The 57,671-nt window shown below is 43.2% G+C and carries 36 protein-coding genes, 1 tRNA gene and 18 pseudogenes (2 of these 55 cut by a window edge); 15 read left to right on the top strand and 40 right to left on the bottom strand.

The window, feature by feature from the left end; all coding sequences use genetic code 11:
- Together AEX56_RS09105 and AEX56_RS06520 are read right to left on the bottom strand one after the other, a co-directional pair.
- Positions 1–594 (bottom strand): annotated as a pseudogene (locus AEX56_RS09105) (alpha-mannosidase) (its annotated part extends 84 nt beyond the left edge of the window); the annotation flags it as partial.
- Between the two features lie 26 nt (positions 595–620).
- Positions 621–1,843 (bottom strand): annotated as a pseudogene (locus AEX56_RS06520) (glycoside hydrolase family 125 protein).
- A 164-nt stretch (positions 1,844–2,007) separates the two neighbouring features.
- Between AEX56_RS06520 and AEX56_RS06515 the strand changes: the two are divergent.
- From AEX56_RS06515 to AEX56_RS09095, 3 genes and pseudogenes are all read left to right on the top strand, one after another.
- Positions 2,008–3,605, top strand: a pseudogene (locus tag AEX56_RS06515) (GH92 family glycosyl hydrolase).
- Between the two features lie 8 nt (positions 3,606–3,613).
- Positions 3,614–3,760 carry a hypothetical protein gene (locus tag AEX56_RS09100; protein ID WP_236683016.1) on the top strand — a complete coding sequence of 49 codons (147 nt, stop codon included), beginning with the start codon at positions 3,614–3,616 and terminating at the stop codon, positions 3,758–3,760.
- Between the two features lie 82 nt (positions 3,761–3,842).
- Complete coding sequence (locus AEX56_RS09095) at positions 3,843–4,127, top strand: glycoside hydrolase domain-containing protein (protein ID WP_330218259.1); 285 nt, start codon at positions 3,843–3,845, stop codon at positions 4,125–4,127.
- Here the strand turns inward: AEX56_RS09095 and AEX56_RS06510 are convergent.
- From AEX56_RS06510 to pnp, 5 genes and pseudogenes are all read right to left on the bottom strand, one after another.
- Positions 4,099–4,436, bottom strand: a pseudogene (locus AEX56_RS06510) (Mini-ribonuclease 3). The gene AEX56_RS09095 and the pseudogene AEX56_RS06510 overlap by 29 nt on opposite strands.
- Entirely contained in the window at positions 4,429–5,772 is a 1,344-nt protein-coding gene (gene cysS / locus AEX56_RS06505) for a cysteine--tRNA ligase (protein WP_049618412.1), read from the bottom strand. The pseudogene AEX56_RS06510 and the gene cysS overlap by 8 nt, the downstream one beginning before the upstream one ends.
- A gap of 29 nt (positions 5,773–5,801) precedes the next feature.
- The gene (locus tag AEX56_RS08585) at positions 5,802–5,972 is read right to left on the bottom strand and encodes a hypothetical protein (protein WP_160315181.1); all 171 of its coding nucleotides are present in this window, start codon (positions 5,970–5,972) and stop codon (positions 5,802–5,804) included.
- Positions 5,973–5,997: 25 nt separating this feature from the next.
- Positions 5,998–6,621 (bottom strand): serine O-acetyltransferase, encoded by a 624-nt coding sequence (cysE, locus tag AEX56_RS06495; RefSeq protein ID WP_049618410.1) that lies wholly within the window; start codon positions 6,619–6,621, stop codon positions 5,998–6,000.
- Positions 6,622–6,691: 70 nt separating this feature from the next.
- Positions 6,692–8,932, bottom strand: a complete 2,241-nt coding sequence (pnp, locus tag AEX56_RS06490; protein WP_049618409.1) for a polyribonucleotide nucleotidyltransferase — start codon at positions 8,930–8,932, stop codon at positions 6,692–6,694.
- A gap of 208 nt (positions 8,933–9,140) precedes the next feature.
- Between pnp and AEX56_RS06485 the strand changes: the two are divergent.
- Both AEX56_RS06485 and AEX56_RS06480 read left to right on the top strand, forming a co-directional pair.
- A pseudogene (locus AEX56_RS06485) lies at positions 9,141–9,669 on the top strand (GNAT family N-acetyltransferase).
- 101 nt (positions 9,670–9,770) lie between these two features.
- Positions 9,771–10,920: pseudogene (locus AEX56_RS06480) on the top strand (alpha-hydroxy-acid oxidizing protein).
- A gap of 45 nt (positions 10,921–10,965) precedes the next feature.
- Here the strand turns inward: AEX56_RS06480 and AEX56_RS06475 are convergent.
- Positions 10,966–11,205 (bottom strand): GlsB/YeaQ/YmgE family stress response membrane protein, encoded by a 240-nt coding sequence (locus tag AEX56_RS06475; protein WP_049618408.1) that lies wholly within the window; start codon positions 11,203–11,205, stop codon positions 10,966–10,968.
- Between the two features lie 257 nt (positions 11,206–11,462).
- Between AEX56_RS06475 and AEX56_RS06470 the strand changes: the two are divergent.
- A pseudogene (locus tag AEX56_RS06470) lies at positions 11,463–13,271 on the top strand (5'-nucleotidase C-terminal domain-containing protein).
- A 368-nt stretch (positions 13,272–13,639) separates the two neighbouring features.
- Here the strand turns inward: AEX56_RS06470 and rpsO are convergent.
- The 5 genes and pseudogenes from rpsO to AEX56_RS06445 form a co-directional block, all read right to left on the bottom strand.
- Positions 13,640–13,909: a 30S ribosomal protein S15 gene (rpsO, locus tag AEX56_RS06465; RefSeq protein ID WP_049618407.1), complete on the bottom strand. Its 270-nt coding sequence runs from the start codon at positions 13,907–13,909 to the stop codon at positions 13,640–13,642.
- A gap of 168 nt (positions 13,910–14,077) precedes the next feature.
- Entirely contained in the window at positions 14,078–15,382 is a 1,305-nt protein-coding gene (locus AEX56_RS06460) for a uracil-xanthine permease family protein (protein WP_049618406.1), read from the bottom strand.
- 122 nt (positions 15,383–15,504) lie between these two features.
- A pseudogene (locus tag AEX56_RS06455) lies at positions 15,505–16,169 on the bottom strand (pseudouridine synthase).
- Positions 16,170–16,275: 106 nt separating this feature from the next.
- Positions 16,276–16,554, bottom strand: a complete 279-nt coding sequence (locus tag AEX56_RS09395) for a GNAT family N-acetyltransferase (RefSeq protein ID WP_330218255.1) — start codon at positions 16,552–16,554, stop codon at positions 16,276–16,278.
- A gap of 314 nt (positions 16,555–16,868) precedes the next feature.
- Positions 16,869–17,941, bottom strand: a pseudogene (locus tag AEX56_RS06445) (MFS transporter).
- 171 nt (positions 17,942–18,112) lie between these two features.
- Between AEX56_RS06445 and def the strand changes: the two are divergent.
- A complete protein-coding gene (def, locus tag AEX56_RS06440) occupies positions 18,113–18,727 on the top strand; it encodes a peptide deformylase (protein WP_049618405.1) in 615 nt (204 codons plus the stop codon).
- Between the two features lie 27 nt (positions 18,728–18,754).
- On the opposite strand, the pseudogene AEX56_RS06435 reads toward def, so the two are convergent.
- The 11 genes and pseudogenes from AEX56_RS06435 to AEX56_RS06385 all read right to left on the bottom strand — a co-directional run bounded on the left by AEX56_RS06435 (position 18,755) and on the right by AEX56_RS06385 (position 33,943).
- A pseudogene (locus tag AEX56_RS06435) lies at positions 18,755–19,653 on the bottom strand (Gfo/Idh/MocA family protein).
- 64 nt (positions 19,654–19,717) lie between these two features.
- Positions 19,718–20,959, bottom strand: coding sequence for an aminopeptidase (locus tag AEX56_RS06430; RefSeq protein WP_049618404.1), 1,242 nt, complete (start codon positions 20,957–20,959; stop codon positions 19,718–19,720).
- Between the two features lie 74 nt (positions 20,960–21,033).
- Positions 21,034–22,092: a hypothetical protein gene (locus tag AEX56_RS06425; protein ID WP_049618403.1), complete on the bottom strand. Its 1,059-nt coding sequence runs from the start codon at positions 22,090–22,092 to the stop codon at positions 21,034–21,036.
- The gene (locus AEX56_RS06420) at positions 22,092–22,409 is read right to left on the bottom strand and encodes a PadR family transcriptional regulator (protein WP_049618402.1); all 318 of its coding nucleotides are present in this window, start codon (positions 22,407–22,409) and stop codon (positions 22,092–22,094) included. The genes AEX56_RS06425 and AEX56_RS06420 overlap by 1 nt, the downstream gene beginning before the upstream one ends.
- 85 nt (positions 22,410–22,494) lie before the next feature.
- Positions 22,495–26,749: pseudogene (locus AEX56_RS06415) on the bottom strand (PolC-type DNA polymerase III).
- A gap of 151 nt (positions 26,750–26,900) precedes the next feature.
- Positions 26,901–28,757 (bottom strand): proline--tRNA ligase, encoded by a 1,857-nt coding sequence (locus AEX56_RS06410; protein ID WP_049618401.1) that lies wholly within the window; start codon positions 28,755–28,757, stop codon positions 26,901–26,903.
- Positions 28,758–29,128: 371 nt separating this feature from the next.
- Positions 29,129–30,336, bottom strand: a pseudogene (gene rseP, locus AEX56_RS06405) (RIP metalloprotease RseP).
- 11 nt (positions 30,337–30,347) lie between these two features.
- Entirely contained in the window at positions 30,348–31,142 is a 795-nt protein-coding gene (locus AEX56_RS06400; protein WP_049618553.1) for a phosphatidate cytidylyltransferase, read from the bottom strand.
- A gap of 11 nt (positions 31,143–31,153) precedes the next feature.
- Positions 31,154–31,936: an isoprenyl transferase gene (locus AEX56_RS06395; RefSeq protein ID WP_049618400.1), complete on the bottom strand. Its 783-nt coding sequence runs from the start codon at positions 31,934–31,936 to the stop codon at positions 31,154–31,156.
- A gap of 93 nt (positions 31,937–32,029) precedes the next feature.
- Positions 32,030–32,344 (bottom strand): preprotein translocase subunit YajC, encoded by a 315-nt coding sequence (gene yajC, locus AEX56_RS06390; RefSeq protein WP_049618399.1) that lies wholly within the window; start codon positions 32,342–32,344, stop codon positions 32,030–32,032.
- 306 nt (positions 32,345–32,650) lie between these two features.
- Positions 32,651–33,943 (bottom strand): adenylosuccinate synthase, encoded by a 1,293-nt coding sequence (locus tag AEX56_RS06385; RefSeq protein WP_049618398.1) that lies wholly within the window; start codon positions 33,941–33,943, stop codon positions 32,651–32,653.
- A gap of 349 nt (positions 33,944–34,292) precedes the next feature.
- Here AEX56_RS06385 and gshAB point away from each other — a divergent pair.
- From gshAB to AEX56_RS06365, 4 genes and pseudogenes are all read left to right on the top strand, one after another.
- Positions 34,293–35,846 (top strand): annotated as a pseudogene (gshAB, locus tag AEX56_RS06380) (bifunctional glutamate--cysteine ligase GshA/glutathione synthetase GshB); the annotation flags it as partial.
- Between the two features lie 12 nt (positions 35,847–35,858).
- Positions 35,859–36,482 (top strand): annotated as a pseudogene (locus AEX56_RS09540) (endonuclease/exonuclease/phosphatase family protein); the annotation flags it as partial.
- An 82-nt stretch (positions 36,483–36,564) separates the two neighbouring features.
- Positions 36,565–37,314 (top strand): Hsp33 family molecular chaperone HslO, encoded by a 750-nt coding sequence (gene hslO / locus AEX56_RS06370; RefSeq protein WP_049618396.1) that lies wholly within the window; start codon positions 36,565–36,567, stop codon positions 37,312–37,314.
- A gap of 16 nt (positions 37,315–37,330) precedes the next feature.
- Positions 37,331–38,164: pseudogene (locus AEX56_RS06365) on the top strand (tRNA dihydrouridine synthase); the annotation flags it as partial.
- A gap of 39 nt (positions 38,165–38,203) precedes the next feature.
- On the opposite strand, the pseudogene AEX56_RS06360 reads toward AEX56_RS06365, so the two are convergent.
- The 4 genes and pseudogenes from AEX56_RS06360 to AEX56_RS06345 all read right to left on the bottom strand — a co-directional run bounded on the left by AEX56_RS06360 (position 38,204) and on the right by AEX56_RS06345 (position 42,645).
- Positions 38,204–39,177 (bottom strand): annotated as a pseudogene (locus AEX56_RS06360) (AAA family ATPase).
- 38 nt (positions 39,178–39,215) lie between these two features.
- Entirely contained in the window at positions 39,216–39,734 is a 519-nt protein-coding gene (locus tag AEX56_RS06355; protein ID WP_049618394.1) for a GNAT family N-acetyltransferase, read from the bottom strand.
- A gap of 3 nt (positions 39,735–39,737) precedes the next feature.
- Positions 39,738–42,191, bottom strand: coding sequence for an ATP-dependent Clp protease ATP-binding subunit (locus tag AEX56_RS06350; protein ID WP_049618393.1), 2,454 nt, complete (start codon positions 42,189–42,191; stop codon positions 39,738–39,740).
- 1 nt (position 42,192) lies between these two features.
- Positions 42,193–42,645 carry a CtsR family transcriptional regulator gene (locus AEX56_RS06345; RefSeq protein WP_049618392.1) on the bottom strand — a complete coding sequence of 151 codons (453 nt, stop codon included), beginning with the start codon at positions 42,643–42,645 and terminating at the stop codon, positions 42,193–42,195.
- 243 nt (positions 42,646–42,888) lie between these two features.
- Between AEX56_RS06345 and AEX56_RS09085 the strand changes: the two genes are divergently transcribed.
- Entirely contained in the window at positions 42,889–43,149 is a 261-nt protein-coding gene (locus AEX56_RS09085; RefSeq protein WP_330218258.1) for a thiol reductase thioredoxin, read from the top strand.
- A 242-nt stretch (positions 43,150–43,391) separates the two neighbouring features.
- Here the strand turns inward: AEX56_RS09085 and AEX56_RS06335 are convergent, their stop codons facing one another.
- The 5 genes and pseudogenes from AEX56_RS06335 to ahpC all read right to left on the bottom strand — a co-directional run bounded on the left by AEX56_RS06335 (position 43,392) and on the right by ahpC (position 49,330).
- Positions 43,392–44,537: an MFS transporter gene (locus tag AEX56_RS06335; RefSeq protein WP_049618391.1), complete on the bottom strand. Its 1,146-nt coding sequence runs from the start codon at positions 44,535–44,537 to the stop codon at positions 43,392–43,394.
- Positions 44,538–44,603: 66 nt separating this feature from the next.
- Positions 44,604–45,588: pseudogene (gene tsf, locus AEX56_RS06330) on the bottom strand (translation elongation factor Ts).
- Between the two features lie 408 nt (positions 45,589–45,996).
- Positions 45,997–46,773 (bottom strand): 30S ribosomal protein S2, encoded by a 777-nt coding sequence (rpsB, locus tag AEX56_RS06325; protein ID WP_049618390.1) that lies wholly within the window; start codon positions 46,771–46,773, stop codon positions 45,997–45,999.
- A 433-nt stretch (positions 46,774–47,206) separates the two neighbouring features.
- Positions 47,207–48,739, bottom strand: a complete 1,533-nt coding sequence (ahpF, locus tag AEX56_RS06320; protein WP_049618389.1) for an alkyl hydroperoxide reductase subunit F — start codon at positions 48,737–48,739, stop codon at positions 47,207–47,209.
- A gap of 30 nt (positions 48,740–48,769) precedes the next feature.
- A complete protein-coding gene (gene ahpC / locus AEX56_RS06315) occupies positions 48,770–49,330 on the bottom strand; it encodes an alkyl hydroperoxide reductase subunit C (protein WP_049618388.1) in 561 nt (186 codons plus the stop codon).
- Positions 49,331–49,476: 146 nt separating this feature from the next.
- On the opposite strand from ahpC, the gene AEX56_RS06310 reads away from it, so the two are divergent.
- Positions 49,477–49,547, top strand: a tRNA-Cys gene (locus AEX56_RS06310).
- Between the two features lie 209 nt (positions 49,548–49,756).
- Here the strand turns inward: AEX56_RS06310 and nusG are convergent.
- The 4 genes and pseudogenes from nusG to AEX56_RS06295 all read right to left on the bottom strand — a co-directional run bounded on the left by nusG (position 49,757) and on the right by AEX56_RS06295 (position 52,899).
- Positions 49,757–50,296 (bottom strand): transcription termination/antitermination protein NusG, encoded by a 540-nt coding sequence (gene nusG / locus AEX56_RS06305; protein ID WP_049618387.1) that lies wholly within the window; start codon positions 50,294–50,296, stop codon positions 49,757–49,759.
- Positions 50,297–50,383: 87 nt separating this feature from the next.
- The gene (gene secE / locus AEX56_RS06300) at positions 50,384–50,560 is read right to left on the bottom strand and encodes a preprotein translocase subunit SecE (RefSeq protein ID WP_049618386.1); all 177 of its coding nucleotides are present in this window, start codon (positions 50,558–50,560) and stop codon (positions 50,384–50,386) included.
- Positions 50,561–50,569: 9 nt separating this feature from the next.
- The gene (gene rpmG, locus AEX56_RS08300; RefSeq protein WP_082326198.1) at positions 50,570–50,722 is read right to left on the bottom strand and encodes a 50S ribosomal protein L33; all 153 of its coding nucleotides are present in this window, start codon (positions 50,720–50,722) and stop codon (positions 50,570–50,572) included.
- A gap of 48 nt (positions 50,723–50,770) precedes the next feature.
- A pseudogene (locus tag AEX56_RS06295) lies at positions 50,771–52,899 on the bottom strand (transglycosylase domain-containing protein).
- A gap of 155 nt (positions 52,900–53,054) precedes the next feature.
- Here AEX56_RS06295 and AEX56_RS06290 point away from each other — a divergent pair.
- Positions 53,055–54,026, top strand: a complete 972-nt coding sequence (locus tag AEX56_RS06290) for an NAD(P)/FAD-dependent oxidoreductase (protein ID WP_049618385.1) — start codon at positions 53,055–53,057, stop codon at positions 54,024–54,026.
- 1 nt (position 54,027) lies between these two features.
- On the top strand, positions 54,028–54,891 hold the full coding sequence (locus AEX56_RS06285; RefSeq protein ID WP_443031018.1) for an RluA family pseudouridine synthase: 864 nt from the start codon (positions 54,028–54,030) through the stop codon (positions 54,889–54,891).
- A gap of 34 nt (positions 54,892–54,925) precedes the next feature.
- Here the strand turns inward: AEX56_RS06285 and purR are convergent, their stop codons facing one another.
- The 3 genes from purR to AEX56_RS06270 all read right to left on the bottom strand — a co-directional run.
- The gene (purR, locus tag AEX56_RS06280; RefSeq protein WP_049618384.1) at positions 54,926–55,741 is read right to left on the bottom strand and encodes a pur operon repressor; all 816 of its coding nucleotides are present in this window, start codon (positions 55,739–55,741) and stop codon (positions 54,926–54,928) included.
- Between the two features lie 110 nt (positions 55,742–55,851).
- Entirely contained in the window at positions 55,852–56,793 is a 942-nt protein-coding gene (locus AEX56_RS06275; RefSeq protein ID WP_049618383.1) for a 3'-5' exoribonuclease YhaM family protein, read from the bottom strand.
- On the bottom strand, positions 56,783–57,671 hold the 3' portion of the coding sequence (locus AEX56_RS06270) for a DNA recombination protein RmuC (RefSeq protein ID WP_049618550.1). It continues 347 nt past the right edge of the window; only the last 889 of its 1,236 coding nucleotides appear in the window; the start codon falls outside the window, past its right edge; it ends in the stop codon at positions 56,783–56,785. Before AEX56_RS06270 ends, AEX56_RS06275 begins: the two co-directional genes overlap by 11 nt.

Here is a 57,671-nt window from a genome sequence, read left to right as displayed (position 1 = left end):
AATTTCATTGCCATTACTGTACCAGTTGGCAAAAAGAATCCCTAGAACCTGACTACCATCTGCGCCCTGCCAATTCATTTCCGAAAAGGAGGACTGGAATTTATCATCTGATAAGACCTGATTGTCAAAGCCAACTGGTTTGACACCACGACCGAATAAAGACACGTCAATCCCAGCCTGTTGCATCAGTTGTGGCACCTGACCCACATTGCCAAATGTATCGGGGTAGTAGCCAATTTTCGGCGCTTTTCCCCATTTTTGACTGTCTATATGTCCAATCAAGGCATTGCGCACATGAGCTTCCCCGGTTATGAGATAGGCATCCTGCAGGATATAGAAAGATCCGATAACCAAACGTCCCTCATCAATGTATTTCTTTAATTTATCTCGGTTTTGTGGGCGAATTTCTAGATAATCCTCTAAGACAATGGTTTGCCCATCCAAGTGAACGGATTTGAATTCTGGATCGGTTTCAAAAAGTTCAAATAAGTCATCAAAAAGCTCCACCAAACGCATGCGGTGCTCTTCCACAGGCAAATACCATTCGCGATCCCAGTGACTGTGGGACAGAACATGAACTGTTTCTTTTGCCATATTTACTCTCTTTCTAAGATTTTCAATCAATTATCATTTAAATCGTAGTAATCCAAGACCAACTCGCAAAACATCATATTGGCCCAAGAAAACCATTCCCGTGAATAGAGATTTGGATCATCCACATGGAAACTTTCATGCATGACACCCGTACCACCATCACAAGCTATCATGAGACCCAAAAGCTCTGCTTTTTCCTTTTTAGAATCCGTCGTTAGCCCCTGAATAGACAAGGCAATTGGCCAAATATAGCGATAGAAGGTATGGCTACTGCCCAGACCTTTGGCAAATTTTCCTTCGTAGTAATATGGGTTTTCAGAACTCAAATTGGTTCGGCGAGTCGCTTGATAGATAGGATCATCTATGTCACAGTAGCCTAAATAAGGCGCTGCAAGGAGGCTAGGTACATTTGGGTCATCCATAACGGAGGCATTGCCCAAGCCATCCACCTCAAAAGCAAAAATGATTTCTCCAGCCGCATTTTTGGTCAAGCCAAATTCTTTAATCCCCTGATTGATTTCTTCTCTTAAATGCAATGCGTCATCAGCTAACTCAGCATGTTGATCCGAAAAGAGGCTATCAATAATCTCTACCAAGTAACCCAACACCACTACCGCAAACATATTAAACGGCACCAAGTAAGGGTAAATACAGGCATCATCACTAGGACGAAAAGCTGACCAGATCATCCCAGTATAGGCACAAGCAGGTCCGCGGCCGTCATTCACCAGAGTGTCTTCCGCGAGATCTGTGTCTCGCACAAAGGTATAGGGTGAGTTTTCGTGGTTTTGCTCCACTGTCCAGACGCACACAATACGCTGTGCTGCTTCAAAAAAGGTCTGATTAAATTGACTAGTTTCTCCCGTTTTTTTCCACAAGAGGTAGGCCAATTGCAAGGGATAACGGAGCGAATCCACTTCATACTTACGCTCCCAAATCCAGCCTGTCAAATCCGAATGATCTGTCTCGTGGTGCCCCGCCCAATCAGCCCCAGCAAGGTTTGACGCAAGCGATCATCTTCCTTAGCTAGCGTCAAATAAGGTTTCGCTTGGGCAGTTGAATCCCGTAACCACATAGCCGGAATATCCCCCGTCAAGACGAAGGTCGTACCGTCCTCCAAAATGGTCATGGTTTCATCCAAGGCATCTGTGAAACAAGTCTCAAATACCTTTCCCCACGCAGGATGGTCCTTGGTTTTTTCTACAATCATCTCAAGCCATGACTGCATTTTTTCTTTTGTGTATAACATAGGTCTCTCCTAGATTCTAATGGATACTATTTGCTAATCTTAGTTTAAAAGACTTTTTTGTCAAATCCTATACACAAACTAAACACCTTTCTACACAAATCTAGCTTCTCACTTTTGACCTATTTTTTTCCATCCGTTTTTGACTATAATAAGAAGTAGAAACTATGTACAAAGGAGATTCTATGTTCTCACTCCCAACTTCTTTAGTGACGGAAATTGACACCCGATACGGCACTTACAATTCACACGCTTTTTCAAACGGCAATACCCTACCCTTGACTGGACATCCCTTTGGCATGAATTACTTTGCTCCTCAAACGACGGATCAAAATGGTTCTTGGTGGTTAAATCCTTATGAGCCCGTTTATCAAGGATTTCGCTTGACTCATCAAGCCAGTCCTTGGGTTGGAGATTTTTCCCATCTCCTCTTGACGCCTTTTCCTGGAAAATTGCAGCGCGACACAGTCTTTCATCATCAGTCCAGCTATGATATGAGCTCTGCTATTTTTCGACCAGACCTCCTGCAACTCCATTCCAATCGTTACAACCTAACCAGCCGTCTGGCGCCTAGCCTCTACGGAGCAAGTTTAGAAATGGCATCCGACTTCAGTCAATCTCTTGGACTTGTACTTTATGCGCCAGACCGTGCTATCTACCAGCAAATCAGCGATTATGAAATCGGAGTAACTCTTTACAACGCAACAGAGACCCAATCTGACAACTTTGCCATCTATATTCACATCCGTTTTGACCACGCCATTACCGGCTTCAGTCAGTTAATCGAGGAGCAAGTTGTACCGATTGAGCAGAAAGTGGATGGAAATGACCTGCATATCCGAGTGGATTTTGACGCACCTAGCCTGTCTTGCCAGCTCGTTACTTCCTTTATCAGTCTAGAGCAAGCGACAATGAATTTGGAGCAGCAAGATGATTTTCTGACGACACAAAAAAAGACCCAAGAAACTTGGGATCACTTGCTCGGTCGCGTTGCCATTTTCGACCGCAAACACGACAAACAAAAAGACCTTTTTTATCACTGTCTTTATCGTTGCTTGCTCTTCCCGCAGACATTTTATGAGAAAGATGAAGACGGAAATAGCATTCATTTTGATACGATAAGCAGCACAGCAACGCCCGGCATTTTCTTCACAAACAATGGCTACTGGGACACTTTCCGCAGCAGCTACCCGCTCCTATCCATCCTCTATCCCGACTATCTGGAACAATTCTTAGAAGGGATTCTCCAACACTATAAGGACACAGGATTTTTACCTAAATGGCTAGCGCCTGACGAACGTGGAATCATGCCCGGAACTCTGGTAGATGGTGTCATCGCCGACCGTTGTCAGAAGGGAATCGGTCGCCACCTCATGCCTCAACTCTTAGAAGCTATGTCAAGACTAGCCAAGCTTATGATTCAAGTGGACGCTACGGTCGACATGGGAATTTGGATTATCAAGTTTGGGGATACCTGCCTGCTCACCACCGCGAAAGTGTCAGCCATAGTCTCGATTATGCCTACAGTGATTGGGCCATCAGTCAAGTCGCTGACCACCTTGGGCAAAAAGAAATTGCAGAATGCTATGCTAAAGCAAGCTTAGGTTATCAGGCACTCTTTGACAAGGAAACGGGCTCCATTCGCGCCAAAGATAAAAATGGACGGTTTACCGAGCCATTTGACTCCCACGCATGGGGAAAAGATTACGCAGAATGCTCTGCCATCCAAGCCACTCTGTCTGTCTTTCATGATATAGACGTTTAAGAGAACTCATGGGTGGTAAATCCATCTTTACGGACTATCTCATCAAGCTAGTCAACCAACCAGCTACCTTCCAGCCCCACAATTATGGCTACGAAATCCACGAAATGAGCGAGATGGCACAGACTACCTTCGGAGTACACCAGTCTTTTGGTTAAAAAGCTGCGCAACCAAGCCTTCGAGACAGGATTTCAAGCCTTTACAGGCGATGAAGATAACGGCAGCATGGCGGCCTGATACATCCTCTCCTGCCTGGGATTCTATCCCCTTTGCCCAGGAGATGGTAGCTACAAACTGGGCATCCCACAGTTTGACAAGATCCAATTGCAGTTGGTAGATGGACACAAACTGACCATCACCACTAAAAACAACCATGACCATTATGACTTTGCCTGCTCTGCTATCTTGGACGGGAATCCTATCCAGCAGCTTTCCCATGATCAGCTTATGAAATCTAGCAAACCGGACTTCACCCTAAAGCACCCGTGGGTGCTTTTTACTTATCTTCTTCAACCTTTGCGATAGACCACTCAATCAACTCTTCCAGTCGCTCAATTTGGTCCGTCATGTGCAGATAGCCCATGACCGCTTCAAAGCCTGTTGACATCTTGTAGGTGATAATGTCCGTATTTTTGGCTTTGGTATGGCTAGTGGCATTCCGCCCACGCTTGGAGCCTTTGCCGACACATATCGAGTGGCCAGACGGTGCAGCTGATTGGGCTTTGTTTGCCCTTGGAAAATCAAATGACGGCGCACATAGAGTGAATAGACCGCGTCCCCTTCAAAAGCCAAGGCAATTCCGTTGATTAAGTTTACATCCACTAACTTAGTCACGCGTCCACCTCACGCCATCCTTGGTATCCAATAATTTGATGCCTTGCGATGCCAATTCATCCCGAATGCGGTCAGCAGTGGCAAAATCACGATTAGCACGCGCAGCTTGACGCTCCGCAATCAATTCCTCAATCTGACTATCCAAGACTTCTTCAACAAATACAATGCCAAAAACTTCCAATATAGCGGCCAATCCATCCTTTATTTCTTGATTGTAGTTGCCCGAATTGATCCATTTAGCCAATTCAAAGACCACCGTAATCCCATTAGCCGTATTAAAATCTTCATCCATAGCCGCTTGGAATTTAGCCACAAATTCTTGGAAAAGGTCCATATCTGCCGATTCCGTAAAAGGTTGTTCAAAGGTATTTTTCAGGTATTTGAGATTGGTCTGAGCATCATGGACAGCTTTTCCCGTGAAGTTCAGAGGCTTGCGGTAATGTTGTGTCGCAAGGAAGAATCGTAAAACCTGCCCATCAACAGTCTTTAAAGCATCGTGAACCGTCACAAAATTCCCCAAAGACTTAGACATTTTCTCGTTTTCCACATTGACAAAACCGTTATGCATCCAGTAATTGACAAATTTATGACCAGTTTTGGCTTCAGACTGGGCAATTTCATTGATGTGGTGCGGAAACTCCAAATCGGCTCCTCCACCATGAATATCAATGGTATCTCCCAACAGCTCTGTCGCCATGACCGAACATTCAATATGCCAACCAGGACGACCTTTGCCCCACGGACTATTCCACGATACTTCACCCTCTTTAGCTGATTTCCAGAGAGCAAAATCCACTGGATTTTCCTTGCGCGCTGTTTCCTCATCTGTCCGTCCAGATGCACCGATGACCAAGTCTTCCAGTGTTTTATTGGCTAATTTGGCATAGTCAGTTGACTTTTCCACACGGAAATAAACATCGCCCTCCGACTCGTAAGCGAAGCCTTTTTCCACCAAATCCGCCACAAAAGCAATAATCTCATCCATGTAATCAATGACACGAGGATTTTTGCTAGCCGGTTTGACCCCCAAGGCGGCTGTATCTTCCATAAATGCCGCGATAAACTTGTCCGATAATTCCTTGGTGGAAAGCCCAGCTTTTGCCGCAGCCTTGATAATCTTATCATCTACATCGGTGAAATTAGACACATAGGTCACGTCAAAGCCGCGGTATTCCAAATAACGGCGTACCGTATCAAAAGCCACTGCTGAACGTCCATTTCCTACATGGATATAGTTATAAACTGTCGGCCCACAGACATACATCTTGACCTTTCCCTCTTCAAGTGGAATAAACTCACGTAGACTCCGCGTCATCGTGTCATAAATTTTAATCATGCTCAGCTCTCTCCTCCTTTATATTTTTTCTACAAATAACCACCTAAAACAAGCGTCGCCAGACCCGTTGCAGCTGCTGCCATCCAATTGGCTTGAAAAGTTGTCGGAACAAATACCAGATCTAAAAAGAGAGTTCCCAAGCTCACTGGTTTATGTTTCTCATAAAAATCAAACATATTTTCACTTTCTAATTGAGACACTATTCCAAGCAAGCATAGCTCCCCCTCACAAATGCGATGAGTGATGACTGGCTTCGCGCATTTCTTCCAATTTAGAAGTATAGTAACGAGTATCGCGTTCTTCTTCTATTTGGTGGATGACCAAGTCATCTTTTTTGCCGTGAACACGGACCACCTTAGCAGGAATACCAACAACTGTTACATCTGCTGGAACGTCTGCCACTACTACCGCTGCTGCACCAACCTTGGCACGCGCACCAACTTCTACAGGACCAATGACCTGCGAATGAGCGGAAATGAGCGCCCCTTCCCGAATAGTCGGATGGCGTTTTCTTGTGTCTTTGCCACTACCACCAAGGGTCACTCCATGATAGAGCATGACCCCTTTTTCAATGACAGTTGTCTCCCCAATGACGAGACCTCCCCCATGGTCTATGAAGACGCCAGCCGCAATCTGGGCGCCAGGATGGATTTCAATCTGGGTCCAAAAACGCCAGAATTGACCATGCATACGTGCCAAGAGTTTCAACCCATGATTCCATAGAAAATGAGACAAGCGGTGGGCAGCCAGAGCCTTGACACCAGGGTAGGTCAAAAGCACCTCCAGCGTCGTCCGCGCCGCAGGATCATTTTCCTTGACGATGGCAATCGTTTCTTTCCACCAACCCATATCTTGCCTTTCTCTATCTTGTCCCACTATTGGAAAAGGCTGGGACTTGCGTCCATAGCCTCAACCTGTCTTATTTTTCTACCTTGTGAATTTTGAATTCCCCAAAGTCCTTTGTTTCTTTTTTCTCACGTTTTTCATGACGATCCTGTTTGTCATGATGACGACGTGGACGGTCTGAGCGTTCTTTTTTCTCTGACTCTTCAGAAATACCTTCTGGTTTTGGAAGAAGAGCTTTCATAGAAGCATCCACACGACCTTTTTCGTCAATTTTCATGATTTTCACATCAACTTCATCGCCGATTTCAACTAAGTCTTCGACACTATTTGTACGCCCCCAAGCCATTTCAGAGATATGTACCAAGGCATCTGTCTTCTCAAAGAGATTGACAAAGGCACCAAATTTCTCGATACGAACGACTTTTGCCTTGTAGACTTCACCAACTTTGGCTTCACGCACCAAGTTGCCAATGATTTCTTTAGCACGTTCAATGGCATCGCGATCGCTAGAGTAGATGGCTACATTTCCTTCTTCATCGATGTCAATTTTCACGCCAGTTTCAGCAATAATCTTATCAATGGTTTCGCCACCTTTACCAATAACCACTTTAATCTTGTCCACATCAATCTTGATGGTGTCAATTTTCGGAGCAGTTGGCGCCAAATCAGGACGAACTTCTGGAATAGCGTCGTGGATGACATCCAAGATTTCAAAACGAGCTTTCTTGGCCTGCGCTAAGGCTTCTTCCAAGATTTGTGGTGTAATACCGTCAATCTTGATGTCCATTTGGAGGGCTGTAATTCCTTCGCGAGTCCCCGCAACCTTGAAGTCCATGTCGCCAAAGTGGTCCTCAAGACCTTGAATATCTGTCAAAACTGTGTAATTTGTACCATCTGAAATCAGACCCATGGCAATACCCGCTACAGGCGCTTTAATCGGTACACCACCAGCCATGAGAGCCAAAGTACCAGCTGTGATAGAAGCCTGTGAAGATGAACCGTTTGATTCCAATACTTCTGCTACCAAACGAATAGCATATGGGAATTCTTCCAAGCTTGGCAACACTTGCTCAAGAGCGCGCTCACCAAGGGCACCGTGACCGATTTCACGACGACCTGGCGCACCATAACGACCTGTTGAACCCACTGAATACTGTGGGAAGTTGTAGTGGTGCAAGAAGCGTTTTTTATATTCATCATCGAGGCCATCGATAATTTGAGTTTCCCCCATCGGTGCCAAAGTCAAGACAGACAAGGCTTGGGTTTGTCCACGAGTGAAGAGGCCTGAGCCATGCACCTTTGGCAAGAAGTCCACTTCTGCTGCCAATGGACGGATTTCATCCACACGACGACCATCAGGACGAACCTTATCTTCTGTGATAAGGCGGCGCACTTCCGCGTGCTCCATTTGTTCCAAGATTTCTGTCACTTCACGGTAGATGCGGTCAAATTCTGGATCTTCTGCAAAGCGAGCCGTGTATTCACCAAAGACTTGCTCACGTACTGCATTTGTCGCATCTTCACGCGCTAATTTTTCTTCAACTTGAACCGCACGTGCCAAGTCAGCGTAGTATTTTTCGTTGATTTCAGCTTGGAGCTCCGGATCTACTTGCAAGAGTTCGACTTCTGCTTTTTCCTTGCCGACTGCTGCTACGATTTGGTTTTGGAATTCCAGGAGTTCTTGAATGGCCGCATGACCTTTCAAAAGAGCTTCCAACATAATTTCTTCTGACAATTCTTTAGCGCCAGATTCTACCATGTTGATGGCATCTTTGTTCCCCGCTACAGTTAGTTCCAATAGCGAAGCTTGAGTTTGTGCTTGGTCTGGGTTGATGATGAGTTCTCCATCCACATAACCCATTTGCACACCTGCGATTGGACCATTAAATGGAATATCTGAAATGGCAAGGGCAAGAGATGAACCAAACATGGCTGCCATCGGTGCTGAAGCATCCGCATCGTAGGAAAGAACTGTGTTAATCACTTGCACTTCATTGCGGAAACCTTCCGCAAACATTGGTCGGATCGGACGGTCAATCAGACGGGCAGTCAAGGTCGCATCCGTCGATGGACGACCTTCACGTTTCATCCAACCACCCGGGAATTTCCCAGCAGCGTACATTTTTTCTTCATAGTTAACTTGAAGCGGGAAGAAATCACCCGTCGCCTTTTTTTTAGACATCACAGCCGCTGTCAAAACGGTACTGTCGCCATAACGAACGACTACCGCGCCATTTGCTTGCTTAGCCACTTGGCCTGTTTCGACCACCAATTTGCGACCCGCAAAGACTGTTTCAAATACTTGTTTGGTCATTGAAAGACTCCTCAAAATAATTTTTTTCTACGTGTTTTCCACAAAATTCAATCGAACAAATCTGCTCCACTCAACTTTGCACAAAACCACGTATCCTCACTATTTTACCACATTCTACCCCTTTTGGGTAAGGATAAAAAAGACTTTTGACAATATTTCTAGCTTATGAGATAATCCTAAAAAACCTTGGAGGATTCCTATGAAAAAAATGGAGACTTTACTGCTCGTCAGACCTAGTCTAGATTACAAAGAACAAATTTTAACCTATAAACAAGCCTTCATTGGTCAACATCTCTATGGCGGAAGTCGTCTAGAAGAAATCGAGGACATAGAGGAATGGCTAACACATTTGGAAAAAGCGTCATCCTACACCACTGTTGACACTGGACGTTCACCATCCAGCACCTTTTTGTGCATTCGTCAAAGTGACCAAGCCATGGTGGGCATCTGTAATATCCGTCACGATACTAACCAAGATTTCTTGCTCAACACTGCTGGTCATATCGGCTATTCTATCAAACCGAGTGAGCGGAGAAAAGGCTACGCGACCGAGCAGCTCCGACTGGCACTTGAAGAAGCTAAAAAGTTAGGAATCGACCGTGTCCTCATCACTGCTGCCGATTGGAATATTGGTTCCCAAAAAAACGATTCTAGCTAACGGCGGTGTCTACGAAGACACTCGCTTTGATAAAAGCGACGGAGATTACATGCTACGATACTGGATTGACAATCTATAAAACAAAAAACGAGTTGAAGAACTGCTCGTTTTTTTCCATATATTTAATGATATTTAGAAAATAATCTGCATATTCTCAAAAAAAGAGAAAGGAAGATGACTATGGAATTCAAAACTAGTACCCGTGAAGGTCTTGTTGATTTTAACAATGTCTATGACCTAGAAAAAATGGCGCAGGAAATCATCCCTAAGGGAGCCTTCGGCTATATTGCTAGTGGGGCAGGCGATCTCTTTACCCTCTATGAAAATACACGCGCATTTAACCACCAACTGGTCTTGCCAAAAACACTGCGAGGTTTCGACAAACCGGATACCAGCACAGAGATTTACGGCGATCAGCTGACTTCACCCATTATCATGGCTCCGATTGCCTCTCACAAATTAGTTAATGAAGCAGGCGAAATAGCTAGCGCGAAAGCGACCAAAGAATTTGGCTCTATTTATACCGTTTCTTCTTATTCTTCTACGGATTTGCCAGCTATTGGAGAGGCACTAGAAGGCAGTCCACTTTGGTTCCAATTTTACTTCAGCAAGGACAATGAGATTAACAAGAAAATCATGGACCGTGTCAAAGAGCAAGGCGCAAAAGCTATCGTCTTGACAGCTGACGCGACTGTTGCCGGAAACCGTGAAGTGGACAAACGCAACCACTTTACCGTCCCATTTGGCATGCCGACTGTTGCCGGAAACCGTGAAGTGGACAAACGCAACCACTTTACCTTCCCATTTGGCATGCCGATTGTTGACGAGTTTTTGCACTCAGATGGTCATCAAACCATCGGATCCGTCTACCAATCTGCTAAACAGGACTTGTCTCCAGAGGATGTGGCCTTTATCAAAGAGTACTCAGGTCTTCCTGTATATGTCAAGGGGGATTCAATCTGTCGAAGATGCGCAATTTGCATTGGATGGCGGCCCAGACTCATTTGATACCTTGAAAGGCATCGCGGAGGTGGTGAACAAACGTGTACCAATCGTTTTTGACTCAGGTGTTCGTCGTGGTCAACACGTCTTTAAAGCTCTAGTTTCTGGCGCTGACTTGGTAGCTATTGGTCCCCCCGTCCTCTGCGGCTTAGCTGCTGGTGGTAGCGAAGGCGCTCGTCAGGTTTTTGAAAAAATCAATGATGAATTGAAAATGACCATGCAGCTGGCTGGTACTAAGACCATTTAAGATGTGAAAAAAGCAGAACTTCAACCCAATCCCTACGATCCAACCACTCCATACGATCCAGCACCTATTCATTTTGACTAATATAAAAAACGAGTTGGAATACTAACTCGTTTTCTTTATGCTCATTTAACGACGACCTTTTCCAAAGAAATAATCCACTACTGCAATGACAATAACAGCACCAATAATAGACGGAATTAGCGCCATACCCGCTAGAGACGGACCCCAGAAGCCAAAGAGACTTTGACCGACAGAAGAGCCAACCAAACCTGCTAGCATTTTTGTGATGCACCCCATCGACTCACGGTTAGTAATTGCTCCAGCTACTGCACCGATAATCAGACCAACAATCATAGACCAAATCATAAGATACCCCCATTTCTTTTTTAATTAGTATAGCAAAAAATGGACACTTAGACCACTCTATTTCTTTAACTATTCCAACTCCACTCTTCCCTCATTTACAAGTTCCTAAAACCCACAAGCGACTTCCACAAAAACTATTAGAAAATTCAAATTTCAGTCATTTAACTCTCTAATGTTCGTTTTTTTAAAAAAGTTATTGATGAAAAGGGTTTCTTAGTGTATAATGTATGCCCAAAATCTTTTTAGAGGAGAACTATATGTCTAAACATTCACTTCAGAAAAACACCATGCTTTTGACCATGTTTGCCGCTGTTCTAGCTTCTGCTAGTTTGGTGGAAGCCGAGGAAACAAGTCTCGCAACCACAACCACCACCCCTGTGGCAAGCCAAGTTGAAACACCTGTAACAAGTACTGCAACAAACGAAGCTGCAACAGATGCTACTACAGCCCTAAACGCAAGCCCAGTCTTGCCTCAAGAAGGAGACACAGTGGATGTCCGAATCTTATCCACAACCGATCTCCACACCAACTTAGTGAATTACGATTATTACCAAGATAAACCATCTCAAAATATTGGTTTGGCAAAAACTGCTGTCCTGATTGATAAAGCTAAAGCAGAAAACCCAAATACTCTTTTGGTTGATAACGGCGATACGATCCAAGGAACACCACTTGGCACCTATAAATCCATCATTGATCCTGTCGAAGCCGTAAAAGCAGTGATTCCTGATATTCAAAAAGCTGGCGCAGATATCATCCTTGTCCTCTCTCACTCTGGTATCGGTGATGACGTTTATGAAGTCGGCGAAGAAAAGGTCGGTTACCAAATCGCTGGTATTGATGGCGTGGATGCAGTCATCACAGAACATTCTCACGCAGAATTCCCATCAGGAAAAGGTGCTGGTTTCTATGAAAAATACAAGGATGTAGATGGTGTCAATGGTCTCATCACTGGCACACCCGTCACTATGGCTGGTAAATACGGCGATCGCCTCGGCATTATCGATCTCGGCTTGACCCGCATGAACGGCAAGCCGTGAACAAGTCGGCACAACTACTGCACCAATCACTAGCTATTTTGCCCTTGTCAAAGATGATCCATCCAAATCGTCAACAAAGCGCAAATCTGGTATGCCGAACAAGAATTAAAAGGCACTCCTGAAGCTAATTTGCCAATTCTCTCTGCAGCAGCTCCATTCAAAGCAGGAACACGCGGTGACGCAACAGCTTACACAGACAGTCCTGCTGGTCCAATTGCGATCAAAAACGTAGCGGATCTCTACCTCTATGACAACGTTACTGCTATTCTCAAAGTAACTGGAGCTGATTTGAAAGAATGGTTGGAAATGTCTGCTGGGCAGTTCAATACTATCGACCCAACAAGCAAAGACCCACAAAACATGATCAACACAGAGTATCGCACCTATAATTTTGATGTGATTGACGGCGTGACGTATGAGTTTGATATTACTCAACCAAACAAATACGATAAAGACGGAAAATTGGTCAATGCAGGTGCTAGCCGTGTTCGTAACCTCAAATATCAAGGAAAAGAAGTCACTCCAGACCAAGAATTTATCGTTGTAACCAATAATTATCGCGCAAGTGGAAAATTCCCAGGTGTGTTCAATGCGACTGTTAACCGTCTTTTGGGGCTTGAAAACCGTCAAGTCATCATCAATTATATCTTGGCAGAAAAAACCATCAACCCATCTGCGGATAACAACTGGTACTTCGCTGATAAAGCTAAAGACTTGACTGGCGCTTACAAAGATATTCTCCATATCGCACCATCAGCTGAAACAGAAGGTTTCGGCGACTACCGCTTTAGCTACGTGAAACCTGAAGAGTCAAAAGCAACCCCAGTGCCAAGCGACCAAGCAAATCAAGCTGGTAAGCAAGCAACTGTTCAAAACATGTCTTATCAAACTGGTAAAACTGCTACTGCTACTGCTACAAGCGACAAAACTCTCCCAAGTACGGGCTCAAACAGTGGAAGCCTCATCAGCCTTCTCGGTCTCTTCCTCATGAGCTGTCTCACTTTCTTCCGCAAACGCGAAGAATAACCGATTCACCAAACCACGGTTTCCCGTGGTTCTTTTCTTCTGTTGAAAAAATTAGGATTTCGAGCAGCAAAAAAGACTCCCCAAAACTGAAGAATCTTCCTTATCTTTTTAGTTAAAAGCGATTGAGACGAGGCAGCTACTGTTCCATTAACATTGAGGTTATGGAACAGTAGCTAACGAAGTATCGAGCGCTTTTAATGAAAGTGAACACAGAACATAGCTCAAAACAAAAAGCCTCTTCAAACATGAAGAGACTAATTGAACTCGCCCACGACACTGTGCAAAAAGAGAAAACTTCCTTAGATGCTTGGCATCTTCGTCAGCTTTCCTATTTTACGTTGTGTCGCTTAACGGCTCCGTATCTTAGATTAACGACGCAGTCCGAGTGAGTTGATCAATTCACGGTAACGGTTAACGTCTGTACGGCGAAGGTAAGCCAACAAGTTACGACGGCGACCGATTTTTTTCATCAAACCACGGTAAGTAGCGTGGTCTTTTTTGTGTTGTTTGATATGGTCGTTGAGGTGGTTAATTTCCCAAGTAAGTACAGCTACTTGTACTTCAACTGAACCAGTGTCGCCTTCATGACGAGCATATCGTGCCATGATTTCATTTTTTTTCTCTTTTGAGATTGCCATGATATTTCTCCTTTATATTTGGCTTCATCCGAGTAGCAGGTTGGCATATCCCACGACCAAGAAAAAGCTAGATTGTCTTATAGACCTATCTATTTTACCAAGCTTTGCTCTTTCTGTCAAATGCTTTTCATGTACAGGAGCCAGCTTACGCTGGCTCCTGTACATGATTTATTTTCCTTTTGGCAAGATGAGATTGAGAAGAATCCCAACGATCGCACTAAGGGCGGTACCTGAAAGTGTCATAACCCCGAGATCAAGAACAGCCCCACCAAGCCCCAAGACCAACATGGAACTAGCAATGATGAGATTGCGCACTTGTCCAAAATCAACCTGACGTTCGATCAAGACTTTGAGACCGTTGCTTGCAATGACACCATAGAGCAAGATAGACATGCCCCCCAAGACTGCGCTTGGAATCGTTGAGATAAGAGCTGTAAATTTGCCAAGGAAAGAGAAGGCGATGGCAATCAGAGCCGCATTACGGATAACAGATACCGAAGCAATCCGCGTCATGCCGATAACTCCTGTATTTTCACCGTAGGTTGTATTAGCCGGTCCACCAATCATAGCTGAGAAAGCTGTTGCAACACCGTCCCCAATCAAAGTACGATTCAGTCCTGGATTTTTTAAGAACGGACGTCCACAAATTTGACTTAAGACCGTGTGGTCACCGATATGTTCAGCAACCGTTACAACAGCAATTGGCAAGATTGCAATCATTTCTGGACCAAAGTAGAGATTATAGCTGTCAAAAACATTTGTTTTAAAAGGTAAAATAAAACCTGGCAACTCAATCCATGCTGCATCCATTACGGGTTTAAAATCTACCAAACCAAGTACCATTGACAAGATATAGCCACCGATGATAGCAAAGAGAAATGGAATAATCTTAATGAAACCTTTTCCATTAGTATTGATAAAAGCTGCGATGAGGAAGGTCACAATAGCGACTAGCATATTGCGCCAATCACCATACGCTACAAAACCTGCGTTGGTAACTGCAGAATTGGCAAGACCAAGACCAATTACAACAATCATGGGGCCGATGACGATAGGCGGCAAAAGTGTATCAATCCACTTGGTTCCCACCACTTTAACGACAGCTGCAATGATAACGTAGATAAGGCCGACAAAGAGAATTCCAGTCTGTGCTGCAGAAACTTGGCCCTTCATCGCTTCAATAGCTGTCGCCATCGCTGTAATATAGGCAAAGGAAGAGCCTAGATAAACAGGTACCTTAAACTGAGTAGCCACCTGATAGATTAAAGTCCCAACACCCGAAGCAAAGAGCGCCACCGAAACCGGCATTCCCAAGATAAGCGGCACCAAAATGGTCGCACCAAACATGGCAAAGACGTGTTGGAAACTAAGCAAGAGCCCCTGAACAACTGGTGGTTTCTCATCTACATCCAAAAGCAAATCTACTTTTGATCCTCCTCGAGAGCACACAAAAAGGGCCCTCTTATTTTTCATATAGTCATAGGCCCTTAATTTTTTTCTGATGTCTTTCTCACCTCACGGGATGAGTTTAAAAACCTACGCTTGTTGTATTCTAACACACTTCCCAAAAAATGGCTAGTATTTTTGTAAAAATCTTAAAGGGGAACACCAAATTGTTCCAAGAGCTGCGTTTCCTGAGTTGTCAATCGACGCCAAGCTCCAGTTTTCAACTGCGAATCCAGCTGGAGCGGCCCCATACTAAGGCGTTTGAGGGCAACCACTTTCTTACCACGCGCCGCCACCATCCGTTTGACCTGATGAAATTTTCCTTCGCGGATGACAATCTCTACCTGACAAGACTTATGTTCTGGATGTAACTCTAAGACTTCCAAAATCGCTGGCTGACAGTCATGGTCTGACAAGGAAATTCCCTTTTCAAAGGCTAGAACATCGTCCACATCCATAAGACCCGATACATGGGCCAGATAACGCTTATCCACATGTTTTTTAGGGCCAGTCGCCCTACAGGAAAGACCTGCTTGTGGCGAGCTATATCATCCAGCAAATCTAAGACCGTGCGATGCACTTTATCTTCTGTCGCAGAAATCACTCCCTGTGGTTTATTGAGCAAATAGTAGACAAAGTCTTCATGAGTCAAAATTCTTCCATCTACCGCAACCACATCTGCGTCGCTATCAATCTGCAGCTTGGGCGAGTGTTGAACAGCCCCATTCACGGTGACGATTTTTTTCTTAAGCAGTTGCTTGACCTCAGTCCGACTGCCAAGGCCACAATCCACTAAAAACTTATCCAGCCTCATCCTTCAACTCCTTTTCCATAGCAATAAAATCATAGACTCCTCCATTTGTTTTCTGCGGATAATGGTTGGTTTCTGTGTAGCCGACAGCACGGCAAAGAGACTGTGCTCATTCATTGAAAGCAGCGACAGCTAAGCGGATTTTTTTAGGAGAAAGATTCTCTTTTAGGTAAACTTCGATAGTCTGATAAAAAGCTCTGCCATTTCCCTGACCAGTATAAGAAGGCTTCATCCCAAGTCCCAGCTCTAGACCTTCGTTTGTCTTTTCAAAGCAGAAATAGCCCATGAGAGCGCCGTTTCGAATCACCGCAAAATAACGATCTGCGCGTGCTTCTGCCGATACTAACTCCGCATAATCCTCGGGATCCGCAGCTGCATTATAAAACACTGGGTCGCAATCTCCAGCGCTAAATCTTGACTCAAGGGCATGACGTAGAAATAATCCATGCGGCGAAAGCTTTTGATAAGATTTTTTATGCGACGATTCTGAACATCCACCTTGTCCGTCTGATAAACATAATCCACATACCCCAGTTGATAAGCCTGAATCATTTCCTTGAAAATGATCTGAACATCCTCTGGAAACCGATTAAGCAAATCATTCAAACGATTATTCTCTAACACGTATTCTTTCTCCTTGTTTCTTTTCTTTCTCCATTATAACAAAAGAGAGCGGTCCCTCCCACTCTCTCAATTCATGATTTATTTTTTACTAGATAATTGTCGGAAAATCAGACCAACACTAATCAGCGCACAGGCCAAAGCATAAATTCCAAAAGCACCTGCCCCGCTGGGATGTAAGGTCTCAAGGAAATTTGGTAAGACAGATGCGGTTGCTCCACCGATATTGCACCCCATTAGGACAATGGTCATCATCGCACTCAGCAAGGGCTTAGGCGTATGAACCGTTACTTGGCTAAAGACGATGGTTAAAACGACGCTATAGAAGAAGCCAGAAACCATGGCACCAAGAGCTAGGAACCAGAGGTTGTTTGAAAAAGCAATACCTAATACTGCCACACCGAATACTACGTAGGAAAGCGGCAAAAGCCAATCTTTGAGTCGTTCGACCAAAATACCAACGAGGGTTCCCGCGACAATTCCCATAATTCGCATAGAACCTAGAATCCAACTAGCTTCACGAGCCGTCCCAAAACCGTGTTCAACTACCATGGTCGGAATGCGAATGGTAACGAAGATATTCACATTGATAACAAAGAAGGCCAAGAAAGCTAGGAGAAGCCCCGTTTTCCACATCTGAGCAGTCAATTTGATCTCGCTCAAATCTCCAACAATTTCTTCTTCCTCATCTTCTGGCACGAATAAAACAAATAGTGCCAGGAGAACAAGTGCAAAAAGATAGACCAAGAAGGCTGCATGCCAGCCAAGACTGATTAACCAACCTACCAAAACTGTTAAAGTTGCACTGCCCAAAACCTCCGCAGAACCTCGAAGCCCCATCATCTGAATACGTTCCTTACCAGAAAAATGAGTGCCCACAATATTAATGGCACGCGCGTTGATTAAGCCGATTCCTAGCCCTAAACAAATCCGAGATAAGAAAACCAACAGATAGCTAGACAGTACGGATTCGCCAATAAAGAAATCATAATAGCAAAAGAGGTGATTGTCATCAGGAATTCAACCTGTCCTTGACTAATCCCTTGACCAGCAAAATGAACAATCATCTGTGGAATAGCCGGTGAGACCGCAAATGTCGACACTAACATGGTCGAAAGAGCCAAAATACTAATTTTTTCTAGGAGGTGTTTCATACCCTATCCTCATCTCGTTTTATCTTTCTTCAGTATAACAGATTCTGCCCAATAAAAATAGGGAATAACTACGAAAAATTAGGATATTTTACAAAAAGAATTTCCAGAGACGCAACTTTTCATCTTTTCTATTTCATGCTATACTAGACACAAAGAAAAGAAGGAGAAATCATGTCTGCAATTGAAACATTAACCAAAGTGAGCCACCTGATTGATATGGATGATATCATTCGAGAAGGACACCCAACTTTACGCCTGCAAGCACAGGAAGTAGAAGTTCCTCTATCTGACCAAGACATTATTTTAGGTGAAAAAATGATGCAATTTTTGAAGCATTCACAAGATCCTGTGATGGCGGAGAAAATGAAATTGCGAGGTGGCGTCGGTCTTGCCGCACCACAATTGGACGTTTCTCGTCGCATCATTGCAGTCCTTGTGCCAAACGCTGAGGACGAAGAGGGAGATTCACCCCAAGAGGCCTACTCATTGCAAGAAATTATGTACAACCCTAAAATCGTTGCCCATTCTGTCCAAGAAGCTGCCATCGAAGGAGGCGAAGGATGCTTATCTGTGGACCGTGAGGTCCCTGGTTACGTTGTCCGCCATGCCCGTGTCACTGTCGAGTACACGGATAAAAACAACCAAAAACAAAAAATTAAACTCCGCGGCTTCAACGCCATCGTCGTCCAACACGAAATCGACCACATCAATGGCATCATGTTCTACGACCGCATCGACCCAGAACACCCGCTGGCAATTAAAGCTGGTATGTTGATCATTCAATAAAATAGAATTGACAAAACGCTGTATCTCCTACTCCTCCTCTGGATAGGTCATGCCCCATTCTTCTCGGAGCTGGGTCATGATAGCCATGACATCACGGCTGTAGGCTAAGTAGCCGTGGTCAGCTTTTCCTGATATAGTTTCCTCCATGTCTTGCACTTCATAGCGCAGGGCATTTTTTGTGTCACCAACTTTCGATGTAGCCTTTATCATAAGACAACATGCCGCGTTTTGGTTGTTTGGCATGAAGACTGAGCGCAACAGTTGCCATTTGTCCGCTAGGATTGGTCAAGAGAATACCGACCTGCTCATCCACTCCTGTCGGAGCCAGCTTGACTTGACTGGCAATCTGGTCTGGCTGTTCATCCATAAACCAACGCACAAAGGAGAGCGCATAGACTCCGATATCAAGGAGCGCACCACCTGCCAACTCACGATTAAAGAGACGATTGGTCATGTCATATTCTTTATAAGAACCAAAATTCATCTGAATCATCTTGAGTGGACCCAGTTTGCCAGCATCCACGATTTCCTTGAGCTTGCGATAGAGAGGCATGTGGAAAATAGTCATGGCCTCTGCAAGCACAACATGATGTTTCTCCGCAAACGTAATGGCTTCTTCCAACTCGGCACTATTGAGCGTCGCAGAGAACGTGTTTACCCGCAGCTAGAGCCTTTCGCAGGTAGTTGATGTGGGTATTGTGCGGCGTCGAGATGTAGATAATATCCACTTCTGGATCATCAAAAACTTGGTCAATTTCCTTGTAAACTTTTTCGATGCCATATTTTTCCGCAAAAGCCACACCTTTATCATAGGTCCGATTGGCCACTGAATAGAGCTTGCCTCCCAGCGCTTCCATGGCCTGCGCCAGCTCATTAGCAATGACACCTGTGCCCAGCGTTGCCCACTTGTATTGAATCTCTGTCATCTTGCATCCTTTCATTTTCAAAAAATCATAAAAGAGCAGTCTGCGACCGCTCTTTTTAGCTTGCTTAGATAGCCCAGTCTCCGCTACGGAAGATTGGCACAACTGTACCGTCTTCGCGGATACCATCAATATCCATCTTGTCAGAACCAATCATGAAATCCACGTGAACGTCAGAACGATTCATACCAGCTGATTCCAATTCTTCTTCAGACATTCCTGTTCCGCCTTCGATAGAAAAGGCATAGGCAGCACCGATGGCCAAGTGATTTGAAGCATTTTCATCAAAGAGCGTTGTGAAGAAGGTGATATTTGATTGTGAAATTGGACTCTTGTCTGGTACAAGGGCAACTTCACCAAGACCACGCGCACCGCGGTTGTCAAAGACTAATTTCTTCATCACTTCATCGCCTTTTTCAGCAGAAACTTCAGTAATTTCACCATTTTCAAAGGTCACTTTGATGCCTTCAATGATATTGCCGTTATAGCTGAGTGGTTTTGTAGAAGTTACATAGCCATCTGCCACACGGAAATCTGGCGCTGTAAAGACTTCTTCTGTTGGCATATTTGCCACAAAGTGCTCCCCTTGCGCATTGATGGAACCAGCTGATTCCCAAATGTGATTTTTTGGCATACCGAGTACCAAGTCAGTGCCTGGCGCACGGTAGTGCAACTTCACAAATTGCTCTTTATTGAGGACAGCAGCTTTTTCGTCCAAACGTGCTTCGTGCTCTACCCAAGCTTGAACTGGGTCTTCTTCGTAAATACGGCAGGTTTTGAAGATTTGGTCCCAAAGGAGGTCCACTGCTTCTTCTTCCGACGCAGCATCTGGGAAGACTTGTTTTGCCCAAGCAGGACTAGAAGCCGCACCAAGTGTCCAGCTAATTTTGTTGGCTTGGCTAGCCAAACGAAGTGGTTTCAAAGCAATGCTGGTTGCACGAGTCGCTTTTGATAATTTCTCTGGATCGACACCGTCAAGGGCATCTGGCGCATCTGACAAGATGACCAAACGACTTGCTTTTTTGTCCAACACATAATTCATTTCTTCAATACGATGTTGTGGGACATTTTCCAAACGTTCGATTGGGACATTCAAGTAACGCTGACGTGTCACAAAATCATCTGTCCAAGTTACCATGACCTCAGCAGCACCAAGATTATAGGCTTCTTGTACCAAGAGACGAGCCAATTCAGCTTGATCAACGGCAATGGTCAACACAACCGTGTGACCAGGTTGCACATTAATCCCTTGCTTAACCAAGAGATGAGCATATTTTGCAAGCTTTTCTTTAAAATTTGGTAAAACCATGAGTTCTCCTTTTTACTATATAGGATGATAGTACTTATTATACCACAAAAGTATTAGGCTGGTAAAATACCATCTTACTGCTTCTCATGGAAGAAAGTAGCTAAATTTTCTTTATAGTGCTTCATTTCTTTCAGAATTTCCTGCCGTGCAGGCAGACCAAAGCTTATTAATTTTTGGATTCCCAGCACAATCAAACCCACAAATATCCATTCTATGGCCAGAAAAATCAAAGCATCCTGCAAAGGATCGCTTAAGAAGACCGGGATTGCAAAGGGGAGAGACACAAGCGGTACCAGAAATAATCCCCATTTTAAGAGCATTTTATCTCGCCCCATCCACTTTTCTTCTCTCAGAAAGTAGGCCTCTGACTTCTTACCTTTCATTTCCCACTTTTTATATCTTCGAGCCATGGTTTTGTAAAATTCATTTTTCATTCTCAAATACTGGCTATTTTTCTTAGTAGATGTCAAAAATTCTTTATTTGCTCGTCGATTAGGATTCTGCCATTGACCGAATCTTTTTTGATTTTTATATAGATTATAGATTTTATAAGCTACAAGATATAGGACACCCATTCCCATGACCCAATATCTGGGAACCATAATTGGAAGGGCAGGGTTTACCCAAAGAAACAAAGAAAGTAAAAACAGAAAGATAGCTAAAACAATAGGATAGAAAACGGATGTACGCAATTTTCCAATCCTTAATAATGAGTAATAAGTCAAATGCCCCAGTGGAATCGTGAGCAAACTCAAGAAAATACCGACTAAGTAAAAATAAATATCCTCATTTGCTGTGACTTGTCCCGCAATCAGATCCCCCACCAAAAAGATGGCTTCTAAAATCAGTAAATTTCTAACCAAAAAATAAATAACTTCCGGCCAATTGGCTAATTTTTGTCCTATTTTACGCTCTTCAAAATAATGTTTGAAGAAGACTCCCATATCAGGACCAACCAATTTTAAAATTGGCTTCCCTTCTTCCTGAGCCGTAAATAAAAGGTCGTAAAGATTGAGCAAGGCCTCCTCTGCTTCTTGATCTGGGATATTTTCAATCGTACTATAAATCTGGGCACGTTCAAAAACTTCTCGATAGGGACTTTTTAGTTGTTCGGCTAAATCAAAAATTCCCATTATTTTTCCTCCTTTATCTGATTAACAGCGCTAATGATTTCTTCAAAATCTCGATAAAAAGATTGAAGTTTTTTCTCACCGCTTGAAGTAATAGCATAGTATTTTCGGATAGGTCCGAGGGGGGATTTGGCTTTCCGACAACTAATAAAACCATTTTTATGAAGCCTTGTTAAGATGGGGTACAAGCTCCCTTCACAGATTTCTTGGAAACCAGCCTGATCGATTTTTGACAGTATCTCGTATCCATAGGTTTCTTTTTGGGAAACAATTCCTAAGACACATCCCTCTAAGACCCCTTTTAACAATTGTGCATCCACAAAAAACCACCCCTTATCTTTTTGAAATGGACATCTACTTGTTATTACAAAGTATATTTTTCTTTATTCTATGACAACTACTTGTTTAATCAAAGAGGCTAAGTTGATTATCTTCTGGCATATTGCCAAGAATGTCCATCTCGTCCATCTTTTCAACCAGCGTGCTAGACAGACCCCCACGCTTGCGGAGTTCAGTCTTGGAAAGGAATTCGCCTTCAGCACGCGCCGCCACCACTTGCTTAGCAACGTTCTCACCCAGACCGTCCATAGCGACAAAGGGTGGAATCAAGGTGTCACCTTCAATCTTGAAGTCAATGGCATCCGAATTGTAAAGGTCTAGCTTACCAAATTTGAAGCCACGCTCCAACATTTCATTGACGATTTCAAGGGTTGTGTAGAGATCATTTTCCACGTTAGAAGCTTCATTATTCTTCTTCTTGAGGGCAATGACTTCCATCTTAGCTTTAACTTTTGACAATCCACCCGACATGGTGGCAAGGTCAAAAGCCTTAGCACGAATAGAGAAATAAGCACAATAGTACAGAATCGGATGATGCACCTTGAAGTAGGCCACACGTAAGGCCATCATAACGTAGGCAGCCGCATGGGCCTTAGGGAACATGTACTTGATTTTTCCACAAGATTCGATGTACCAATCTGGAACATTGTTGTCCTTCATAGCTTGAATATAGCCGTTTCGTTCCTCTTCAGAAATCTTGAGCCACATGCCCTTCCGCACCCGCTCCATGATATTAAAGGCCATCTTAGGCTGAAGACCAGCATGCATAAGGTAGACCATGATGTCATCCCGACAACCGATAACTGAGGACAAGTCCGCGATCCCCGCCTTAATCAAGTCCTGCGCATTTCCTAACCAAACGTCAGTACCATGAGATAGACCGGATAACTGTAAGAGCTCAGAGAAAGTAGTTGGATGGGTTTCTTCCACCATTCCTCGAACGAAGTTGGTCCCGAATTCCGGAATGCCCAGCATGCCAGTCGGTGTCCCAATTTGCTCAGGAGTGACGCCAAGAATGTCGGTGCCTGAAAAGAGCGCCATAACTCCTGGATCGTCCGCACGAATGGTCTGCGGATCAATCCCTGACAAGTCCTGCAATTTCCGCACCATGGTCGGATCATCGTGTCCGAGGACATCCAGCTTGAGCACGTTCTCATCGATATCATGGAAGTTAAAGTGAGTCGTTTGCCATTCGGCTGTCCGATCATCGGCAGGATATTGTACCGGAGTAAAATCATAAACATCCATGTAGTCTGGAATAACAACGATACCACCCGGGTGCTGACCGGTCGTTCGTTTGACACCAGCAGCCCCTGCCGCTAAGCGTTCCACTTCTACATCGCGGTAGAACTTGCCATAATCCCGTTCATATCCGCGAACAAAACCATAAGCTGTCTTGGCCGCCACCGTACCAACCGTACCCGCACGAAAGGCATATTCTTCTCCAAAAATATCCCGCACATCCAGATGGGCAAAGGGCTGATCATCTCCTGAGAAGTTCAAGTCAATATCGGGAACCTTGTCACCATCGAAACCTAGGAAGGTCTCGAAAGGAATATCTTGCCCGTCTTTGCGGTACTCAGCACCACATTCTGGACAATGCTTATCTGGCATATCAAAGCCTGAACCATAGGTCCCGTCGGTGATAAATTCGCTATGCTGACACTCTGGGCAGACATAGTGAGGTGGCATGGGATTGACCTCGGTAATCCCTATCATGGTCGCAACAAAGGAGGAGCCAACTGAACCACGGGAACCAACCAAGTAGCCCCGTGCATTGGAGCGATGCACCAGCATCTGCGATGCCAAATAAATCACGGCAAAACCATTCCCCAAAATAGACGATAACTCTTTTTCAATCCGCAAGTCAATGATATCTGGCAGAGGATTGCCGTAAATTTCAAAGGCCTTTTGATAGGTCATCTCTGCAACTGTTTCCTCCGCCTTTTCAATATAAGGCGTATAGAGATCCCCCTTGACCACTTCAACTTCTTCAAAACGTTCAAGGAAAAGATTTGGATTAACAATGACGATTTCACGCGCTAAACCCTCTCCTAAAAAGGCAAATTCATCCAACATTTCATTGGTCGTACGGAAATGGGCTTTTGGTAAGGGTGCTGGCTGCGCTGCTTCGCCATGTCCAATAGGACGGTTAATCATAGCCCCTTGCCCCTGGGCACGTACGATAATTTCTCGGTAAATTTCTTCTTCAGGATCAATATAGTGAACGTTTCCTGTCGCAAGAACTGGCAAATTGGCCTTGCGTCCTACCTCAATCAAGTTCTTAATCAAGGTATGAATTTCTTCCATATTGCGGAATTGCTCGCGCGCAATCATTGGCGCGTAAAGTGCTGGTGGCATGACTTCTACAAAATCGTAGTAGGCCGCCACCTTAACCGCATCGTCCATTCGCGATATTGATCCAAAACGGTTCGCGGAATGCGGGGCACTCCTTCGAAATATTTGGTGTTAGAGAGCGAAACCAGCTTGAAAATATTTTTCAACCCTGTCTGATTTTGCACATAAATGGTCGCATGTTTGACACGGGCTTTTTTATAAGAATCCTCGGCAATCAGCTCTGTATTGAGTTGAGAAAGATTGTGGATATCGTGTTTTTCAAGGGCATCTCTCAGGAAAATAAAGAGCAAACGCCCCGTTGCCTCAGCATCGTAGTTGGCCATGTGATGGTGCTCCAAAGCCACACCGAAGCGCTTGGCCAATGGTCCCAAACCATGACGCTTGTATTCTGGATAGAGATTACGGGCAAATTCCAAGGTATCAATGACCGGCTGACTAATCAGTGGCAGTCCATGACGCTCATAATTGGCATCCATGAAGCCCACGTCAAAGCTGGCATTGTGAGCTACTAGGATAGAATCCTGACAAAATTCCTGAAAGGCTTGTAAGACAACTTCCAGCGGGCGTGCATTTTTGACATGTTCATCCGTAATCCCTGTCAAATCCGTTGTAAACTGGCTAAGCGGATGACTAGGATTGATAAATTGTAGACCGCGGAAAGTCCCGTCGTCTCCACGTCGAAGACCACATAGGTCAAATCGGACAATTCCAAGTCTTGCTCATTGTAGACGATAGTGACACTATCCTCAACGATATTAGCTTCCAATCCGAAAATAGCCTTAATTCCCGCTTTTCGCGCTGCATGATAACCATGTGGAAAAGATTGAACATTGCCATGATCGGTAATGGCCACTGCTTTGTGTCCCCACTTGGCTGCACGCGCAATTAGACCCTCAACCGTCGGCAAGGCATCCATAGTCGACATATTAGTATGGGCATGGAATTCGATCCGTTTCTGGTCATCAGGCATGAGATCCTTACGGATATCGCGCTTAACCTCTTGCACCTCCTGTACATTCATGGTCAAATCCCGCGTGAAATGATTGGTTTCCACATTGCCTCGCACGCGCAACCAAGCACCCTTTTTGACCATATCAAACTTCTGGGCTTCTTCCTCATTTTTAGCCCATTTTTGTAGTGCAAAGGAAGACGTGTAGTCCGTCATCTTGAAGTTGATGATGACCCGTCCCGTCCGCGTCACTTTCTGCTCCGCCTCAAAGATCAAGCCCTCAAAAACGATGCGATTTTCTTCAGTCTCTACCTCAATCATGGGCGTAATATCAACCTTTTCCAAACTCACCTTGGCTGGACGCGTTTTTTGAAATTCTTGGAAAGATGGCTGAGCGACTTCAGGAGGTGGTGCCATTTGCGACAGCTGCTCCATGGCTTCCAAATTTTCCAAGTTAGCCTTTTGGTAAATTTCCTCATTCTGCGCATGGAACTGCTCTTCCATGGTCTGCGTCATTTCTTGGCAAATCTCCAAATCAATGGCCATTTTACCAAAACCAAAACGCTCCATTTGCGCAACTAGATTTGGCAAATGATTCTTTCGAAAATGAACAGAATCCAGCGCCTTTGGACCCTTGATCCAAAGCACCTTATCACGAAAATCAATCTCTAACCCTTGGAAAAGCGCTTTAAATCCTGCACTCTGACACAATTCTTCTTGAAAGGCTTCTTGGTAATAGCTTTGGAGCGTCTTGATATCCAAATCAGGCTCATCTACCACTAATCGAAGGCTAGCGCGATTGCCAGTTTGATTAAAACTATTGAGTAGATGCGCTTTAAAAAGCTGATAGTGCGCAAGTGGTAAGGTCTCCGGGAACCGGAAGGTAAATTCCCACGATTTACTGACTTTGTGAACCACTACTTCTTCGATAGTCCCAGCAGAAAAAGCACTTGACGACCGAACATCAAGCGGTAGACCAATTTGTTCAAGTAATAACTGAAACTTGTCTGTCATGCATACTTCCTTTTTTCTTGTCTAGCGTGTTGAATCTTATCAACTCTATCCTACCAGTTTACCACAAATGAACCTGCTTTTCGAGAAGCAAGTAGAGCTATTTTGCGACAAAAGGAAAGAAACCTAGGATACACCTAAGTTTCTATAACATCTAACCTTGTGTCAAGATTTGCAAGGTTTCAAGAAGTTGATCCACGTGAACTTCAACAGTGTCACCTGTTCCCTTGATTTTGACCTCGACAACACCTTCTGCAGCTTTTTTACCAACTGTTACACGGATCGGCAAGCCAATCAAGTCACTGTCAGAGAATTTAGAACCAACACGTTCATTACGGTCATCCGTCAAGACTTCGTAGCCCGTCGCTTGCAAGTCCGCTTCAATACGATTGGTCAAGTTCATCGCCGCTTCATCTTTGATGTTGACTGGAACCAAATGCACATCAAATGGTGCCAATTCTTTAGGGAAATTGATACCCCATGCAAATCGGAAATCACCTTTTGGTGTTTTGTTGACAAAGAGGCGAGCGTGTTGCTCCAAAACAGCTGACAAAAGACGACTAACCCCAATGCCGTAGCAACCCATGATAATCGGCACAGAACGACCATTTTCATCCAAGATGTTAGCATTCATGCTGTCAGAATAACGTGTCCCCAGCTTGAAGATATGCCCGATTTCAATCCCGCGTGCGAAGTTGAGAACACCTTTTCCGTCTGGCGCCATCTCTCCCTCTTTGACTTCGCGGATGTCTACGTATTCGCTCACTTCAAAATCACGTCCAGCATTTGCGCCTGTATAATGGAAGCCATCTTCATTGGCACCAACCACGGCATTTTTCACGTCTTGCACCTTGCGGTCTGCGATGATTTTAATATTTTCTGATAACCCAACTGGTCCAAGTGAACCAAAACCTGCACCAAATATTTCTTGAGCTTGCGCTTCACTCGCCACATCAAGGAAATCAGCTCCGAGGAAGTTTTGCAATTTTACATCATTGACTCGGTCATTGCCGACAAGAAGCGCTACTACTGGCTCCTCATCCGCCATAAAGAGCATAGTTTTGATAGTCTGTTCTGGATCAATTTGCAAGAATGCCGCTACTTCATCAATAGACTTGCAATTTGGTGTTTCCACTTTCACCAAGTATTCCTCTGCGATGACTTTTGTTGACGGTTTGTATTCGTTGGTTGCCATTTCCAAGTTGGCTGCATAGTCAGATTCTGTTGAGTAAGCAATTGTATCCTCACCAGATACCATCCAAGCAGCAAGCTCTGCCTTTATTTCTTCTAAAACTTCCGCAGGAACCTCATCAAAAGATGCGACAGATTTGTCTAGGACAACCCAACGGTTCAAGTCTGTACGGTCAGGCGTAACGGCCATAAATTCTTGCGAATCCTTACCACCCATAGCGCCACCATCACCGATAATCGCCTTGAAATCAAGTCCAGAACGGGTGAAAATCGCTTCATAAGCAGACTTGTAATCATCGTAAGTTTCATCCAAATTTTCATAGTTGGCATGGAAAGAATAACCATCTTTCATAATAAACTCGCGACCGCGCAAGAGACCGTTACGAGGACGTTTCTCATCGCGGTATTTAGGCTGAATTTGGTAAATATTAAGCGGTAATTGCTTGTAAGATTGTACCGCATCACGTGCCAAAAGAGTTACCGTTTCTTCGTGAGTTGGACCTAAAATAAAGTCAGAACCCTCGCGGTTTTTGAGTTTGTAGAGATCCTCACCGTAGGTATCATAACGACCTGACTCCCGCCAGATATCGGCTGACAAAAGAGCGGGTGCTAAAAATTCAACTGCACCAATCTTGTCAAACTCTTCACGCATAATTTTTTTGGCTTTTTCAATAACACGATTAGCAAGCGGCAAGTAAGAGTAAATACCTGCAGAAATCTGACGAACGTAACCAGCACGCACCATGAGCGCATGACTGATTACCTGAGCATCGCTAGGCATCTCGCGTAGCGTAGGAATAATCATTTTAGACTGTTTCATAATAGTAAGATACAAAGCCCGTTAAGAAAACGAGAAGAAAATAGAAAACTGACGACGTGTCTCCAAAGACACTAGGAAGTTTATCTTTTTCTCGACGTTTTTAGGGCGTGTTCATTTCCTTTCAAAGTAGTAATAGAAATAAGAGAGAGCAAGTTTTTCGCTTGCATTCAATTACGACTCTCCTATTTCCTTTCAATGTTATGCAGAATGACACAAGTTCAAGTCCCGTGTTCAATTCTTTTCAAAGTAATTAGTAAAAAATAGAGGTGACCAAGAGTTAGATTCATTTCAATGACTTAACTCCCTTATTTTCTTCCAAACGTTAAAGTGTATATCACAAACGGAATCCAAAGGACCCCGTTCGATTGAGTTTAGAAGAATATGCGCATGATATCATTCCAAGTTACGGCAATAATGAGAACTACCATAATAGCAACACCAGCAAGGGTAATATAAGATTCAGTTTCCTGCTTAAGGTGTTTGCGACGGATAGCTTCTATGATATTCATCAAAATTTTTCCACCATCTAGTGCCGGAATTGGTATCAAGTTAAAAATTCCTAAGTTAATAGATAGCATAGCCAAAAGTTGCAAGACAGATGTCAAGCCATTTTTAGCGGCTTGTGAGCTGATATTGTAGATGGCCACAGGTCCACCCAATTTGTCTAGGGAGAATTGAGCAATCAAATTGCGCAGAGCTGTGACAATCGTGAGGGCAGTTACCCCCGTTTGTTGGAAAGCACCCACTATCTTATCCACAAAGCCTGTTTTCAGACTAGGGGATACGCCTAAATAGTAGGCACCTTTTTCTTCTTTTGTTGTCACACTAAGCGATTTCTTTTGACCATCATGTTCTACCACGACATCAAGCGTAGGTGCTTCTTTTTGATCCTTAGTCGCTGTAGCAATTTCCTTAGCAATCTCTTCGTAGCTAGAGACACCTCGTCCCTCAATAGAAACAATCTTATCTCCAGTGACAACCCCAGCTTGCTCAAGAGCTCCGCCATCGACCACTGTCACCATATTTGTATTGGAGTTAGGAGCACCACCTTGCATAAAAATGACGATTAAAAAGGCCACAAATCCCAAAATGAAGTTATTCATAGGACCCGCAAAATTCGTCACGAGACGCCCCAAAATAGAGGCATTTTGATACTGAACATCAAGCGGTGCAATCCGCACTTCCGTTCCATCTTCCTCGACAATCGTCGCGTCGTGGTCAACTGGGTAAGTCTTCGTTTCTTCTAAAACCTGTCCTGTAATCTGTACTCTTTCCCGGATAAATTGATGCGAGTGACCAGGCCAGCTTCATTGAATGTTAAGCTTGCTGGCGTGCCAGTCTTAATTTCAGTCGTATCTTCACCCCAACCAGCCATGCGAACACAGCCACCCAGAGGTAAGATGCGAATCGTATAAGCTGTCCCATCTTTTCCGATATGAGAAAAGATTTTCGGACCCATACCAATGGCAAACTCGCGAACTAAAATGCCCGCTTTTTTTGCAAAATAGAAGTGCCCAAATTCGTGGATAACGACGATGATGCCGAAAATGAATATAAAGGCAAGAATTCCTTTGAACATAGATATTCTCCTTAAAATAGTCCGAAGAAGTGCATGATCGGAAAGACAAAAATCAATGAATCAAAGCGATCCAAGATTCCACCATGACCTGGGATGACTCTTCCTGAATCTTTCACACCAAACCTACGTTTGATGGCACTTTCAACCAAATCACCAAATTGAGCAAATACTGAGAAGATGACTACTAAAATCACTAAAATCGGAATTGAATAGCCTGCGGCAAAGCTTGAATGAACGAGAACAAATAGAATCGCGACCACGACAGCAGAAACAATTCCTCCCAAGAAACCTTCTACTGTTTTATTAGGAGATACTGCTGGCATGAGTTTACGTTTTCCAATTTTGCGACCAATCATATAGGCACCAATATCTGTCGCCCAAACAATCAGCAAGGCAAACAAAACTTTGCTAAAGCTGTCCATCCGTGCAGTTACTAAGTTGTGAAAACCAATACCAACATATAAACTCGAAGCAATTGGAAAAACCACTTCCGAGTAAGAATAAGTTTTCATATTAAAAACTGTAGAACCCAACAATATGAAGATCACAATAGCATAGGCTGTATAGTTTCCATCTACAGGTAAAAATGAGAGATAGTCTTCCAAGGGTAAAATCAGCACAAAGGTTGCTAACATCGCCAAAACTCCTTCAATAGAGCTTGGTGATAGGCGATGCATTCTAATCAATTCAGATGTGGCAATCATCCCCAACATCCCTACAAATAACTGAAAGGGCACACCACCTACCCAAATAAAAGGGAAGAAAATCAAGAGAGCAATTGCCCCAAATATTACACGTCTCTGCAAATCCTTCGTCATCACTTTTCTCCTTTTAAGCCACCAAAACGACGATGGCGACGATTGTAATCTAGAATAGCCTCTTTCAAGGCCGCTTCATCAAAATCAGGCCAAGCTATGTCTGTAAAATAAAGCTCACTATAGGCTGTTTGCCATGGTAAAAAGTTACTCAAACGTAACTCTCCGCTAGTCCGGATCACTAAATCAGGATCTCGCAAACTCACTGGCAACGTACCAGTATATAGATGTTTAGCTATGACTTTCTCGTCTATGTCTCCGGGATTTAACTTAGCATCCAAGACATCTTGCGCAATATTCTTCATCGCGGTTGTCAATTCGTCCCGTCCGCCATAATTAAGAGCAAAATTCAGAATCAATCCCGTGTTTTTCTTGGTTTTTTCTTCTGCTTGAAAGAGGGCAGCCTTTGTCGCTTCTGGCAAGCGGCTGTGGTCCCCAACCATTTGAATCTTAACCTGATTAGCATGGAGCTCAGGCACATATTTATCATAAAACTCAACTGGTAAATTCATGATAAAAGACACTTCTTTTTCCGGACGCGTCCAGTTTTCAGTTGAAAAGGCATAAACAGTTAATACCTTTACCCCCATGTCTGATGCTGCTTTGGTAACAGATTGCAATGCATCCATCCCAGCCTTGTGCCCCATGACACGCGGCTGCATCCTTTTCTTGGCCCAACGACCGTTTCCATCCATAATGATGGCGATATGTTTAGGTACTTCTACCACAGTTTGTATTTTTTCTTTTTTAGCTTTTTTCTCTGGTTTGAACACAAAGCGAAACATAATTTTTCCCCATTTATAAAATCAGTCTATTATACCATAAATCCCTTAGAATAGGCAATTGAGCTCAAGTCAGCAAAAAAGGAATAAGTAAACTTATTCCTCATCTTTTGATTCAATAACAGCTGTGTCAACTGGTTGTTTTGGAGTTGTTGCCCCTTTTGCCACACGATTGCGGATAGCAGAGCGATCAAACGTCAAGTAGATACCGTCAATGTCCAAGACAACTTTTTTGTCATCAATCTCATCAACAATACCATACAAGCCACCAATCGTTACAATCTCATCACCTTTTTGAATTTGACTCAAACTTTCTGCGCGATTCTTTTGTTGCTTACGTTGTGCGTAGAACATCCAGCCCACCATACCAAGCATCAAAAGAGGAATAAAAAATGGTTGCAAACTTTGCATCTTATCACCTCTAAAATTTTATTAGTAGCTTCATTATACCAAAAATATGAGCGAAAGCAAAGAGAGGACAGCTGTCCTCTCACGGTATAAGTATCAGGAAAATTCCTCTACGCCAATACAAAACGATGAAATTGAGGATATAACAATTTAAAATTTTGACGATTTGAAACATTTCAAAACGCAGAGACGAAGAGACGAAACGATTTTAGCAATAGAAAACTCCTAATCTAAGAAACAAGCTGAAGATTGTACTGAAGTACATCAAAGCGCAGTTGACAAAGAGTAGGAGTCATTCTATTGTTAAAATTAAATGTTGACCCAGACAGATTCTAAGATATTCGTCTGTTCACGTCCTGGCCCTACTGAGAAAGTAGAAATGCGGACACCTACCAGCTCACCGATACGGCGAACATAGTTACGAGCATTTTCTGGAAGTTCATCTAGACTACGGACACCTGTGATGTCTTCAGACCAACCTGGTAATTCTTCGTAGATTGGTTTGCAGCGTTTGAGTTGCTCAAGGCTTGCTGGGTAATGGTCGATGCGCTCACCGTCCAAGTCGTATGCCACACAGATTTTCACAGTGTCTAAACCTGAGAGAACGTCGATTGAGTTGAGAGAAAGGTTAGTGATCCCTGATACGCGGCGGCTGTGGCGCATAACAACTGAGTCAAACCAACCCACACGACGTGGGCGCCCTGTTGTTGTCCCGTATTCTTTACCAATTTCACGAATGCGGTCACCCGTCGCATCAAAGAGTTCCGTTGGGAATGGCCCATCACCAACACGACTCGTGTAGGCTTTACATACCCCAACAACCTTATTAATTTTTGATGGACCAACACCTGAACCGGTAGTTACCCCACCAGCAACTGGGTTTGAGGAGGTAACAAATGGATAAGTCCCTTGATCGATATCCAGCATGACACCTTGTGCGCCTTCAAAAAGGACACGTTTCCCAGCGTCAAGCGCGTCGTTCAAGATAACAGACGTGTCTGTCACATATTGCTTGATTTGTTGACCATATTCATAATATTCTTCAAAAATCTCGTCAAATTCAATGGCACTAGAATCATATAATTTAGTAAATTGACGATTTTTTTCTTCCAAGTTGATACGCAGGCGTTCTGCGAAAATATCTTTATCCAAGAGGTCAGCGATACGAATACCAACACGCGCAGCCTTATCCATATAAGCCGGACCAATACCTTTAATAGTCGTACCGATTTTGTTGTCACCCTTGGCATCTTCTTGCAACTGATCGAGTTTAATGTGGTATGGCAAGATGACATGAGCGCGGTCTGAAATTCGCAAGTTATCTGTTGTCACGCCTTCTTCATGAAGATAAGCCAATTCCTTGACCAATGACTTAGGGTTAACTACCACACCATTCCCAATCACTGAAATCTTCTCCTTGAAGAAAATTCCTGATGGAATTAAGTGTAACTTGAATTTCTTACCGTCAATCACAATGGTGTGACCAGCATTGTCTCCGCCTTGGTAACGTGCGATCACCTCAGCATCCGCTGACAAGAAATCCGTGATTTTCCCCTTACCTTCATCACCCCATTGGGTTCCAACTACTACTACTGATGTCATGAATTAAGATACCAAGAACCTGAAAACTGTCGTTTTCCACTCACTTTCTTATCCATAAGCTCGTGCTAGCAATCAGCCACTGGCTAGTTGCTACAAGTTCAATTCCTTTCAATGAAAAACTATTGGCAGGAATCTCACCTGCGAGTTTATCTTACACTCTATCATAGCAAAAAACGAACCTTTTTTCAAGAAAATCATAAATTTTTATAAAAGACGAACATTTTACTTTTATTTATCTTTTGTCGACAGAAAATAACCATGTTCGGAATCCTTTTTGGGACGTAGCAAAAATTTGTTTTTCGTTTTGAAAGAGTTTAAAACGAAAACAACACCATTGAGAGGAAAAAAGATGAAAATTTCGGATATTTTACGGCAAGCTAAACCAACTTTGCCAATTTTACAGGCAACTTTTGGATTGGAACGAGAGTCCCTACGCATCAGCAACGTCACTCATCGCGTGGCACAAACTGCACATCCTTCTATTTTGGGCTCGCGGAGCTATCATCCCTACATCCAAACTGATTATAGTGAAGCCCAGTTGGAATTGATTACACCTGTAGCGCATTCAACCAAAGAAGCACGTCGACTTCTGGGAGGAATAACTGATGTGGCGCAGCGTTCAATCAGCCAAGACGAGTATTTGTGGCCTCTGTCCATGCCACCTCAAATCACAGAAGAAGAAACTCTAATTGCCCAATTAGAAAATGAGTTTGAATACCAGTATCGCGTTGGTCTCGGTCAGCGTTATGGCAAATTGCTTCAGTCCATGAGTGGTATCCACTACAATATGGAATTGGGGAAAGACTTAGTAGCACAACTTTTTGAAGCCGGTCAAGAAATTCATTTTATCTCTTTCAAAAATCAACTTTACTTAAAACTCGCCCAGCAATTTTTAACCTATCGTTGGTTCCTAATTTATTTATATGGAGCGACTCCGTTAGCTGAAAAAGGGTTTCTAAAAGACTCATTGACTGGACCTGTTCGATCAATCCGCAATAGCTCCTACGGCTATGTTAACCACGACGACGTTCGCGTTTCCTACGCTACCTTAGAAGAGTATGTTCAGTCCATCGAATATTATGTAGAAAATGGCATTTTATCTGCGGAAAAAGAATTTTATTCTGCAGTTCGCCTGCGGGGGAGCAAGCGAAATCGTGATTATCTGGAACATGGAATTACCTATTTAGAATTCCGTTCCTTCGATCCCAATCCATTTGACCACCTTGCCATCAGTCAGGAAACCTTGGATACCGTCCATCTCTTCATCCTAGCTCTTCTTTGGCTAGATGATATCGACTCTACTCAGGTAGACCAAACCATACAAATCGCAACAGAATTTAATAATCTCATTGCGCTCAGTCATCCTTTAGAAAAATTGCCACCAGAAGCCCCTGTAGCGAAGATTGTAACTGCCATGGAGGCTATCGTGAATCATTTTACCTTGGGAGAGTACTACCACGAATTAGTAGAGCAGGTCAAAGCTGCGCTTGAAAATCCACAGTTGACGCTTTCCGGGCAACTCTTATCACATATTAACGGTCTATCACTAGAAGAATTCGGTCGCAAAACCGGACAAGATTATCACCAAGCAGCCCTCCAATCTCCATATGCTCTCCAAGGCTATGAAAATATGGAACTGTCTACTCAGTTGCTCTTGATGGAGGCCATTCAAAAGGGAATTCATTTCGAGATACTGGATGAAAATGATCAATTCCTCAAGCTCTGGCACGGTAATCATGTAGAATACGACAAAAATGGAAATATGACCTCAAAGGATACTTACGTCGTACCGCTAGCAATTGCAAACAAAACCGTCACCAAGAAAATTCTGGCTGAGGCTGGTTTTCCAGTTCCTGATGGCGACGAATTTAGCACTCCAGAGGACGCCTTGGCCTATTATAGTTTATATGGATGAATTCAACCTGTCACATTCAAGTCTGAGGAAAGACGCCATATTTTAGCACAGCTGCTCGCTAATTTTACTCAAGCAGGTCTCGCTCAAAATCCAGATGCGAAAATCGTTATGTTGGGTGATTTCAATGACTATGAATTTAACAAAACTATCCAAATTATCGAAACGGGTGGCATGAATAATCTGGTCAGTCGTCATGATGCTGCGGATCGTTTCTCCTATTTCTACCAAGGAAATAACCAGTCACTGGACAATCTCCTTGTATCTGGTAATTTGCTAAATAGTTATTCTTTTGACATGATTCACGTTAACTCAGCCTTTATGGAAAAACATGGCAGAGCTTCTGACCATGATCCACTCCTAGTACAGCTCAGCTTTACTAACCAAGTAGAGCCAAAAGATCATCAAAGTGGCAACCAACCAATGCCGCCTTCAGCAGATGAAAAAAATGGCAAACCCCAAGGAGACATAGAAAAGTCTATGACTGGCGCTGGAAGTGCACGCGTGACACCATCTAACAATAAATTACCAAAAACTGGGCAAACAATATCCTATGCATTGGTCGCTACGGGCATTGTCCTCTTGACATCCAGTGTTTACATTTTCAATAAACGCCAGAGCAACTAACCAAGCACACAGAGTCTGAAAGTCTGATTTTCAGTCTCTTTTTGTTTCCGGTCCTCCCTGCTTTTATGCTATAATATTCCTTATGGATAAACTGATTAAAACAATTTCAGAAAACGGGCATTTTCGTGCCTTTGTATTAGATAGCACTGAAACCGTGCGCACAGCACAAGAAAAGCATGACAGTATGGCTTCTTCAACAGTTGCACTCGGACGTACCCTTATTGCCAACCAAATCTTGGCAGCCAATGAAAAAGGCGATACCAAGATGACACTCAAAATCTTAGGTAATGGTGCGACTGGTGCTATTATTTCGGTGGCAAAGACGGATGGAACCGTCAAAGGTTATATTCAAAACCCTGATTTAGATTACAAGAAAACGGCCACTGGCGAAGTCATCGTGGGTCCACTTGTGGGCGAGGGTCAATTCTTAGTCATCACCGATTATGGTGTGGGGCACCCTTATAACTCCATGACTCCCCTGATTTCAGGTGAAATCGGCGAAGACCTGGCCTATTTCATGACCGACAGCCAACAGACCCCTTCTGCCATCGGTCTTAATGTCCTTCTAGACAAAGAAGACAAGGTCCAAGTCGCAGGTGGCTTCATGTTGCAAGTGTTACCAGGTGCCGAGGAAGCCGAAATTGCTCGCTTTGAAAAACGCATTCAAGAGATGCCAGCCATTTCAAGCTTACTTGCTTCTGGCTTACCAATCAGCGATCTACAAGAAATGAAAGACGAAGATCAGGGCGCAGACATTACCTGTCAATTCTGTCGTACCCACTATCACTTTACACCTGAAGACTTGGAGGAACTTATTCGTGACAAATCTTAATACCCCTTTTATGATAAAAGGGCTTCTTTACAATAACGAAAAAACTCTCCATATGCTACACATTGAAGAAAACGAAGCGCCCATGTCTATCCAGCTTTTCGGTGGTGATGCCGAAGGACTCAAACGCGCGGCGGATTTCATTCAAAACAATACAAAAGCCAATATCGTCGATATCAATATGGGCTGCCCAGTCAATAAGGTTATCAAAAATGAGGCAGGTGCCAAATGGCTCAAAGACCCTGACAAGATTTATCACATCGTCAAGGAAGTGACTTCCGTCCTCGATATCCCATTGACTGTCAAAATGCGTACTGGATGGAATAGCCCAGATTTAGCTGTAGAAAATGCCCTGTCCGCAGAAAGTGCTGGTGTGGCAGCGCTGGCCATGCATGGACGAACTCGCGAGCAAATGTACACCGGTACCGTTGACTCAGAGACCCTTACCAAGGTTGCCGCAGCCATTACCAAGATTCCATTCATTGCAAATGGTGACATTCGCAAGGTAGAAGACGCTCGCCAACGTGTCGAAGAAGTCGGCGCAGACGCCGTCATGGTTGGCCGCACCGCAATGGGAAACCCCTACATTTTCGAGCAAATCAATCATTATTTGGAGACAGGTGAGATATTGCCAGATTTGTCCTTTGAAGACAAGCTCAAAATCGCCTACGAGCATTTGACGCGTCTTGCCAACCTTAAAGGCGAAGTGATTGCTGTCCGTGAATTCCGCGGTCTCGCACCGCATTATTTACGCGGAACTGCTGGAGCAGCCAAAATCCGCGGCGCCGTATCCCGTGCTGAAACGATCGAAGAAGTTCAAGAACTCTTCAACCAAGCTCTTCAAAAAGCATAAAAAAAGACAAACTCATTCTTCGAGTTTGTCTTTTTTTATCTACCATTGTGGATAAATTTCATCAATCAACGCAATCGCCTTGCTGTAGTTTTCTGAGTAAGAACCACCAATGAAAGCTACTGGAATATCTGGATGATTGGTTGCGACCAATGTTTTTAAATGCTCAGTAAAGGCATCGCGAACTTTTTGGTCTGCCATCGTCATATCGCGATCACCGTATCCGCGCAAAGCGAATGGAAAGAAGAAGACGTCTGGCCAATATAGTAATCATAATAAGCTTGAGTAACCGTTGCATTGGTGTCAGCAATGACCAAGCCTCGATTGCTATCTGAGTCAATCAAATCTGACGTTTGGCGGTATTGACCCGTCAATAAATAATTGTAATCCTTACCCGTCAATTCATCATCACGAACATTGTAACGTGTTTGGTAGTAGCGAGAATACTCTAGTGACACAGGACAAGAATAATAACGACCCAAATCACGCGCCAAGGTTGTTTTCCCATTTGAGGCAGAACCCAAAATCAAGACATTCTTTGAAAAACGACGACGGAAGGGCTTTGCAATCATGTTCCAGTATTTCATTGGATTTTCACGAATCATAGTCGCAGAAATCCCGAAATTACGATCTGTATAGGCAACCCGATAGCCACGCAATTCTAGTTCAGCAGCATATTCTTTTTCAGATGTGTAAAAAAGGATCTCCTCATCTGCAGCTAAAGGCACTAAAGCCATCAACCCCAGCAACCACTCTGCCCATCCCTCTGGATAAGGAGGCATATTTGTCTCATCCAATTTTGAAACGGAGACCAAGGGATCATCATTGAAGGTTTCACGAATATAACGGAAACGCTTTTGAAGTCCTAAACCAATCTTGTCTCCTCTATCACCTACAGAGCCCGAAACAATCACTACTGCTCGATCGCAGGCTCGTTTCGCTCGCTGAATTAAATCGATATGCCCCTTGTGCATGGGCGCAAATGTGCCAAAAATGACAGCTACTTGTTTTTTCATAAATCCCTTTTATTACTTTCAGTAATCCCTAGTCTAAACTAGTCTAGCTTTTTCAATAAGATATGGTCTGTATCTTCTTGATTTCCCGTTATAAATACATGCTCACCAACTTTTACAAAACCATGACTTTTATAAAAATCTTGTGCTATAGTATTATACTCCCAAACACCCAACCAGACACTGTCACACCCTTTTTCGCGGGCAGCATCCAAGGAAAATTTCATCAAAGTGTGACCATACCCTTTACGCTTTTGATTCGGTCGAACATAAATTCGCTGAATTTCCATAGCATTTGCAGCAACATCTTCTGTCTGTGCTGGACCAACATTTAGTTTGACATAGCCAAGAATATCCCCAGTTTCTGACTCTAGAAAATAGAAATCAGAATCAGATGACTGTAATTCTGCCCCCAAGACCTCCTTAGAGTAAGCTTCCTCCATATAAACAGCGATATCCTCTGCAGAGATACTACTGATAAACGTAGCAAAGTAAATCTCACGCGAAATCGTTTGTAGGTCGCTCAAATCCTTGATACTTAACTGACGAATCTTTGGCATAGACTAACCTTCAATCTCGAATTTTAACCTCCCTGATTTTACACCAATTTTGAGGTTTTGTCCAGCCTGCAGCTGACCACTGAGCAGGAGTTCTGCCAGTTGATCTTCCACTTGAGTCTGAATGGTGCGACGTAATGGACGAGCTCCCATTTCTCGATCATAGCCGTCTTTTGCCAATAATTTAAGCGCAGACGGTTGAACCTTAAGCGCAATTCCTTGTTTTTCTGTAGCGGCAATCAGCGGTTTGACCATGATTTTGACTACTTCTTGCATATCCTTGTCTGACAAGCTATGGAAGACCACTTTCTCATCAATTCTGTTAAGAAACTCTGGTCGATAAGCCTTCTTGAGCTCCTCAAAAATACGTTTTTCTACTTCTTTATGATTACGCGACAAATCAAGCGCACCGAAGCCTACCGTTTTGTCATCACGAAGAGCAGTTGCACCCAGATTCGACGTCATGATAATCAAGGTGTTAGAAAAATCCACCTTGCGACCTTTACTGTCCGTCAAGACCCCATCATCCAAGACCGGCAACAGCACATTAAAAATATCTGGATGCGCTTTTTCTACCTCATCAAAAAGCAAGACAGAATAAGGTTTATTGCGGACCTTTTCGGTCAACTCGCCACCCTCTTCATAGCCCACATAGCCCGGAGGCGCACCATTTAGTCGACTAGCCGAAAACTTCTCCATATACTCAGACATATCAAAGCGAATGAGAGCAGACTCGTCATCGAAAAGCACTTCCGCCAAGGCTTTTGCCAACTCAGTCTTTCCAACACCTGTCGGCCCCAAGAACATGAAGGAACCAATTGGGCGCTTACCTGTACGAATACCCGACTGATTCCGACGAATGGCACGACTAACCGCAGAAATCGCCTCATCCTGACCGATCACACGTTTGTGAAGTACTGCTTCCAGATTCAGATATTTCTTAGCATCCGTCCGAGTGAGCTTGGTTACAGGAATACCCGACAAATGACTCAAGGTCGTCAACACATGGTCTTCTGTCACTTCCAAAGTGGCGTTCCCTTTTGGTTTTTCTTGGTTTTTGACCAATAGCTGAGCGACTTTTTTGTATTTACCCGCTTTCAGTGCCGCATCCAAATCTGATAAACTTTCCGCTGCAGGACTAGCCTTACGACTGTTTTGCACTGTCGCACTGGCTTCATCTAGCAAATCAATCGCTGAATCTGGCAAATTCTTGTTGGTTAGATAACGCTTAGCACCTTCAACTGCAGCTACAATAGCCTCATCTGTAATTGTCACACCGTGGTGCGCTTCATAGGAAGTTTTGAGTCCACGCAAAATAATCTTACTATCCTCTACAGAAGGCTCTTCCACCAACACTTTGGCAAATCGACGAGAAAGCGCCGCATCCTTTTCGATATGTTTTTGGTATTCTTCTTGAGTCGTCGCTCCCACTGTCCGCAGAGTTCCACGTGAAAGAGCAGGCTTGAGGATATTTGCTGCATCTAAGGTCGAATCGATACCCGAACCAGAACCCATAATGGTGTGAAGCTCGTCAATAAACAAAATTACCTGACCATCTTCTTCGATGTCATTGATGATATTGTTCATACGCTCTTCAAAATCACCACGGAAACGCGTTCCTGCAATCACATTCATGAGTTCCAACTCTAAGACACGCATTTTGGATAGACTAGCTGGTACAGCTCCTTCCGCCACACGTTGAGCCAATCCCAACGCCAAAGCTGTTTTACCGACACCTGCATCCCCAACCAAGACGGGATTGTTTTTCTTCTTACGGGAGAGAATTTGAATCATACGAGAAATTTCTCGGTCACGACCAATCACTGGCTCCATCTTGCCTTCGCGCGCCAAAGCTGTCAAATCACGTGTGTAATCCTCTAAACCGCCACTTTGACCTCCAGGAGGCATGCCGCCCATCATGTTAGCCATGGTTGTCTGAGGAGCAGCTCCACCACGCACCAAGGCACGAATAGCTTTCAAATCTTCCTTAGTAAACCCAGATTTTTTCTCCAAATTTTTACGCAAATCTACTAAGCGAATGGCATCATCAGAGTCTTCTAAATGAAAACCAACCTTGTCCAATACCTGAACAGCAGTTGAGCGCTTATCCAACAAAAAGGACATAAAAACATGTTCTGTCCCCACTTCTTGCGCCTTCACAACCTCAGCAATTTTTTCCGCCAAATTCATGCGTTCTTGTAATTTTTTAGAAAATGCTAAAGTATTAAATTCATCTTGATCTTCTTCTTCGTTAAATTCTTTTTCTGTCACCGCAAAGGCTGCTTGTTCATACTCAGTCAATTCCACAGGATATTCTGCCAATACAGTTCCCGCAATCGTATTAGCATTAATTAAAAAGGCCAATACCACATGCCACGTTTCTACGTAAGCATTCATATAGCGTTGGGCCATGAGCTGAGCGTCCCCAAGGACATACTCCAAGCCTTTTGAAAATTTCATCCTAATCCTCTTTCCTATCTAATCGTCGCAAAATTTGTCGCATCATGCGTGCACGAATGGTGCTAGCGTCATCTCCCAATACTTCATCTGTTCCCGTTGCCAAAAAGAGATTCCCCTCACGCTCAGTCATCAATTCCTCGTCAAAAAGAAGCTGTAGCACGTCTTGATAAACAACCCAAGAGAGAGTATTTCCCATATTCTTCAAAAGATCTCCAACCAATTCATGCTTATCAGAAAATGTAATGCGACCGATTCGGATATATCCTCCACCTCCACGCTTACTTTCAACAATATAACCACGACTAGCTGTAAAACGCGTCTTGATAACATAATTGATTTGGCTTGGCACCACTTCAAAATGACTCGCTAACTCACTTCTCTTTAATTCTGCAACACTAGCACGCTCTAAAATCGCCTTGATATGCTCTTCAATGTAATCCGACGTATTTTTCACTATACTCACTCCTTTCACACTGACTAACTTTGACTATTCTATTATTATACCGAAAAAGAGGGCATTTGGAAAGCAGGACCCACTGCGTAGCAAGAATTTGCCTTCCTATACTTTTTTTCCTATACTAAGGATAAAAAAGGAGTGTCTTATGTTCAATTTATCTAATTTTAGCGAAATTGTAGCTAATTTCCAAAACATTTCTCCCCAAGAAGCCAACCAATTAGTTGAAAAACAAGACGGTCTATTCTCTTCGTCGGCCGCGCTACTTGTCCGTACTGCCAAAGGTTCGCACCAAAACTAGCGCAAGTGGCCAAGGGGAAAAACTGGACAGTTTATTTCCTAGACTCTGAAAACCCTGATTATCCACGTCAAGAAATCGCAGATTTCCGTGAGAAATACGGTATTCCAATTGTTCCAGGATTAATCTACGCAGGAGAAACTGGTGTGAAAGTTCGTTGTGACAGCTCAATGACTCCGGAAGAAATCGCTGCATTTGTCAGCTAAGACGAAAAGAGGCTAGGACAAAAGTCCTAACCTCCTTTTATTTTATGTCGTTTTCAATGACAAGTTGCAGTGGTTGCGTGGGTCTGAAAATAAACTGATAAATCAGCTTTTTCATGCCTACCAAACTGTGCAGAGGTAGGAGTAAAACAGTCTAGTAGATGTTTTAGGTCAGTATTTGAAAATGAAAAAGTACTGAAAAATCGAATTGCTATGAAATGACCGATTTTTGTCCCGCTCTCTTTTTATTTTTTCTTGAGAAATGCGTAAAGCATCAAACTGGTCAATATCAACCCTGTCGTGATATAAAAAGGTGTTACATAAGGTTCTAGCGACAAAGCACCAACCAGTTTGGTCAAGATAAGTGGTGTTAAAATCACACCGATATTACCTGCTGTAATCGCCATACTGGTCACAAAAGTCAATTGACCATTGGGGTATTGCTTGGCAATGGCATCAAAGATTGCGGACATACCTCCCACAAAACTGGCACCAATCAAAACTGCGCCAAGATAGAAGAAAATTACTTGATTGCCAAAGACAAAGAGAAGATCCCCCCCGCCATCATACCCAGCATGACAGCAAGTGTCCAGCTCTGCCATTTTTTTTGACAAATAACCAAAGCAAAGTCCGATGATAATCCCACTAAAAGCTAAGAGCGTCAATAGATGGCCGGCCGCTAATTCATCATAACCATAGTGGGTCACCAGTAGCGTCGGAATTTTAACCGTCGCCCCAATGTAGGCAATCCCGATAAAAAATATGATTAACATCCAGAGAAAGACACCCTGATCAAAAATCACAACCTTGGACAAACGTTTTTCCTCAACGGGAATCTCCTTCACAAATCGATGAAAGAGATAGAGGACGGGCACCACCAAAACATAGACCAAGAAAATATAGCGCGGTCCTACCAGCAAGGCATAACCAACAATTAAAGTTGTCAAGGTTTTACCGACATTCATAGTTGCCGTCCGCAGACCAATCATCCCAGCACGTTTTGCTCCCTCAAAATAATCACTAATCATACTGATAGAAAGTGGATTATAGAGTCCAATTCCAATCCCCAAGATTAAACGACCAATCATGGCCAACATAAAATTACTTGCCAGAAAGGAAATGATTCCTGAGATAAAAATCAAACCCAGGCCGACTTCAACGGTCTTTTTCTTCCCCAATTTGGTTACGATGACATTGCTTAAAATGACAGAAAGCATAATCATCATGGCTGGAATAGTGACCAAGGTTTCAACGGATGCTAGACTAACATTCGCATTCTGTGCTTGATAAAGGGCATGCAATTTTGGAATTGCTGGCGCGATTGCCAAGTGAGACATGATAAAAAGAGATACTGACAAGATAGCTGCTTTCAGCCAAGATTCATTTTTCATATTGAGTCCTTTAGATATTTTTACAAAAAGAAAAACCGTAAATCTACGATTTTTCCATTTGGTTTCTTAGTTGTTCAAAGCCGCTGCCATTGTAGCTGCTACTTCTGATTCGAAGTCGTTAGCTTTTTTCTCGATACCTTCACCAACTTCAAAGCGAGCAAATGCTACTGCTTTTGCGTTTACACTGTCAAGGTAAGCTTCAACTGTTTTGCTGTCGTCCATGATGTAAACTTGAGCAAGGAGTGTGTAAGCTTGGTCAACTTTTGTGTTGTCAAGCATGAAGCGATCCATTTTACCTGGAAGGATTTTGTCCCAGATTTTTTCTGGCTTGCCTTCAGCAGCCAATTCAGCTTTGATATCTTCTTCAGCTTTAGCAACTACTTCGTCTGACAATTGAGCTTTTGAACCGTATTGCAAGAATGGAAGTGGAGCTTTGTCAACCATAGCACGGCTTTCGTTATCCAATTCGATAGCGTGGTTCAATTTAGCCAACTCATCTTTGATGAATTGCTCATCGAGTTCAGTGAGCGTCGTCGCCACCTTCGATAACGGAGATAACACCGATACGGCCACCGTTATGTTGGTAAGCACCGAAGTGTTGCTCGTCTGTTTTTTCGATAACCGCAAAGCGACGGAATGAAATTTTTTCACCAATTGTTGCAGTTGCGTTTACGTATGCAGCTTCAAGAGTGTCACCGTTAGGCATAATCAATGCAAGAGCTTCTTCGTTTGAAGCGGGTTTGCCTTCTGCAATCACTTTAGCTGTTTCGTTTACCAATTCAACAAATTGAGCATTTTTCGCAACGAAGTCAGTTTCAGCATTTACTTCAACAACTGCTGCAACATTGCCACTCACGTAAACACCTGTCAAACCTTCAGCAGCTACGCGGTCAGCTTTTTTAGCAGCTTTTGCCATACCTTTTTCGCGGAGCAATTCAACCGCTTTATCGATATCACCGTCAGTTTCAGCGAGTGCTTTTTTCGCGTCCATGACGCCGGCACCAGATTTTTCGCGCAATTCTTTAACGAGTTTTGCTGTAATTTCTGCCATTTTTGTTTTCTCCTATTATTATGATATTAAGCCCTTAAGCAACTCTAGAAAAATTAGGAACTTGATCCATGATGCTCGCATCTAGGAAAGGTTATCTATTTTCAGTGAGCTGTAGGCGTATTCGATTATTTTTATAAAATAGAAAGGACAGGGCCTAGCCCTGCCCCTTCGGTACTTATTAATTGTATTCGGACTAAAAAGCTAGGATTTAGACAAATCTCCTTGCAGTCACTAGACTGCGCCGTCCATTTTCTAAAATCTTACGCTTTTCTTTACGTCCTCATTACTTGATCTAATTGTACTTGAGCTAAAGGCTTTGGAATTTAGATGACTTGTCTAGCAAATCAGGATTTGCTGCCAAGTCTCTCTAAAATTCTGTCGCCTTTTAGCGCTCTTAGTTACTTATTCTTATTTACCTTCTACAACTTCAACCAATTCTTCGATTGATTCTGTAGATGCTGCTTCTTCAGCCATTTCAGCTTCAACTGCTGCTACGTTGTCTTCACCTTGGTTACCTTCGATGATCGCATCAGCCATTTTAGCAGTGATTAGTTTAACCGCACGGATTGCATCATCGTTTGCTGGAATGATAACATCGATATCGTCTGGATCAGTGTTAGTATCAACCATAGCTACAACTGGGATGCCCAATTTTTTAGCTTCTTTAACAGCGATTTGCTCTTTATGTGGGTCAACAACAAACATAACGTCTGGAATACGTGGCATATCTTCGATACCGCCCAAGAATTTTTCAAGACGAGCACGTTGTTTGTTCAACAATGCAACTTCTTTCTTAGGAAGAACTTCAAAAGTTCCTTCTTCTTCCATGCGTTTGATTTCTTTCAAACGAGCGATACGTTTTTGGATTGTGCCCCAGTTTGTAAGAGTTCCACCCAACCAACGGTGGTTGATGAAGTATTTACCAGCACGGAGCGCTTCGTCTTTAACAGCTTCTGCTGCTTGTTTCTTTGTACCAACGAACAATACAACTGCATCGTTTGCTGCTGCGTCACGCATAAAGTCGTAAGCTTGGTCAGCCAATTTTACAGTTTGTTGCAAGTCGATAACGTGGATACCGTTACGCTCAGTGAAGATGTACTTAGCCATCTTAGGATTCCAGCGACGAGTTTGGTGACCAAAGTGTACACCAGCTTCGAGCAATTGTTTCATTGAAATTACTGCCATGAGTAGTTTCTCCTTTATAATGTTTTTTCCTCTCTCAGATTTCAACTCGCCCGCCAACCCGTAGGCAACAAGCAGACAATTCGTCCAAGATGAGTATTTGTTGTTTTCACAACCTAATCATTATAACAGAATTTCAAGAGATAGACAAGTGATTTATAAGCCTAAAATACGATATTTGGCATGAAAAATCTTCTATAAATACTTTTGAACTTTCCCCCTCACATTGCAACTCCTATCCCCTCTCCATCTTTATCGTGCAACAAAAAGAGTTTGGACCAAAACTAGTTCCAAACTCCTATTACTCACATTACATTTTCAAAATGCAGTGCTTGAATGCCGATAGAGAGGAGATCAATAACAAGTCTGCCCTCTAAAATACGCTGAGCAATCAACTTTTACAGCGCTAATGACTGACGAATGTGAGCTTTTCTTCTTATTGTCGAATGAGATAATCGAATGCCCCAATGGCTGCGGTCGCTCCTGATCCCATGGAGATGATAATTTGCTTATACGCCGAATCCGTACAATCTCCTGCTGCAAAAATGCCACAAATATTGGTTGAACCATACTTATCCACTACGATTTCTCCTCGTTGATTCAATTCGATGCCACTATCCTTTAGCCATGATGTACTTGGAACTAAACCTATCTGTACGAAAACTCCTTCGAGTTCTATGCTACGTTCCTCGTTGGTATCACGCTCCACATAATGAAGCTCTGTCACTTGACTATCTCCAACAATTTCCTTGGTAGCAACATTTTTAAGAATAGTGACGTTGCTCGTCTCATTTGCAGGATCTTGGAGAACTTTATCTGCCTTCAACTCTGGCAAAAATTCTAATACATAGACCTGTTTGGCCAAGCCCGCTAAATCAAGAGCCGCTTCCAATCCAGAATTTCCACCGCCGATGACAGCTACATTTTTCCCTTCAAAGAGTGGACCATCGCAGTGCGGACAGTAAGTCACTCCCTTATTTCGGAATTCTTCTTCACCGGGCACATTGATATTCCGCCATTTAGCACCAAGTGCCAAAATAACTGTTTTAGCTTTCAAAACACCACCGCTGGCAAGTGTCATTTCGATCGTTTCCTTTTTCTCAATGGATGTTACTACTTGAGCTTTGATAATATCCACATCGTAGGATTTGGTGTGCTCTTCAACTTGAGACATCAGTTTTGGACCTTCTGTATAGAGGGTTCCAATCATATTTTCGATGCCGACCGTCTCCATAACCTGACCACCGAAGGTCTCTGCTACTAGTCCAGTCTTCAAGCCTTTTCTGGCAGCGTAAATAGCCGCACTATTGCCTGCAGGGCCACCGCCGACAACCAAAACATCATAGATTCCCTTATCCGAAAAATCTTCTTTTGTAGGGCCAGCAATTTTTTCCAGCAATTGCTCAATCGTTGCACGACCAGAAGAGAATTCTTGGCCATTTAAGTAGACTGCTGGAACGGACAAAATTCCTTTGGACTTGACTTCATCTTGAAACATCCCTCCCTCAACCATGGTATGAGAAATAGCAGGATTGAGGACAGCCATAATATTAAGCGCCTGTACAACATCCGGGCAATTATGACAAGACAGACTGACATAGGTTTCAAAATGAAGAGGTTGTGTAATGGCTTGGATGCGTTTTGAAACTTCTTCATCTATTTTAGGTGTTCTACCTGAAACTTGCAACAAGGCAAGGATGAAAGATGTAAATTCATGCCCTAGAGGAAGGCCGGCAAATAAAATGCCACTTTCTTTCTCTTTTTTTCGTATTGTAAAACTAGGTTTTCTGCTACCCAATTCTCCCTCTACGATGGTTATTTTATCGGACATTTGAGCAATTTCATCAAGAAAATCTTTGACCTGTTGAGAATGTTCATCAGTCGTCAAGTCTGCTTCGATCAACACCTCAGATTCTAAAAGAGCTAGATATTGTTTTAATTGTGATTTGATTTCACTTGTGAGTGCCATTGAAATCCTCCTCTCACAAACAGATGGTTCTTAAATTTTTCCTACAAGGTCCAAACTTGGAGTCAATGTATCTTGACCTTCTTTCCATTTAGCTGGACAAACTTCACCAGGATGCTTACGAACATACTGTGCAGCATGGATTTTATCAATTAATGTACTTGCGTCACGACCAATACCATCCGCATTAATTTCCATCATTTGGATAACCCCATCTGGATCAATAATAAATGTACCACGTTGCGCCAAACCATCTTCACCTAGAACATCGAAAGCAGCTGAGATGGCATGAGAAGGATCTCCAATCATAGGATAGGTGATGGTGCCTACAACATCTGAATCGTCGTGCCAAGCTTTGTGCACAAAATGTGTGTCAGTAGAAACAGAATAGACTTCAACTCCTAAGGATTGCAATTCTGCATATTGCTCTTGCAAATCACCGAGTTCGGTGGGACAAACAAACGAGAAATCTGCTGGATAGAAACAAAAAATTGACCATTTCCCTTTAACATCATCGCTTGTCACAGTAATAAATTTACCGTTATGATAGGCTTGGGCTGAAAACTCAACCAATTCTTTTCCGACTAGAGACATGATAGTGTCCTCCTTCTGCTTAATAACCCCATTATATTATAATGGTTCTAATTAGTCACTTCAAAACCTTAAATTTGCCAACTTTTTTGCCACCATGATTTACTCTTGACAAATCACATCAATTACGGTAGAATGATTCTTGTTGTGGCGGTATAGCCAAGTGGTAAGGCACGGCTCTGCAAAAGCTTGATCGTCGGTTCAAATCCGTCTACCGCCTTCATGTACCCAATTTAATAGTATTAATCCTAATGAAAAGCCCGTAAAATCGGGCTTTTTGATTTCTCGGTTCGATTAAATTCGGAGCAATTTTAAAATATTTTGGGGCGAATTTAGAACAAATTACCCATTTCTTGATTTCCTCTCCACTCCGAGGTGCTTTTTATGTCTATTTTTCCACACAAAAAAGGAGCCAAATGGCTCCAAGTCTTATAATTCTGCGATTTGATTAAGGCTTACTTCAGCAACAGTGTCATTTCCGAACATAGAAATAATCATCTTAACTTTGTTATTATCAATCTCAGAAACTTTTCCTTCATAGCCAGAGAAAGCTCCATCAATGATACGAACCATATCGCCCACTTGAACATGAATATCGAATTCTTGAACGGTTTGTCCCATAGACACCAAGATTTGGCGAATTTCTTCTTCCAAGAGTGGAGTTGGTTTTGAACGGTTCCCATGTGACCCAACGAAACCTGTAACGTTTGGTGTATTACGGACAACAAACCATGCTTCATCTGTCATGACCATTTCTACCAAAACATAACCTGGGAAGCGATTTTCTTCTACTTCTTTTTTCTCGCCATTTTTCTCTAATTGAACAGTTTGAGTAGGGATTTCCACGCGCAAAATGTTTTCCAACATATCATAAGTATGCGCACGTTGCAAGAGGTTTTCCTTTACCTTATTTTCGTACCCTGAATAGGTCTGTAGTACAAACCAACCTTTGTCAAAACTATCTAACATAGCCCTTTTCCTTTCACAATAAAAAAGCCCGAAGGCTTTCGCTTTTCTTTATTATATCACTTCCATTTTGTAAATGGCAAGCTAAAACTAGAAAAGATTAATCAATCCGATAACCCCTTTTGATAATAAGAGGTCAAAGAGATAAATGACAACCACAAAAAAGGCTGTGTATTCCAAGACAGAAACAAAATCTTTCCGTCCTTGCTTCTTAGTTGGCCATGTTGTATCTTTTAAAATTTGAATGGTATCTTTAAAAAAGTTCACATCTGACTCCTATCTGGTTTCTTTGTGGACAGTGTATTGACCACAATGTTTACAATATTTATTTACTTCTAATCGTGTGGGTTTTGGATTGCTAGAAAGCGTAATTGAGTGATTTCTAGAACCGCATACGGTACACGCTAGGCTTGCTTTTTTTAATGCCATAAAACCCTCCATCCTTGCTATTTTATCACGTTTTTTCCCTTTTGGCAACTACTCAAAGAAGGATTGAATGTTATCCCACAGTGTTTTTGCTCGCTCCGGAATTTTTGCGTCTTGAATTTGTTGTTTCGTTTGATCAATTAAATCTTGAGTTTTATTGGCTAAGTCGTTCAGATCATTCTGATCAGGTGCTACTTCTGGTTGACCTGTTTCTTCTTGAGTTGTAATGATTCCATTTGCTACATAGGCATTTTCGACATGGAAAGCTGTGCCAGCTGTATTCGGTAAAATAGAACCTGCAACTGTCTGGAAAATAACAGGTGCCATCCATGAATTAGATTCATCAATATAATGCGATTCATCTGTATTTTCAAAACCTACCCACTGTGTCATTACTAAATCTGGTGTAAAACCAATGATCCACTGATCATTGATAAAATCAGCATTAAAACTTGTTTCTGTGGTCCCTGTTTTTCCGGCAATGTCATAGCCGTAAACATCTGCATTTGCGCCCGTTCCGTTGGTAAATGCACCAAGCATCATGGACGTCATTTTATCCGCGACTGACTGATTGACGACGCGTGTTGATTTTGTTGTATGGATAGCTAATGCTTTTCCACTGGCCGTTTCAATTTTGCTAATCAAGTGAGCATCTTGCATGACGCCACCATTTGCAAAGGTAGAGTAGGCTTGAGCCATTTGAAGGGGATTCGTCGACACTCCACTTCCAATAGAAACACCCAACCTAAGGTATGAACTACAGAGGCCGCCGGAAGATTATAAGACATCGCTAAAGCCTGATACATAGGAATAGTGTCAGAAGTCGAATAATCATAATTATGTAGAGTGTAATTGCCATAGGTTTCTGTGTGATTATCTAGTTCCCGGTCAATCTCCCACCCTGCAGCAAGGGCTGGAGAATATGCTACCAAGGGCTTAATAGTAGAACCTGGACTGCGCTCTGATTGAGTGGCAAAATTAAAGGTCCGGAAAGCCGCATCTTCTGAACTATTGACACGTCCGACTAGAGCACGAACACCACCTGTCTTGGGATCAAGAACGACACTGGCAGACTGAGCAGACGAACCATCATATGGAGAAATCGGGAACATCGTTTCGTCGTTGTAAATCACCTGCATGCTGGCCTGGGAATTTTGGTCCATCTCCGTGTAAATACGGTAACCATTATTGATAATGTCACTTTCCTTGAGACCATAGCGGTCGATGGCCTCAGCAATCACCGCGTCAAAATAAGATGGGTAGCTATAATTTTGTTGCTTCCCTCCGTAAGTATCTGCAAGTTGGCTTGCGATGTCTACTTGACTGGCAGCATCAGCCGTTGCTTGGTCAATCGTTTTTGCATCTACCATAGCTTGCAAGACTGTATTGCGGCGATTGGTCGCATTTTCAATCGAATAATAAGGGTTGTAAATCTCAGGCCCCTTAAGCATACCCGCAATCAGTGCCGACTGTTCTACTGATAAATCAGATGCATTGATACCAAAATATTTTTGGCTAGCATCTTGTACGCCCCAAACACCATTGCCAAAATAGGCATTGTTAAGGTACATGGTTAGAATTTCATCTTTACTATATTTTTTATTGATTTCGAGTGCTAGAAAATATTCTCGTGCTTTCCGACTGATGGTCTGATCCTGCGTTAAAAAAGCATTCTTAGCCAACTGCTGAGTAATGGTTGATCCACCACCTGAACGACCCAAAGTTAAAAGCGCTAAGAAGGTCCGTTTGTAGTTAATACCTGAATTTTCGTAGAAAGTTCTGTCTTCCGTGGCAATGACAGCTTGTTCCAAGTTGTCCGAAATAGCGTCCAACTCCACATAGGTCCCCTTTTGCCCAGATAGGGTCCCTGCCTCGGCGCCATCCTTATCATAGATTACTGTTGTTGCCTTGAGTGCAGCCTGCAGATCCCCAACATTAGCAGTTTTAGCGAGGTAAAAAAGGTAGCTACCAACGACTAAAACAACCACCCCAATCAAAATCAAAAGAATCTTGGTCAATTGATAACGGCGCCAAAAGCGACGAATGGGTTCTGGGATACGAGATTTTTTAGGTGTTTTTATTTTCTTTTCGCCACCGCCACGGGCACGCCGGCTGCGGCTATATTCTTCTTGATAATCCATCTCATCTTCTAGATGATCTGGTTCAAATTCATAAGTCATGTTTTATTCACTCCTTTTAATTGTTCCCATTATACTACATTTTAAATTTTTACCGACGAAAAAGCTCCATTTGAGACCTTTGGACTGAAAAGTCTAAGAATTTTTTGATGATTTATGCTAAAATGGTAATGATTTTGTTTTGAAAGGATCTACCCATGACAGAAGTTTATGATATTACCATCATTGGCGGCGGACCAGTCGGTCTCTTCGCCGCTTTTTATGCTCATTTGCGTCAAGCCAAAGTAAAAATCATTGATTCTATGCCGCAACTAGGCGGACAACCCGCCATTCTCTATCCAGAAAAAGCTATTCTCGATATCCCAGCTTATGCTAGCATTACTGGACAAGAATTAACGGACAATCTCTTGGCACAGTTGGAACAATTTAACATCACTATTTGTCTCAACGAAACCGTTACAGGTATAGAACGCGGAGAGAAACAGTTAACCATTTCAACCTCTAAAGGGCAACATGAGACCAAAACCATTATCGTAGCGATGGGAGGCGGCGCCTTCAAACCTCGCCCTCTTGAAATTGATGGAGCTGAAAAATTTGAAAACATCCGCTATCACGTGTCCAATATTCAGCAATACCAAGGACAAGATGTCGTCGCTCTAGGTGGGGGTGATTCTGCAGTTGACTGGTCTTTGACTTTTGAAAAAATCGCTGGCAAAACTAGTATTGTTCACAGACGAGACAATTTCCGTGCGCTGGAACATAGCGTTGACGAACTGAAAAAATCTAACGTAACCATTCATACGCCCTACGTCCCAAGCAAACTCATCGGCGAAGGCTCGACAGCCACTCACTTGGAAATTACCAAGGTCAAAAGTGATGAAACTGTGATGCTACCGCTTGACCAACTCTTTGTCAACTACGGTTTCAAATCCTCTGTTGGTACTCTCAAAGAATGGGGGCTCGACCTCAATCGTCACCGTATCATTGTCAACAGCAAGCAGGAAACATCTGCGCTTGGTGTGTATGCCGTCGGTGATTGCTGCTTCTACGAAGGCAAGGTGGACTTGATTGCGACAGGATTTGGCGAAGCACCAACTGCTGTCAACAATGCCATGAATTTCATCAATCCAGCAGAAAAAGTGCAACCCAAACATTCAACGAGTTTATAAGATGATAACATACAAGATTCCCATCCCAGAAAGTTTTCCAGAGATGACCGTCAAAGAGTTGCTGGAAGATTATTTCTTCATTCCTCGAAAAATTCGCCACTTCCTGCGCATGAAAAAGCATGTTCATGTCAACGGAGAAAGCATCCATTGGCAGAGCTCTATCCAAGCAGGTGATATTCTGGAATTAACCTTTGATCAAGAAGACTATCCTGAAAAGCTTATTCCTATGGGAAAGGCAGAGCTAGTTGATCCACTTTACGATGATGAACATGTTATCATTGTCAATAAGCCTGAGGGCATGAAAACACACGGTAATGAGCCTACAGAAATCGCCCTTTTGAATCATGTATCAGCCTACGTCGGTAGCACCTGCTATGTGGTCCACAGACTAGATATGGAAACCAGCGGAGCCATTCTCTTTGCTAAAAACCCCTTTATCTTACCCATCTTGAATCGCCTGCTTGAAGACAAACGAATCTACCGTGAATACCTGGCCTTGGCACAAGGGACAATCACCAAAAAAGAATGGACCATTACCGATAAAATCGGGCGCGACCGCCATAACCGTAGGAAGCGAGTAGTGGATATTCGAAATGGGCAAAGCGCTGAAACCCATGTAACCTTATTAAAAAAGATCGGGCGCAATAGCTTGGTTTCCTGTCGACTAAAAACAGGTCGGACTCACCAAATCCGCGTTCACCTCCGTCATCATGGACTTGCCATTATCGGCGATCCTCTTTACAGCAATAAGAGAGCATCTCGCCTCATGCTGCACGCCCATAAACTGACTCTGATACATCCGCTGACGCTTAAAACGATTGCTGTCACAGCATCTTCTGACAGTTTTGAATTAGGATTAAAATAACATAAAAAACCTAGCTAGTCTAGGTTTTTTGAATTTAGTTATCAAAGATATTTCCCAATTCCACATCAACCTTGTTTTCTTTGGTATCGATATTGGTAACAGCAAGGAGAGACTTGTAGTTGGTGACACTGCGGTCTCCTTTTTGATTCTCCGCAAATACAGCTACACCTGCCAGAGTGCTATCAAATTCTGACAAAAGACTGATCATCCCGTTGATGGTTCCTCCATTTTTCAAGAAATCATCAACAATCAAAACGCGGCTGCCTGCCTTGAGGCTACGCTTTGAAAGAAACATTTTCTCGATACGATCGCTTGAACCAGATACGTAATTGACAGAAACCGTTGATCCTTCCGTGATTTTCAAATCACGGCGAACAATCACAAACGGCACATTGAGAACGTTAGCAACGGCATTTGCCAAAGGAACCCCTTTGGTTGCAACGGTCATAACAGCATCGATATTCTCTGTTTTAAAGGCTTCCGCGATAATGCGCCCTACATTTTTCAATACAATTGGTGTTGACAAAAGATCGGATGAGTAGATATACCCACCTGGCAAGATACGACTACTTTCAGCCATTTGCTCACGCAACTGCTCCGCTATTTCTATAGACTCCTCGCGAGAGATGGACGGCGTAAAGACCACGCCTCCACTCGCTCCTGTGATCGTTTCAATATAGCCGACGGAACTTTCTTCGAAGGCTTTTCTTATAATGGCAATGTCTTCTGAAATGGAAGATTTTGCGGACTCATATTTTTCTGCAAATACATTTAAACTTGTTAATTGATAAGGATGGTTGATCAAATAGTTAGAAATAACCACCATACGTTCACTTCTTCTTAGTTTCATAGTTTCTCCCCTTTTGATTTTTTCTTATTATATCATAAAACAAATAAAAACAAAGCGAAAAGACGAACTTTTACAAGTTAAAAAGTTCCGCTTTTTCGCTTTTGATCAAACTAATCAAGATTTGGTTTGTAAAATGCCCGATTGTCCATGGCAAAAATACGATTGGTCATTTCGCCAGCCCCGACTCTATCAAGCGCCGTCAGCATCATCATCATTTCCGCATCAATGTTATCAATCATGTGCGTGATTTCGGCTTCCATAATTTGCGGACGAACAGGACTACCGTATTCTAGGAGCCCGTGGTGACTAAGAATGACATGACGTAAAATAACCACGTCTTCCTTGCTATCGTCAATACCCAGTTCCATGACCACTTTTGTGATTTCTTCATCAATCAGCGAGATATGCCCGATGAGGTTGCCTCGAACTGTGTAACCTGTATTGTCAGGACCTGTCAATTCAATCACCTTTGCTAAATCATGGAGCATAATTCCCGCAAAAAGGAGGCTCTTGTTGAGCTGTGGATAAACATCTCCAATCTTATCAGCCAAGCGAATCATGGTCGCTGTATGGAAGGATAGACCTGAATAAAAGGCATGGTGATTAGTTTTGGCAGCCGGATAGGAATAAAATTCTTTATCATACTTGCTGTAAAGCGCTCGAACAATCCGCTGCCAGATCGCATTTTCAATACGGAAAGTAATCTGGCTGAGGTAGTCACGGGTATCTTTGACATCTACTGGTGGTTTTTCCTTAAAATCAGCTGGATCACTAGGTTCGCCATTGCGTGGCAAACGAAGAGTAATCTGATTGACTTGGGGAGTATTGTTGTAAACCTCACGGCGTCCCTGCATATGAACAACCGTCCCCGCAGTGAAATCCTTGATTTTATCTGGTTGAGCGTCCCATACTTTGCCTTCGATTTCCCCTGTATCGTCTTGGAAGGTTAGAGCCAAATAGTCTTTTCCAGCCCTAGTCTGACGAACTTCTGCCGTCTCAATCAAGTAGAATCCTTCAAAGAATTCGTCCTTGCGCATCTGGTTAATTTTCATCTTCTACCTCTTCTAATGGTATATCTAAGAGACTTCTGGTCTGATCATCTTCATAGAATTCAATGTTTCTGAGCGCGCGTTCAATAGCATTGGTTCGCGTTGTTAAGAGACTATCAACTGTCCGACTAGCTGTGGACAACTGTTTTTGCGCCTTAGAAAGCATATCTCCAAAACGACCGAATTCAATCTTGACGGTGCCTAGCACCTTACTAATGTCATCAGCAGATTTTTGAATATTGAGCGTTTTAAAGCCCACGGACATGGAATTGAGTAAAGCAGACAAGGTTGTAGGACCTGCCACTACAATCTGCTCATCCCGACGTAAGCCATCAAAAAAGGCCGGGTTGCGCACAATTTCCGCATAGAGCCCTTCAGTTGGCAAGAACAAAACACCAAAATTCGTGGTTTCAGGTGGATTGAGATACTTGCTGCGAATATCCTTAGCAAAACATTTCACACTTGCAAGAAGATTTTTGCGGTGAAGATCAATCTGGTTCTTATCACCAATCTCATAAGCGTCTTCCAAGCGATAATAATCTTCCAAAGGAAACTTGGAATCAATCGGTAAATGAACTGGTTGGTCGCTAGACTGTCCTGGCAATTTGATGGCAAATTCCACGCGCTCACTAGAGCCCGCAACCGTCGCAAATTCCCGTTCATACTGGCTCGGTGTCAAAACATCTTCTATAATCTGACCAAGTTGCAACTCGCCCATAATGCCTCGAGTCTTGGTATTGGACAAGACCTTATTGAGGCTCGTCACATCACGCGCCACATTCTGCATTTCTCCCAGACCACGGTTGACGGATTCCAACTGCTTAGACACCGTTTCAAAGGAAGCCTGTAAGCGGGTCTGCAAGGTTTTTTCTAGCTTCTCC

Source organism: Streptococcus sp. X13SY08, assembly GCF_001182825.2.
GTDB lineage: Bacteria > Bacillota > Bacilli > Lactobacillales > Streptococcaceae > Streptococcus.
This window is presented reverse-complemented; position numbering and strand designations above follow the sequence as displayed.

Coding starts and splice junctions, on each gene's coding strand:
- AEX56_RS06425 (WP_049618403.1), bottom strand. CDS start 22,092: ATGGGAATTTTTGATTTAGCCGAACAACTAAAAAGTCCCTATCGAGAA.
- AEX56_RS06410 (WP_049618401.1), bottom strand. CDS start 28,757: ATGAAACAGTCTAAAATGATTATTCCTACGCTACGCGAGATGCCTAGC.
- nusG (WP_049618387.1), bottom strand. CDS start 50,296: ATGTTAGATAGTTTTGACAAAGGTTGGTTTGTACTACAGACCTATTCA.
- AEX56_RS06285 (WP_443031018.1), top strand. CDS start 54,028: ATGATAACATACAAGATTCCCATCCCAGAAAGTTTTCCAGAGATGACC.
- AEX56_RS06275 (WP_049618383.1), bottom strand. CDS start 56,793: ATGAAAATTAACCAGATGCGCAAGGACGAATTCTTTGAAGGATTCTAC.
- cysE (WP_049618410.1), bottom strand. CDS start 6,621: ATGGGTTGGTGGAAAGAAACGATTGCCATCGTCAAGGAAAATGATCCT.
- AEX56_RS06395 (WP_049618400.1), bottom strand. CDS start 31,936: ATGTTTCGCTTTGTGTTCAAACCAGAGAAAAAAGCTAAAAAAGAAAAA.
- rpsB (WP_049618390.1), bottom strand. CDS start 46,773: ATGGCAGTAATTTCAATGAAACAATTGCTCGAAGCTGGTGTACACTTT.
- AEX56_RS06475 (WP_049618408.1), bottom strand. CDS start 11,205: ATGATTTGGTCTATGATTGTTGGTCTGATTATCGGTGCAGTAGCTGGA.
- purR (WP_049618384.1), bottom strand. CDS start 55,741: ATGAAACTAAGAAGAAGTGAACGTATGGTGGTTATTTCTAACTATTTG.
- AEX56_RS06385 (WP_049618398.1), bottom strand. CDS start 33,943: ATGACATCAGTAGTAGTAGTTGGAACCCAATGGGGTGATGAAGGTAAG.
- AEX56_RS06460 (WP_049618406.1), bottom strand. CDS start 15,382: ATGAAAAATAAGAGGGCCCTTTTTGTGTGCTCTCGAGGAGGATCAAAA.
- pnp (WP_049618409.1), bottom strand. CDS start 8,932: ATGACCAAACAAGTATTTGAAACAGTCTTTGCGGGTCGCAAATTGGTG.
- AEX56_RS06290 (WP_049618385.1), top strand. CDS start 53,055: ATGACAGAAGTTTATGATATTACCATCATTGGCGGCGGACCAGTCGGT.
- def (WP_049618405.1), top strand. CDS start 18,113: ATGTCTGCAATTGAAACATTAACCAAAGTGAGCCACCTGATTGATATG.
- cysS (WP_049618412.1), bottom strand. CDS start 5,772: ATGATTAAAATTTATGACACGATGACGCGGAGTCTACGTGAGTTTATT.
- rpmG (WP_082326198.1), bottom strand. CDS start 50,722: ATGGCATTAAAAAAAGCAAGCCTAGCGTGTACCGTATGCGGTTCTAGA.
- AEX56_RS06350 (WP_049618393.1), bottom strand. CDS start 42,191: ATGAAATTTTCAAAAGGCTTGGAGTATGTCCTTGGGGACGCTCAGCTC.
- AEX56_RS09100 (WP_236683016.1), top strand. CDS start 3,614: ATGGGTGGTAAATCCATCTTTACGGACTATCTCATCAAGCTAGTCAAC.
- rpsO (WP_049618407.1), bottom strand. CDS start 13,909: ATGGCAATCTCAAAAGAGAAAAAAAATGAAATCATGGCACGATATGCT.
- AEX56_RS06355 (WP_049618394.1), bottom strand. CDS start 39,734: ATGCCAAAGATTCGTCAGTTAAGTATCAAGGATTTGAGCGACCTACAA.
- AEX56_RS06335 (WP_049618391.1), bottom strand. CDS start 44,537: ATGAAAAATGAATCTTGGCTGAAAGCAGCTATCTTGTCAGTATCTCTT.
- ahpC (WP_049618388.1), bottom strand. CDS start 49,330: ATGTCTCTAGTCGGAAAAGAATTGGTTGAGTTTTCAGCCCAAGCCTAT.
- hslO (WP_049618396.1), top strand. CDS start 36,565: ATGGATAAACTGATTAAAACAATTTCAGAAAACGGGCATTTTCGTGCC.
- ahpF (WP_049618389.1), bottom strand. CDS start 48,739: ATGGCACTCACAAGTGAAATCAAATCACAATTAAAACAATATCTAGCT.
- yajC (WP_049618399.1), bottom strand. CDS start 32,344: ATGCAAAGTTTGCAACCATTTTTTATTCCTCTTTTGATGCTTGGTATG.
- AEX56_RS06430 (WP_049618404.1), bottom strand. CDS start 20,959: ATGGTTTTACCAAATTTTAAAGAAAAGCTTGCAAAATATGCTCATCTC.